Annotated in this window: 45 protein-coding genes (1 of these 45 running past the window's edge); 25 read left to right on the top strand and 20 right to left on the bottom strand. The window is 43.8% G+C overall.

The window, feature by feature from the left end:
• Together ACRBG0_RS24245 and ACRBG0_RS24240 are read right to left on the bottom strand one after the other, a co-directional pair.
• Nucleotides 1-116: the 5' portion of an FG-GAP repeat domain-containing protein gene (locus ACRBG0_RS24245; protein ID WP_431489426.1), read on the bottom strand. The gene continues 757 nt to the left of window position 1, outside the view; only the first 116 of its 873 coding nucleotides appear in the window; its start codon is at nucleotides 114-116; the stop codon falls past the left edge of the window.
• A 28-nt stretch (nucleotides 117-144) separates the two neighbouring features.
• A complete protein-coding gene (locus tag ACRBG0_RS24240; RefSeq protein ID WP_431489425.1) occupies nucleotides 145-825 on the bottom strand; it encodes a hypothetical protein in 681 nt (226 codons plus the stop codon).
• 311 nt (nucleotides 826-1,136) lie between these two features.
• On the opposite strand from ACRBG0_RS24240, the gene ruvA reads away from it, so the two are divergent.
• From ruvA to ACRBG0_RS24215, 5 genes are all read left to right on the top strand, one after another.
• On the top strand, nucleotides 1,137-1,727 hold the full coding sequence (ruvA, locus tag ACRBG0_RS24235) for a Holliday junction branch migration protein RuvA (protein ID WP_431489424.1): 591 nt from the start codon (nucleotides 1,137-1,139) through the stop codon (nucleotides 1,725-1,727).
• Nucleotides 1,728-1,851: 124 nt separating this feature from the next.
• Nucleotides 1,852-9,288: a cell surface protein SprA gene (gene sprA / locus ACRBG0_RS24230; RefSeq protein ID WP_431489423.1), complete on the top strand. Its 7,437-nt coding sequence runs from the start codon at nucleotides 1,852-1,854 to the stop codon at nucleotides 9,286-9,288.
• 214 nt (nucleotides 9,289-9,502) lie between these two features.
• On the top strand, nucleotides 9,503-11,065 hold the full coding sequence (locus tag ACRBG0_RS24225; protein WP_431489422.1) for a sensor histidine kinase: 1,563 nt from the start codon (nucleotides 9,503-9,505) through the stop codon (nucleotides 11,063-11,065).
• 47 nt (nucleotides 11,066-11,112) lie between these two features.
• Nucleotides 11,113-11,835 carry a response regulator transcription factor gene (locus tag ACRBG0_RS24220; RefSeq protein WP_431489421.1) on the top strand — a complete coding sequence of 241 codons (723 nt, stop codon included), beginning with the start codon at nucleotides 11,113-11,115 and terminating at the stop codon, nucleotides 11,833-11,835.
• A gap of 276 nt (nucleotides 11,836-12,111) precedes the next feature.
• On the top strand, nucleotides 12,112-13,149 hold the full coding sequence (locus ACRBG0_RS24215; RefSeq protein WP_431489420.1) for a quinone-dependent dihydroorotate dehydrogenase: 1,038 nt from the start codon (nucleotides 12,112-12,114) through the stop codon (nucleotides 13,147-13,149).
• Between the two features lie 3 nt (nucleotides 13,150-13,152).
• Here ACRBG0_RS24215 and ACRBG0_RS24210 read toward each other — a convergent pair whose 3' ends face one another.
• Complete coding sequence (locus ACRBG0_RS24210; protein WP_431489419.1) at nucleotides 13,153-14,175, bottom strand: aspartate-semialdehyde dehydrogenase; 1,023 nt, start codon at nucleotides 14,173-14,175, stop codon at nucleotides 13,153-13,155.
• Nucleotides 14,176-14,279: 104 nt separating this feature from the next.
• Here ACRBG0_RS24210 and ACRBG0_RS24205 point away from each other — a divergent pair, with 104 nt between their 5' ends.
• On the top strand, nucleotides 14,280-16,889 hold the full coding sequence (locus ACRBG0_RS24205; protein WP_431489418.1) for a lamin tail domain-containing protein: 2,610 nt from the start codon (nucleotides 14,280-14,282) through the stop codon (nucleotides 16,887-16,889).
• A gap of 16 nt (nucleotides 16,890-16,905) precedes the next feature.
• The gene (locus ACRBG0_RS24200) at nucleotides 16,906-17,454 is read left to right on the top strand and encodes a hypothetical protein (protein WP_431489417.1); all 549 of its coding nucleotides are present in this window, start codon (nucleotides 16,906-16,908) and stop codon (nucleotides 17,452-17,454) included.
• A gap of 3 nt (nucleotides 17,455-17,457) precedes the next feature.
• Here ACRBG0_RS24200 and ACRBG0_RS24195 read toward each other — a convergent pair whose 3' ends face one another.
• The 3 genes from ACRBG0_RS24195 to ACRBG0_RS24185 all read right to left on the bottom strand — a co-directional run bounded on the left by ACRBG0_RS24195 (nucleotide 17,458) and on the right by ACRBG0_RS24185 (nucleotide 19,923).
• A complete protein-coding gene (locus ACRBG0_RS24195) occupies nucleotides 17,458-17,991 on the bottom strand; it encodes a hypothetical protein (protein ID WP_431489416.1) in 534 nt (177 codons plus the stop codon).
• A gap of 68 nt (nucleotides 17,992-18,059) precedes the next feature.
• Nucleotides 18,060-18,554, bottom strand: coding sequence for a DUF1648 domain-containing protein (locus ACRBG0_RS24190; protein ID WP_431489415.1), 495 nt, complete (start codon nucleotides 18,552-18,554; stop codon nucleotides 18,060-18,062).
• A 40-nt stretch (nucleotides 18,555-18,594) separates the two neighbouring features.
• A complete protein-coding gene (locus ACRBG0_RS24185) occupies nucleotides 18,595-19,923 on the bottom strand; it encodes a D-alanyl-D-alanine carboxypeptidase/D-alanyl-D-alanine-endopeptidase (protein ID WP_431489414.1) in 1,329 nt (442 codons plus the stop codon).
• Nucleotides 19,924-20,106: 183 nt separating this feature from the next.
• Here ACRBG0_RS24185 and ACRBG0_RS24180 point away from each other — a divergent pair, with 183 nt between their 5' ends.
• The gene (locus ACRBG0_RS24180; protein ID WP_431489413.1) at nucleotides 20,107-22,032 is read left to right on the top strand and encodes a serine hydrolase domain-containing protein; all 1,926 of its coding nucleotides are present in this window, start codon (nucleotides 20,107-20,109) and stop codon (nucleotides 22,030-22,032) included.
• Between the two features lie 64 nt (nucleotides 22,033-22,096).
• Nucleotides 22,097-23,050, top strand: a complete 954-nt coding sequence (locus tag ACRBG0_RS24175; RefSeq protein WP_431489412.1) for a TraB/GumN family protein — start codon at nucleotides 22,097-22,099, stop codon at nucleotides 23,048-23,050.
• Nucleotides 23,051-23,220: 170 nt separating this feature from the next.
• On the opposite strand, the gene ACRBG0_RS24170 is transcribed toward ACRBG0_RS24175, so the two are convergent.
• A complete protein-coding gene (locus ACRBG0_RS24170; RefSeq protein WP_431489411.1) occupies nucleotides 23,221-24,144 on the bottom strand; it encodes a 1-aminocyclopropane-1-carboxylate deaminase/D-cysteine desulfhydrase in 924 nt (307 codons plus the stop codon).
• 278 nt (nucleotides 24,145-24,422) lie between these two features.
• Here ACRBG0_RS24170 and ACRBG0_RS24165 point away from each other — a divergent pair, with 278 nt between their 5' ends.
• Entirely contained in the window at nucleotides 24,423-25,115 is a 693-nt protein-coding gene (locus ACRBG0_RS24165; RefSeq protein WP_431489410.1) for a porin family protein, read from the top strand.
• Nucleotides 25,116-25,583: 468 nt separating this feature from the next.
• On the opposite strand, the gene ACRBG0_RS24160 is transcribed toward ACRBG0_RS24165, so the two are convergent.
• Nucleotides 25,584-26,225, bottom strand: coding sequence for an SCO family protein (locus ACRBG0_RS24160; RefSeq protein ID WP_431489409.1), 642 nt, complete (start codon nucleotides 26,223-26,225; stop codon nucleotides 25,584-25,586).
• A gap of 108 nt (nucleotides 26,226-26,333) precedes the next feature.
• A complete protein-coding gene (locus ACRBG0_RS24155; RefSeq protein ID WP_431489408.1) occupies nucleotides 26,334-26,792 on the bottom strand; it encodes a hypothetical protein in 459 nt (152 codons plus the stop codon).
• Between the two features lie 124 nt (nucleotides 26,793-26,916).
• Here ACRBG0_RS24155 and ACRBG0_RS24150 point away from each other — a divergent pair, with 124 nt between their 5' ends.
• The 3 genes from ACRBG0_RS24150 to ACRBG0_RS24140 all read left to right on the top strand — a co-directional run bounded on the left by ACRBG0_RS24150 (nucleotide 26,917) and on the right by ACRBG0_RS24140 (nucleotide 30,176).
• Nucleotides 26,917-27,462, top strand: a complete 546-nt coding sequence (locus ACRBG0_RS24150; protein WP_431489407.1) for an RNA 2'-phosphotransferase — start codon at nucleotides 26,917-26,919, stop codon at nucleotides 27,460-27,462.
• An 820-nt stretch (nucleotides 27,463-28,282) separates the two neighbouring features.
• Nucleotides 28,283-29,464 carry a TlpA family protein disulfide reductase gene (locus ACRBG0_RS24145; protein ID WP_431489406.1) on the top strand — a complete coding sequence of 394 codons (1,182 nt, stop codon included), beginning with the start codon at nucleotides 28,283-28,285 and terminating at the stop codon, nucleotides 29,462-29,464.
• Between the two features lie 130 nt (nucleotides 29,465-29,594).
• On the top strand, nucleotides 29,595-30,176 hold the full coding sequence (locus tag ACRBG0_RS24140; protein WP_431489405.1) for a Crp/Fnr family transcriptional regulator: 582 nt from the start codon (nucleotides 29,595-29,597) through the stop codon (nucleotides 30,174-30,176).
• 16 nt (nucleotides 30,177-30,192) lie between these two features.
• On the opposite strand, the gene ACRBG0_RS24135 is transcribed toward ACRBG0_RS24140, so the two are convergent.
• Together ACRBG0_RS24135 and ACRBG0_RS24130 are read right to left on the bottom strand one after the other, a co-directional pair.
• Nucleotides 30,193-31,125 (bottom strand): NAD(P)-dependent alcohol dehydrogenase, encoded by a 933-nt coding sequence (locus ACRBG0_RS24135; RefSeq protein ID WP_431489404.1) that lies wholly within the window; start codon nucleotides 31,123-31,125, stop codon nucleotides 30,193-30,195.
• Between the two features lie 397 nt (nucleotides 31,126-31,522).
• On the bottom strand, nucleotides 31,523-32,422 hold the full coding sequence (locus ACRBG0_RS24130) for a DMT family transporter (protein WP_431489403.1): 900 nt from the start codon (nucleotides 32,420-32,422) through the stop codon (nucleotides 31,523-31,525).
• Nucleotides 32,423-32,647: 225 nt separating this feature from the next.
• On the opposite strand from ACRBG0_RS24130, the gene ACRBG0_RS24125 reads away from it, so the two are divergent.
• Genes ACRBG0_RS24125 through ACRBG0_RS24115 form a run of 3 tightly spaced genes read left to right on the top strand, consistent with a single transcriptional unit; the run spans nucleotide 32,648 to nucleotide 37,290 of the window.
• Entirely contained in the window at nucleotides 32,648-34,810 is a 2,163-nt protein-coding gene (locus ACRBG0_RS24125; RefSeq protein WP_431489402.1) for a two-component regulator propeller domain-containing protein, read from the top strand.
• A 12-nt stretch (nucleotides 34,811-34,822) separates the two neighbouring features.
• Nucleotides 34,823-35,917, top strand: coding sequence for a potassium channel family protein (locus ACRBG0_RS24120; RefSeq protein ID WP_431489401.1), 1,095 nt, complete (start codon nucleotides 34,823-34,825; stop codon nucleotides 35,915-35,917).
• Nucleotides 35,914-37,290: an HTTM domain-containing protein gene (locus ACRBG0_RS24115; protein ID WP_431489400.1), complete on the top strand. Its 1,377-nt coding sequence runs from the start codon at nucleotides 35,914-35,916 to the stop codon at nucleotides 37,288-37,290. The genes ACRBG0_RS24120 and ACRBG0_RS24115 overlap by 4 nt, the downstream gene beginning before the upstream one ends.
• 7 nt (nucleotides 37,291-37,297) lie before the next feature.
• Here ACRBG0_RS24115 and ACRBG0_RS24110 read toward each other — a convergent pair whose 3' ends face one another.
• The 9 genes from ACRBG0_RS24110 to trkA form a co-directional block, all read right to left on the bottom strand.
• Nucleotides 37,298-38,170, bottom strand: a complete 873-nt coding sequence (locus ACRBG0_RS24110) for an SDR family NAD(P)-dependent oxidoreductase (protein ID WP_431489399.1) — start codon at nucleotides 38,168-38,170, stop codon at nucleotides 37,298-37,300.
• Between the two features lie 174 nt (nucleotides 38,171-38,344).
• Nucleotides 38,345-38,995, bottom strand: coding sequence for a carboxypeptidase-like regulatory domain-containing protein (locus ACRBG0_RS24105; RefSeq protein WP_431489398.1), 651 nt, complete (start codon nucleotides 38,993-38,995; stop codon nucleotides 38,345-38,347).
• A gap of 138 nt (nucleotides 38,996-39,133) precedes the next feature.
• On the bottom strand, nucleotides 39,134-39,382 hold the full coding sequence (locus tag ACRBG0_RS24100) for a CBU_0592 family membrane protein (RefSeq protein ID WP_431489397.1): 249 nt from the start codon (nucleotides 39,380-39,382) through the stop codon (nucleotides 39,134-39,136).
• A 9-nt stretch (nucleotides 39,383-39,391) separates the two neighbouring features.
• A complete protein-coding gene (gene lon / locus ACRBG0_RS24095; RefSeq protein WP_431489428.1) occupies nucleotides 39,392-41,794 on the bottom strand; it encodes an endopeptidase La in 2,403 nt (800 codons plus the stop codon).
• Between the two features lie 193 nt (nucleotides 41,795-41,987).
• On the bottom strand, nucleotides 41,988-42,464 hold the full coding sequence (locus tag ACRBG0_RS24090) for a hypothetical protein (RefSeq protein ID WP_431489396.1): 477 nt from the start codon (nucleotides 42,462-42,464) through the stop codon (nucleotides 41,988-41,990).
• A gap of 46 nt (nucleotides 42,465-42,510) precedes the next feature.
• Nucleotides 42,511-43,533 (bottom strand): OmpA family protein, encoded by a 1,023-nt coding sequence (locus tag ACRBG0_RS24085; RefSeq protein ID WP_431489395.1) that lies wholly within the window; start codon nucleotides 43,531-43,533, stop codon nucleotides 42,511-42,513.
• Nucleotides 43,534-43,725: 192 nt separating this feature from the next.
• Nucleotides 43,726-44,379, bottom strand: a complete 654-nt coding sequence (locus ACRBG0_RS24080) for a hypothetical protein (RefSeq protein ID WP_431489394.1) — start codon at nucleotides 44,377-44,379, stop codon at nucleotides 43,726-43,728.
• 207 nt (nucleotides 44,380-44,586) lie between these two features.
• Entirely contained in the window at nucleotides 44,587-45,762 is a 1,176-nt protein-coding gene (locus tag ACRBG0_RS24075) for an amidohydrolase family protein (protein ID WP_431489393.1), read from the bottom strand.
• 103 nt (nucleotides 45,763-45,865) lie between these two features.
• Nucleotides 45,866-47,206 (bottom strand): Trk system potassium transporter TrkA, encoded by a 1,341-nt coding sequence (gene trkA / locus ACRBG0_RS24070; protein WP_431489392.1) that lies wholly within the window; start codon nucleotides 47,204-47,206, stop codon nucleotides 45,866-45,868.
• Nucleotides 47,207-47,354: 148 nt separating this feature from the next.
• Between trkA and ACRBG0_RS24065 the strand changes: the two genes are divergently transcribed.
• The 9 genes from ACRBG0_RS24065 (at nucleotide 47,355) to ACRBG0_RS24025 (ending at nucleotide 57,587) form a co-directional block, all read left to right on the top strand.
• On the top strand, nucleotides 47,355-47,819 hold the full coding sequence (locus tag ACRBG0_RS24065; protein WP_431489391.1) for a low molecular weight protein-tyrosine-phosphatase: 465 nt from the start codon (nucleotides 47,355-47,357) through the stop codon (nucleotides 47,817-47,819).
• 91 nt (nucleotides 47,820-47,910) lie between these two features.
• A complete protein-coding gene (locus tag ACRBG0_RS24060) occupies nucleotides 47,911-49,068 on the top strand; it encodes a WG repeat-containing protein (protein ID WP_431489390.1) in 1,158 nt (385 codons plus the stop codon).
• Between the two features lie 98 nt (nucleotides 49,069-49,166).
• Complete coding sequence (locus ACRBG0_RS24055) at nucleotides 49,167-50,891, top strand: GMC oxidoreductase (RefSeq protein ID WP_431489389.1); 1,725 nt, start codon at nucleotides 49,167-49,169, stop codon at nucleotides 50,889-50,891.
• A gap of 20 nt (nucleotides 50,892-50,911) precedes the next feature.
• Nucleotides 50,912-51,517 carry a gluconate 2-dehydrogenase subunit 3 family protein gene (locus tag ACRBG0_RS24050; protein WP_431489388.1) on the top strand — a complete coding sequence of 202 codons (606 nt, stop codon included), beginning with the start codon at nucleotides 50,912-50,914 and terminating at the stop codon, nucleotides 51,515-51,517.
• A gap of 459 nt (nucleotides 51,518-51,976) precedes the next feature.
• Nucleotides 51,977-53,380, top strand: a complete 1,404-nt coding sequence (locus tag ACRBG0_RS24045; RefSeq protein ID WP_431489387.1) for a M28 family peptidase — start codon at nucleotides 51,977-51,979, stop codon at nucleotides 53,378-53,380.
• A gap of 168 nt (nucleotides 53,381-53,548) precedes the next feature.
• The gene (gene hpt / locus ACRBG0_RS24040; RefSeq protein WP_431489386.1) at nucleotides 53,549-54,100 is read left to right on the top strand and encodes a hypoxanthine phosphoribosyltransferase; all 552 of its coding nucleotides are present in this window, start codon (nucleotides 53,549-53,551) and stop codon (nucleotides 54,098-54,100) included.
• 104 nt (nucleotides 54,101-54,204) lie between these two features.
• On the top strand, nucleotides 54,205-55,326 hold the full coding sequence (locus tag ACRBG0_RS24035; RefSeq protein ID WP_431489385.1) for a hypothetical protein: 1,122 nt from the start codon (nucleotides 54,205-54,207) through the stop codon (nucleotides 55,324-55,326).
• Between the two features lie 68 nt (nucleotides 55,327-55,394).
• A complete protein-coding gene (locus ACRBG0_RS24030; RefSeq protein WP_431489384.1) occupies nucleotides 55,395-56,243 on the top strand; it encodes a tetratricopeptide repeat protein in 849 nt (282 codons plus the stop codon).
• 294 nt (nucleotides 56,244-56,537) lie between these two features.
• A complete protein-coding gene (locus ACRBG0_RS24025) occupies nucleotides 56,538-57,587 on the top strand; it encodes a DUF2971 domain-containing protein (protein WP_431489383.1) in 1,050 nt (349 codons plus the stop codon).
• Nucleotides 57,588-57,671 lie beyond the last annotated feature (84 nt).

Here is a 57,671-nt window from a genome sequence, read left to right as displayed (position 1 = left end):
GTGAGCGGTGAATTACCTATCAAAGAGCAAGATAAGAAGAGAATCAAAAGGAGCGAGTTGGAAACTTGCTTCTGATACGGCAAGAGGCCGTTTAAAGGGTGGTGTGGTTTTTTCATAGTAAGATAGTTGGCTGATTATTTAAAGCTACTCTTTTAATTCAAATTCCTTTTCATTGGAATAGAATTCAATAGAGGCCTCATAGCTAAGGCCAGGGATTTCGCCTTTTAGTTGTTTGCTTTTTACCAAATAGATCCGGTAAGAACCTGGGGTGAATAGAGCTACTGCATCCGCAGGGATAAATAAATCACTACGTTCGAAGGGGCCCGGACGTACGATAGTGCGGACTTCTTCATTAGGGTCCGTAAATAATAACAAAAGGCTTTCGTCAGCCGCTAATTTGTCATTAATCGTTAGCCTGAGTCCCTCTGAAACACTTGCGGAATTGATAGTGAATTGGTTAATTCCCGTCATGGGAAGCTTTACTTCACTAGGGGTGTCATGGCCAGGCATTGTGAAAGTAAAGCGGCTAGAAGCCTGGAACGGGACGCGCATTTTTCCTTCGTAACGCAGGAGGTTCTCCGGCAGCTGTTTCTGTTGAGTACCACTACCCATAAAGGATACTCCGCCAGGAAAAGAAAGTGTCGTAGAGTCTTCTTTGAAAAAAGAAGCCTGTCCACGTAATTCTTGATTTTCAGCGACGTATCGCACGTAAAAATTTGCTTCTAATTGAGGCTGGTTCTCCACCGCTTGTTCTGCACCGCAGCCAGAGAGAGAGGAGCCAAGAACAACAAAAAAAAGTAATCGTAAGCTAATCTTGAGATACATACCTTCTATTTTGTGCCCAAAATAAGCTAATACCTGCGATTCTTCTTACCTTTGCCCTCCAGTTTTTGGTGTAGTCTCGCCCTGATGGGCGAATTGTGTTGATCGCGCTCATGAGACAAACTACTTCTTAGTGGATCAACCCGTAAGTTTCTTTTTACTAAGTCGCCGCTTATTTGTGTTTGGGCGAGGAGCTGAAACCGGAGTGTAGCCATAGCTATATGAGAATTTCAGGAGTGAAGCACAGGTGCAAATAAGCAAGGCTTGGATGTAATAAAACTTGCGGGTTGATCCAATAGATTAAGCCCCTTTCCATGATTACATACGTAAAAGGTACCATCGCCTTCAAGAATCCCACCTTTATTGTGGTGGAAGCAGGAGGTATTGGTTATCACATCAATATTAGTCTTCATACTTACGCTCAAATTGAAAAAGCGGAACAAGTCCGCATTTTGACACACTTGCAGGTGAAGGAAGATAGCCATACCCTTTATGGCTTTGCAGAGGATTCAGAGCGTAATTTTTTTCGCATGCTAATATCGGTCAGTGGGGTAGGCCCCGCAACGGCCCAAATAGCGCTGTCTAGCCTTACACCTGACGAGTTGCGGGCTGCAATTATAGGGGAAGATGTCAATACTTTTAAAGGGGTGAAAGGCATTGGTCCAAAGACGGCAAAACGCATTATTCTAGACCTTAAGGATAAAGTTTTAAAAGATAGTGGCGAATCTGTAATTCTTAGCACCCCTAAAGACAATACCCTTCGGCAAGAGGCGTTATCTGCTTTGGTGGCATTAGGTTTTTCCCGCCCGCAGGTGCAACGTATCCTGAACCGCATCCTTCGGGAGTCGCCAGTGGACAGTGCGGAGCAACTCATCAAGCAGGCATTACGGGATTTGTCATCTTAGCTAGCGTATGCTATTTTACCCTAAACCTTCTGCGGTGTTAAATTTTGAGTCTTCTACCCCAAGGAACGGTAGAGCTCGTTTAAGGAATGAACAATCGGGATAGAGAATCGAACAGTGAGAAACAATGATTAGACAAATTCTACTCTCAAGTATTTTTATTACCCTTGCTATTTTTGGAAGCCTTCGTGCTTGGGGTAGTAATCCAGGATTAGACGATCCATACCAGATCAATTACGTCAAAGCTAGCGTTCAGGATACCCTGCCGCCATTGCAGGACCGTTACGAAGATTTTATAACGAATCCTACCAATAACCCCTTCGACCTGAATGATCCCGCAGCGGTGGAGCAAACAATTGAATACGATCCAATTACCGGGCAGTATATCGTTACCGAACGAATAGGGGAAACCCTCTTTCGGCCTCCTACTTATATCTCCTTCGACGAGTATATGGAAATTACCCGCCAGCGTGATCAGAAACGCTATTTTGACCAATTGGGCGGCTTTAATAGAGGGAGTAGTCTCAGTATTGATGACCCTCTCGCTGGGGTAGATGTACAGTCCAGCTTAATTGATCGACTCTTTGGAGGAAACGAAATCAACATCCAACCTCAGGGAAGCATCGACCTTACCTTTGGTTTTGATTACCAATACGTAGAGAACCCTATCCTCACCCAGCGACAAAAACGCAATGGCGGGTTTGATTTTGATATGGCCATCCAGATGAATGTCACAGGACAGATTGGAGAGAAATTGAAATTGTCAACAAATTACAATACTCAAGCGACCTTCAACTTTGACAACCAAATCAAAATCGATTACAATAGTGATCTCTATGGGGAAGATGATATCCTGAAAAAAATCGAAGCGGGTAATGTCAGTTTACCATTGCGCGGGCAATTAATTCAGGGAGCACAAAGCCTTTTTGGTCTTAAGACCGAACTACAGTTTGGCCACTTGCGCTTGACAGCCATCGCCTCGCAGCAGCAATCCGAGAATGAAAATATTACCATTCAGGGAGGGAGCCAAGTAACAGAGTATGAGGTGAAGTCGGATGAATACGATGAAAATCGCCACTTTTTTATTTCGCACTATAACCGTGCGGCTTTTGAGCCAGCACTCACGAATCTGCCGCAGATCAATACACTTTTCCATTTAGAAAACCTGGAAGTATGGGTGACTAACGACAGAAATGATGTAGAAGATACAAGAGATATTGTAGCTTTCGCCGATTTGGGCGAGCCAGAACGCTTGACTAACCCTGCTGAAATAGAAGCACAAGCTGATCCACGCTATCGGGAAATTTGTGATGGCCGGCCACTACCAGATAACAGCGCTAATGACCTTTACGATAGGATTACGGCCAACGAAGAATTACAAAATATCGACCGTGCGGTAGCCATTCTTCAGTCTTCTCAGTTCAATCTTCGACAGTCCATTGATTTTGAAAAAGTACGGGCACGTAAATTGAGCCCCCGTGATTATACCGTTCACCCTGAACTTGGGTTTATCTCTTTGAATATTCAGTTGCAACCAGACCAAGTGCTGGCGGTTTCCTATACCTATAAATACAACGGAGAACCTTTTGCAGTAGGTACCAGTTCGATCAACCGAGCTGATGTTACCACTGATACGACACAAACTTCTACCGTACTTTTTACGAAGATGCTAAAAAGTACGACCCAGCAGGTGGATGTGCCAGCTTGGGACTTAATGATGAAAAACGTTTATTCCATCGGGGCCTATCAGGTGAACCAGGAGGACTTTCGTTTAGACATTTTTTATGATGATCCGGGGCGTGGTGTTAAACGGTTCTTGCCAAAGTCTAACTTGGCAGGTGTTCCTTTGGTTCGCGTATTCAACCTGGATCGCCTTAATGTACAAGGAGATCCTCAGCCTGATGGAATTTTCGACTTTGTTCCAGGAGTAACCATCAACCCGTCGAATGGACGAATAATCTTCCCGGTACTTGAACCTTTTGGTAGCTATCTGGCAGGAGAAATAGAAGGAGCCATTCGGGATTCTTTCGTTTATCAGGAGCTCTATGACGAAATTGTCTTTGATGCGCGTGAGTTTCCTGAAAAGAACCGCTATGTCATCAAAGGAACCTACAAATCATCAGTTGCTTCAGAGCTTTCCCTAGGAGCGTTTAATATTCCTCCTGGCTCAGAGCGTGTTACTGCTGGTGGACAGTTATTGGTCGCTGGACAGGATTATGATATTGATTATTCAACAGGGCGAATTCGTATTCTCAACGATGCTATTCTTAGTTCAGGAGTACCCATCAACGTTTCCTTTGAGGATAATACCGTCTTCGGTTTGCAGAATAAAACGATGATAGGCCTGAGGGCAGACTACGAAGTCAATGAAAATGTAAATATCGGAGCGACCTTCCTGAACTTGTTTGAACGCCCCTTTACTCCTAAGGTGAACTTTGGCGATGATCCGATAAATAACCGTATTTATGGCCTTGATTTCAACATGAGTAAGGATGCACCATTCTTAACTCGCCTAGTTGATAAATTGCCATTTTATAGTACAACCGAGCCTTCCAGTATTTCAATTATGGCGGAAGCTGCTGCGCTTGATCCCGGTCACTCGCGGGCGATCAACCAAAGTAGAGATGATAAGTCGGGTATCGTTTATGTAGATGATTTTGAAGGGTCTGCAAGTACCATCGACTTGCGCCAGCCAACCAACCAGTGGTATTTGGCGAGTGTACCCCAAGGGCAGCCCACCAAGTTTCCGGAAGCCAACCGTGGAGGCTTGGTCTCGGGAGCAAACCGCGCCCGACTAAACTGGTATCGTATTGATCCGCTGGCAAGAACAAGCCAGGACAACAGTGATCCCTATACGAGCCTAGTGCCTCAGAATGAGATTTTCCCCAATTTGTTTATTCAGCCTAACCAACGCTCGGATGTGCAAGTTTTTGATTTGTCTTATTTCCCTAACCAACGAGGTGCTTATAACTTCGATATTCCTGGCGGCCGCGAAGGTTTGACGGCAGGAGTTCAAGCTTCAGCTACCGATTCGTTGTCACCAGTACAGCTCAACGACCCGGAAACCCGCTGGGGAGGGATCATGCGCGCGATTACGACCAATGACTTCCAAACCTCAAATATTGAGTTTGTAGAATTCTGGATGTTATCTCCGTTCTTGGACCCTAGCAATCCAACACAGGCCGATCCTAATTATGAAAATAAGCAAGGTAATCTTTACTTCAATTTAGGGAATGTTTCAGAAGATATTCTACAGGATTCTCGCCGCTTTTTTGAAAACGGTTTACCTGGCCCAGCTAACCAGGAGCGCCCGGTAGACAATACCGTCTGGGGTAAGGTGCCTGTAGGACAGCAGATTACCCGTGCTTTTGACAATGATCCGGAAACCAGAGCACTACAGGATGTAGGACTTGATGGTTTAACGGATGCAGAGGAGGAAGATTTTTATAGTGGCTATTTGAATGCCATTGGTACACTCAACCCACAAGCAGCAAATTTATTGAGGAGAGACGTAGCCAATGATAACTTCCGTTTTTACAATGATGGATTCGGTAGCAATGACCGATTGCGAGAGCGCTATCGCCAGTTCAATAACCCAGAAGGTAACTCTGGTGCTAATCAAGGAACACAACTTCGTCAGTCAGGTACGAATATTCCAGATGCGGAAGATTTAGATGCAGATAATACCCTGAACGAGACGGAATCTTACTACGAATATACCATCCCTATCTACGCGGATCCGACGAATCCCCGGGAAATCGACCGCGAGAGGGCTTTGTATATTACCGACCGCATCGAAGATCAGACCAGTGATCGTATTTGGTACCGTTTTAGGGTCCCCCTTCGGCAGGAAGAGAAGCCGGGCGTATTTGATGCTATTAATGGTATTCAAAACTTCCGTTCTATTCGTTTTATGCGGATGTACATGAAAGGATTTAGTGCTCCTACCATTCTGCGTTTTGCAACCTTGGAACTAGTCCGTAACCAGTGGCGTCGATACACCAGAGATGATATTGGTTATGATGGTGTCCTTGAGCCTTGTGAAACAGATGGGGTGAATTTCCAGATCGATGCTGTAAATATTGAAGAGAATGGCAATAAACAGCCTTTCAATTATACGCTGCCATTAGGTATCCAGCGTGAGCAGTCACTTGGCGTGTTTAATGCACTGCAAAATGAACAGTCACTGGCTTTACGAATAGATAAACTATGTGATGGTGCTGTTCAGTCGGTCTTTAAATATACCGAAGTAGATATGCGTCTCTACGAACGATTACAGATGTTTGTACACGCAGAAGAAAGAAACGGGGTTACCGTGCCAGATGATGCACTTAGTATGTTTATCCGCCTAGGTAGTGACTTTAGTAGTAACTATTATGAGTACGAGATACCGCTAAAAATGTCTCGCCCTGGAGCCGTAAGTTCCGATGCAAATCCTAATTCACCAGCCTATAAGGCAGAGGTGTGGCGTGGACAAAACCAATTTGACTTCCCACTAGAAGTACTTAAGAACCTAAAAGTGGAACGGAATGATGTCGAATTTAATGAAGCAGAAGAGTACACGCAGGTGTATGTTTCCGAAGGGGAAGATGGCCTTCAGGGAATTCACAATATCAAAGTTAGAGGTAATCCGAACTTAGGGTTTGTTAAGGTAATGATGATTGGTATTCGTAACCCATTAGTAGATGGAGATGCTTATGCAGGTGCTGAATATCCTGTCGAAGTTTGGGCCAACGAGCTTCGTCTCACCGGCTTGAATGAAAAAGGCGGCCTGGCTGCCATTGGACGGATGGACATGCAACTGGCCGATTTGGGGTCAGTTACCGTTGCTGGTAACTACAATAGTATCGGTTTCGGAGCACTTGACAACGGTGTGATGGAGCGTAGCCGCGAACAAATTACTGGCTATGATATTGCTGCCGATGTAAACATCGATAAGTTTTTCCCTGATGAGTGGGGCCTACGGATTCCTTTCTATGCGCAGCGTTCTAATACAACAAGTACGCCGGAATTCGACCCTTATGATTTGGATATTCGCCTGAAGGATAAACTCGATGCCACGGAAAGTGCTACTGCGCGTGACTCTATTCGCGAGCAGGCGCAAGATATTACCAACCGAGTTGTTTACAACTTTAGTAATGTTGGTATTGAACGCAGCGGCGACAATGGAGGAGCAAAGCCTAAGCCTTGGGATATTGAAAACTTCAGCGCTAGCTATAACTATACCCGTACGGAACAAAGTGATCCTCTTATTCTGAATGATACCCGTGAGGAATATGCTGGAGGTATTGATTATGCTTATAGCCGACCTACTAATTATCTACAGCCGTTTAAAGGAATTAAGAGTAAACCGCTCAGAATAATAAAGGAGTTCAATTTGAATCCTTTGCCAAATTCTTTCTCTTTCAGTACAGTGTTGGATCGGAGCTTTTCACGGACACAGTACCGGTTCTCTGGTGTAGAAGAACGGTTCAATACTTTCTTTAACAAGAGCTTCCTGTGGAATCGTAACTACGATTTGAATTGGGATTTAACGCGGTCCTTGAAATTCAATTTCAATGCCAATACCAATGCCGCTATTGATGAACCAGATGAGATTGCAGCATTAGAGGACCCAACGATTACGGATATAGACCAATTCAGAAAAGACAGTATTTGGACCAATATCCGAAACCTTGGCCGCCCTAAGTTATATGAACACAATGTGAGTTTATCTTACACGTTACCTATTCGCTATCTTCCATATATGGACTGGGTACAGGTACGTGCTCAATATCAGGGGGGCTATGCCTGGAATGCAGCATCACTGAACGTGGATAGCTTGGGTAATGTAATTCAGAATTCACAAAACCGACAGTTAAATGCGGACCTGAATTTTGATAAACTATATGATCAGGTACCATTCCTGAAGAAAATCAATCGCCCGGCACGTCCTTCTCGTAATTCAGGAAGAACGCCTTCTGGGCGAAATAACACAGGAAAAGACGAGGAAGTAGCAGATGGAAATGGCGGCAGAAAGAAAAGGGACGGAGAAATAAGCCCAATTACCCGGGCCTTGGTACGTCCTTTACTCCTAATCCGTAAGGGCCGACTTACCTATTCTGAAAACATGCGTACGGTAGTGCCAGGATTCACACCTCAGACCGAACTCTTAGGGTTGTCGTCTGGATTTGATGCACCAGGATGGGGTTTTGTAGCTGGGTTACAACCTAAAATTCGGACCTTGACAAATGCGGAACGAGAAGCCGCTAATGCGGGTAATCCTGTTTCAGATGACTGGCTATACCAAAATCGGGAGTGGATCACGCAAAACGTCTTTTTAAATCAGGATGTTATTCAGGAATACACCCAGAACTACGAAGGGCGGATTACGATTGAGCCTTTCCAGGATTTTCGACTGGAAATCGAAGGGAGTCGCAGCTTTACAGAGAATTATACAGAGAGCTTCAAGATTTTTGATAAGGAAAATCCTGATGTTGATTTTGAACACCGGATTCCGAATTTTGGTGGCCGCTTGACCGTGTCTTACAACGCTTTGTCGACGATGTTCCAAAGTGACACGGCTTCGGTAAAAAGACTGTTCAAAACATTTCAAGGCTATCGACGAATCATCTCTCAGCGTTTAGGTAGTGGTATTCACGAAGATCCAGACCTGGCTGCCGAAGGCTATACTGCAGGCTTTGGACGTAACCAGCAGGATGTTTTGATCCCCGCTTTTATTGCTGCTTACTCAGGTGAAGATCCTAATACCATTGATCTTGATCCGTTTAATACAAGTTGGAAACCTAACTGGCGATTGACTTACAACGGTTTGGCGAAATTGAAAGCGTTCCGAGATATATTCTCAAGCTTCAATATCTCACACGGATACAAGTCGACCTTTACTATTAGTAATTACGAGACGAGCCTGTACTATCTTCGGTCGCTTCGGGAAAACCCTACGGCTGGAGGTTTAGATCAAGAAACCTATGACTTCTTTCCGAGAATTGAAATTCCGGATGTTGTCATTCAGGAAAACTTTGCACCGTTGTTTGCCATAGACATGACCTTTCAGAATGGTATGTCTATGAATTTCGACTACAAACAAGCCAGAACTTTGGCCCTCAATATTACGGGTAAGCAGTTGCTCCAAACCCGTTCTTCTGAGATTGCTACAGGTTTTGGTTACCGGATGAGTGGCGTGAACATCGGCTTCCTTACGGGTAATAAGAAGAAGAAAGGCCGTGGCAATACCGATGAGCCCGATCCCGATACAACAGCTCCGGGAGGGCGCCCTCGTCAAAATCGTGCTGGCGGCCGATTGAATACCAATGACCTGGATTTCCAGTTCAACTTTAGCTATCGTGATGATTTGACGGTGACGCAAAAACTGGATTCGGATATCTTCGAACGCACGAGAGGGTCCCTTTCAATAAATCTATCGCCTTCTGCCGAATATCAATTGAATAAGAACTTGTCTTTACGCTTATTCGTTGATTACCGTCGGACAATACCAAGAACATCTGCTGGCTTCCCGCGTACAGATGCCTCAGGTGGGGTCGTTGTAAGGTTCCAGTTGAATTAATAAATATCAGTAAGACTGTTTAATAGCCACAGAGACAGAGAGACGCGGAGGTTTTATCTTCGAATAACTCTGGCGCTGTGGCTATTTTTTTTTGGTATAAAGCCTTCTTTTTAGGAGCCTGATTATCAGCCACTCTTAAATATCCGTTAAAGTGCAACGAGCCAGGGGGTAATCTTTTAACTTTGTTGTCGTTCTCTGCGTTATCAAAGTCGATATGAATAAGCAAATAATCTGGTTAATTATAGGAGTGATGAGTTTGGCCGTGATTGGAGTGGTAGCACTTCAGACGGACTTGACCCTTACGTCGATTCGTGCCAACGAAGATGCGTTCGACAAAAATGTCCAAAACGCACTAAGTGTTGTCGCTACCCGGATCGAAGCAGCATCGCGTACAGATGATCTTTTAGTGATAGCGAATGGCTACTCTGCGGAATACCTTAATGTTGAAGGAGTGGTTGGGGCAGGAGAGAATGGCGGTATGTCTATTCCGGTAGGAAGTACTAAAGTCTCAGCCAGTGATGCCTATAGCGAAAAATTGCTGGCCCAACTACTAACCAACACGGGAACGGGGTTGTGCGATGAATGCCGTCGTCGGCACAAGCTGGGCGTTGGTTTCGAGGAAGGCGAGGTACAGAATATTACGTACGATTACCAGAGTGTTCACAACCCTATCGAGGAGCGGATTGATGCCCAGCGGCTTGGACAAATTTTGGAGCAAGAACTGGAAAATAATGCTATTAAGACCCCCTACGAATTTGGCGTTTTTAGTGTAGAGAGAGGAACTTTCGTTATCAGAAATGGGCAGTATCTGTCTGGAGATTTATTAGTATCCACCAATGTAAATACTTCTTTCCCTAGCTTGGCAGAGTCTTCCTACAGTGTGACACTTTTTGAAAATGAAGAAGGAGATGCTGCTGGTAATTTGAAAATTTATTTTCCAGAGAAGTCCAGTGTATTGTGGAGTACGTTATTGCCGAGCTTTATCGGTACTTTTCTTTTTGCGGCGTTGATTTTAGCATGTTTCGGTTATACGGTGTGGGTTATTTTTCATCAAAAACGGCTGTCGGAGATGAAAACAGATTTCATCAACAATATGACGCACGAATTTAAAACACCAATTGCAACTATCTCTTTAGCAGCGGATAGCATTTCCAACCCAAAGATCTCCGGTGAAATATCTAAAGTTCTACGCTTTGCTAACATAATAAAACAGGAAAATAAACGTATGAATAGTCAGGTAGAGAAAGTTCTGCAAATGGCCCAGATTGATCGGGGGGAATCACAGCTCCGATTGACCAATGTAAATTTGCATGACGTGATCTCCCGAGCAGTAGAAAATATAGGCTTACAAGTAGAGCCTCGGCAAGGTACCGCAATGGCAGTGCTCAATGCTGAAAACCCGATTGTTGATGGAGATTTGACGCATATTTCAAACGTAATTAATAATTTGTTAGACAATGCTAATAAATACTCTCCGGACGCACCTGATATTGTAATTACCACCACCGATCGTCAAGATGGTGTTGAAATAGGTGTTCTTGATCATGGCATGGGGATGAGCAAAGAAGCTCGTAAGCATATTTTCGATAAATTTTATCGGGTACACACCGGAGACCTCCACGATGTGAAGGGATTTGGTTTAGGGCTCAGTTATGTAAAAGCCATTATGGACGCTCATAAAGGCAGCGTAGAAGTGAAAAGTGATTTGGGAAAAGGTAGTGAGTTTATCCTCTTTTTCCCACGTCGCCAAGGAGTTGAACAAACGATGCTTAGTTAAGTCCGCCCACACTATTTTCTCAAATTTTGCAAACATCCATTACTCATATGGCACATAGAATTCTCTTGGTAGAAGATGACCAGAATTTTGGCGATGTACTTCGCTCTTATCTCGAAATGAACGATTATGATGTAACGCTCGCTACAGATGGCGAGAAGGGGTTAGAATGTTATGAACGAGGAGAGTACGACCTTTGTATTTTTGATGTAATGATGCCAAAAAAAGATGGCTTCACTCTAGCTTCTGAAATACGAGAGAAGGATACCACTATGCCTATCATTTTTCTGACAGCACGCGGAATCAAAGAAGATATTCTGAAAGGTTTCAAAATCGGAGCCGATGATTATATTACAAAACCTTTCAATTCAGAAGAGCTGTTGTTGCGTATTCAGGCTATCCTGAAAAGAAGCCAGCAACAACCTGATCCACGAGAAGACGTCAAAGAATTTATTATTGGTCGGTATCATTTCAATTTTCCATTACGTATCCTCACATTCGATGGAGGAGGTAGTGAAGAAATGAAAGAGAAATTGTCGCCAAAGGAGGCACAATTACTGAGAATGTTTGCCATGTATCTCAATGATATTTTACCTCGTAGTGAGGCTTTGAATAAAATTTGGGGAGAGGACACCTATTTTACCGCTCGAAGTATGGATGTATTTGTAACGAAACTCCGCAAATATCTCAAGTATGATGAGAACATTGAAATTGTAAATATTCACGGAAATGGATTCCAATTATTAGTAAGAGCAGAGGAAGAAGCTTCCTAAATCAGGATTTTATCTACTAATATTGCCATTTAATCACCCAAGAAGGGTGTATTACGATTTTTTTTGGTACATAATAGCTTGAGAAATTAAATTATTGCTAAATTTGAGCATATAAAGAAGTAAAGTCATTTATGGCTGTTTCCTTTTATATGTTAATGCATCGCATTATTCCGGCATTTATGCCGTTAAGAATAGTTTTTGGGATTATGATTATGGCTAGACAGAGGTAACACCTGTCTAGCTTTTTTTTATCCAGTAAACCAGGATTCATCGTTTATGCTGTATACTCAATTTCTCAAGCCGCTACTTTTTCGTTTAGCACCTGAACAGGCCCATCACTTAACGGTGAAATTACTGGAAACGAGTTTAATGATTCCTGGTGTATCCGCAATCATGCGGAATCAATACCACTTGGCGGATGATCGCTTGCGGCGGCAATGTTTTGGAATTGATTTTCCTAATCCCGTGGGTTTGGCTGCCGGATTTGATAAAGATGGCCGTTACTTTCATGCAATGAGTAACCTAGGGTTTGGCTTTATTGAAATAGGAACGGTCACTCCTCGCCCTCAAGGGGGCAATCCACAACCTCGTCTTTTCCGTCTGCCAAAAGATAAGGCTTTGATTAACCGGATGGGCTTTAATAACGAAGGGGTAGATGCCTTGGTGGAACGCTTGAAAAAGGGTCGCCCGGAAGGGGTCGTGATTGGTGGAAATATTGGAAAAAACAAGGATACCCCTAACGAGAAAGCCACAGATGATTACTTGATTTGTTTCGAAAAACTTTTTCCTTACGTTGATTACTTTGTGGTTAATGTTAGCAGCCCCAATACGCCCAATTTGCGTGATTTGCAGGAAAAAGAGCCTTTGACCAAATTGCTAAGTACGCTACAACAGCGGAACAAGGAGGAGGATTCTCCCAAGCCAATTTTATTGAAAATAGCCCCTGATTTGACGGATGGCCAATTGGATGATATACTGGAGATTGCTAAAGCAACAGAACTTGCTGGGATTATAGCAACAAATACCACAATTAGCCGCGAAGGTTTGGAAACCAATACAACAGAAGTAAGCGGCATAGGAAATGGTGGCTTGAGTGGTGCCCCCTTGCGTGAGCGTGCCACAGAGGTTATTCGCTACTTAGCAGAGCACTCAAAAGGTGAGTTGCCAATTGTTGGTGTTGGTGGAATTACCAACGGCCAAGATGCCGTAGACAAATTGGCCGCTGGTGCTTGCTTAATCCAGGTGTATTCCGGATTGATATACGCAGGCCCTACGTTGGTGAAAGATATTTGTAAGGCAGTTTTGGCAGAATAACTATTAGCTGGTTACTGTGGTACCTTTAGCAAAAGTACCTTTCTCTACCAGATACTCCGCAATCTGTACTGCATTGGTCGCGGCACCTTTACGGAGGTTGTCCGCTACAACCCAAAGGTTGAGGCCGTTTTCAATGGATTCGTCGCGCCGAATGCGGCCCACAAAGACTTCGTCTTTGTTTTTAGCAAAAAGTGGCATTGGATAGTTATTGTTGGCCAGGTCATCTTGGATGATGAGGCCGGGAGTAGCTGCCAAAATAGCTTTGACATCATCCAATTCGAAAGGCTTACGCAATTCTACGTTGATAGACTCTGAATGGCCTCCGTCTACGGGTACCCGCACAGCAGTAGCTGTAATGCCGATACTATCGTCACCAAGGATTTTACGGGTTTCGTGTACAAGTTTCATTTCCTCCTTGGTGTAATCATTCTCTAAAAAAACATCACAGTGAGGGAGGCAATTTTCGAAGATAGGGTGGTGGTATGCCATTTCTTCTTTTGACATCTCTTCCCCGTTTCGCTCGGTTTCATACTGGTTAACAGCCTTGACACCAGTGCCGGTAAAAGATTGATAGGTAGAAATCACTAATCGGCGAATGCCATAGCGTTGCTGAATTGCAGTAAGTGCAACTACCATCTGAATGGTAGAACAGTTAGGGTTAGCAATGATTTTATCCTGGGCGGTGAGGGTAGCAGCATTTACTTCAGGTACGATGAGCTTCTTCTCAGGGTCCATTCTCCAGGCGGATGAGTTGTCAATTACTGTAGTGCCTGCGGCCGCAAATTTTGGTGCCCATTCCAGAGAGGTACTCCCTCCCGCAGAAAACAATGCAATATCTGGTTGAGCAGCTACTGCTGTTTCCATTCCGATAACCGTATGCTCCTGTCCACGAAAAACAACCGTTTTGCCTACAGAACGTGCAGAGGCTACAGGTAGAAATTCACTAATAGGAAAATTTCGTTCTTCCAGTACACGACACATTACATTACCCACTAAACCGGTAACTCCAACAACGGCAACTTTCATGCTAAAATCATTTTATGTAGTGATAAAACAGTAGTAAAAATGCTTAATCTTAATTTAAGAGGGTAAAGATAAAGGCAATCATGCTTTTTCGCTACTTTTGGAAAATGAAAGCTGCTATTTTTTTCTGCATTTTACAAGTCCTGAGCTGGTCACTCTTTGCTCAGTTTACCGATGATTTTTCAACGGGAACCCTCGCCACTTACTGGCAGGGAGACACAGATGTCTTTACTATAACGGATGGTGAATTACAATTGAGTGATGCTGCTCCGGAGTCTAATAATACTTCGGAGCTCTTTACCTTGGCCCCGACAAGTACTGCCACTGTTACAACATGGTCTTTTAACCTGCGCTGTGAGTTTGCTCCATCTACGAGCAATTTTGCGACCGTCTTTTTGACGGCTGATCAGCCTCCTGTAAGTAGTAATGCCTGGCGTGGCTATTTTCTAAAAGTCGGAGGCATTTCGGGCTCAGACGATGCCTTGGAGCTTTATCGCAAAGATGAGAATGGAACAGAACTTTTGATCGCTGGAACGAGCGGAGCAGTTGGAGCTGACCCCGTGAACCTGAGCGTAATTGTAGAACGAACAGTAACTGGTGAATGGACGCTCGAAGCGGATTACTCAGGTGGCCAAGATTATGATCCTCAGGGTACAGTGACGGATAACACCTATTCAAGTGGTTTGTACTTTGGCTTTGGTTGTCAGTATACAAGTAGCCGTAACATGGCTTTCTTTTTTGATAATGTGGAAATTGACCCAATTGTTGTTGACATGGAAGCTCCTCTTGCCCAAAGTGTCAGCGTACAAGCAGCGAATGCCATCATTGTTCAGTACAATGAACCTTTGGCACAAACAAGTGGAGAAACACCGGCCAATTACAGTTTAAATAATGGCATAGGTACTGCCCAAAGTGTTAGCTTCCCGGATGGTGACCGTACGCGTCTTTTGTTGACGTTTGCCAATAATCTGACCAATCTCAATACTTACACCTTGAACTTAACGGATGTTGAGGATTTAGCTGGCAACGTCAACCCGAATCAAGACCTGAGTTTTGAGTTTCTATTGCCTGAAGTTCCGGTTTTAGGAGACTTAATCATTACTGAAATCTTTCCAGATCCAACTCCACCCATAGGGCTTCCTGATTTTGAATATATAGAGTTGTACAATGCAAGTGATAAGGTTTTATCATTAGCAAATTTAGGTTTGAGCACAGGTAGTACACCTCGTGAAATAGACCCTTATGTGATGCTTCCTCAGTCTTATGTCATTTTGTGTGATCAGGATGCAGCCTCAGCACTAGGAGCTTTTGGGGAGGTGGCGACCTTAGCGTCTTTTCCTGCACTCACAAATGGTGGTGACGACCTGATTTTGACAGATAGTGATGGAAACATTCTAGTGAGCCTTGTTTACGATGACTCTTGGTATCAAGATCCCTTACGGGCGGAAGGAGGTTATGCGATGGAATTGATTGATTCCACTTTGCCCAATGATTGCCCGGGTAATTGGAAAGCCAGTGTTGCTGCAGCAGGAGGTACTCCTGGCCAAGAAAATTCAGTTAATGGTAACGCATTGGAGAATGTTGCTCCAGTACTACTAACCGCTTTTGCACCAAATTCTACAGAAATAGTCGTTCGCTTTGATGATGTTTTGGATAGTGGTATCGATTTAACCGACTTTTTTTCCATCAATCCGAATATTGAAATAGGTACGGCATTACTGGAGCCTGATCGGCAATCTGTTCGCTTATTTTTAGGAAGTGCTTTAGCAGAAAATACGGTGTACGAAGTAAGTGCGCTTGCCGGACTCAAAGATTGTATTGGTAATGAAGCAACAACAACGTCTTCAGTACAAGTAGGCTTGACGGTGAGTCCAGAACCTGGCGATTTAGTTATTAATGAGATTTTATTTAATCCCAATACGGGAGGTGTTGACTTTTTGGAACTCTATAATCCAGGAAATAAGATTCTTAATCTTCAGGGTTTACGTTTAAGTAATGAAGCGATTACTACTGGAACGACGAGTACAATAGTAGAAACCAACACCGTTTTATTGCCTAGAGAATTCGTCGTGTTTACACCAAACCCTTCTAATATTCTATTGGAGTATACGGTACCTAACCCCGCAGCTTTGGTAGAGAATAACTTGCCAACTATGGCAGATGATGAAGGTAATATTAGTGTATACAACAGTTTTATCCTGTTGGATGCATTGGATTATACAGAAGACTGGCACTCTCGCCTCTTAAGTGATCGTGGTGGCGTGAGCTTGGAAAGGCTAAGAGCAGCGTCCGTTACTCAAAGTGAAGGGAATTGGGCTTCGGCGGCTTCTACCGTCGGTTATGCAACCCCCACAGGGAAGAATAGTCAAGATCGGACATCTGTAATCCCTCCAACGGAAGACTTTTTCGTGCTGCCGGAGAAAACGTTTTCACCCGATGGCGATGGTTTTCAGGATGTGCTAGAGATTCAATACAGCTCTGACCAAGCGGGGTACTTGGCACGCATTGCTATTTTTGACGCCCAAGGACGGTTGGTTCGCCAATTGGAAGATTTGGAGTTGTTGGCAGGTACGGGGAGTTTCCTATGGGATGGTACGACGGATGAAGAACAGAAGGCACGGATTGGAATTTATATTCTGGTAGCAGAAATTTTTACGACCGAAGGAGATACACTTACCGAGAAGCATACTTGCGTTTTGGCAGGTAGATTAGATTAAGAGAATAGAACCCGTTATGAGAAACTTCCTTTTGTTAATTTGTCTATTAATCGGTAGTGCTTCATTATTCAGCCAACAAGATAGCCTTGGGTTTCCTGGCAATTGGGTAGGTGAATGGACAGGCGATTTGGTGATCAGTACCAGTGCTGGGGAGATGCAGCAATTGCCTATGATTCTCAGAATATTACCACAAGAGGAGGGGAGGTATACTTTTACAATTGTTTATGGCGAGGATACCCCAGAAAATACGCGGCCCTATTTTTTGGAAACCATTGATGCTGAAAAAGGCCATTATGTAACTGACGAAGAGAATAGCATTTTATTAGATGATTTTCTGATCAACGGGAAACTATATAGTCGATTTGAAGTAATGGGAAATCTCCTACTATCTACACTGGAAGAGAGAGAAGGACAATTAATTTATGAAATTATCTCCGGGCCATTAGCGCCTATCAGAACCACAGGGGATACCATCATTGAAGGAGAAGAAATACCTCCGGTGAATAGCTACCATGTAAAAGTACAGCAGCGTGCCGTTTTGGTAAGAAAAGAAAACGGAAAGTAGCGTTTAGTACTGTAATTTCATCTTAGCAATTTGCTTAAGGATTTTCCTACCCCTGCTGAGGTAGCCGGGACTGCCGTGTTCCATACCTTCTTCAATAAGTGTTTTTAATTCAATCGCTAAATCTGGGTACACAGGTAAAAGGTTAGCAATGCACTGCATCGCATAAACGTGTATAGCGACAGGTGTTTTAGGGTCGGCCAATAGTTCAAAGGAGAGTTGAACAACCCTGCCTTCTTGATCTTCGGTCAAAGGAATGTTGGTTTCAGCGATGACTTTAAGCCCGTTGCGCGCTATCGCTGGATGAGGTGGAGCCTCAATAGCACTGATAAGATCGTCGAGATGGGGTATTAATAATTCAGGATATTTCATGCCTACTTCGCTGACGACCCATGCACCTCTTTGCACTGCGACCCAATCTTCTCCATTGAAAATCTGCATCAAAATAGCATAGCGCTCGGGGTCACTACCAATATATTCAGTGATTCGACGAGTATTTTCCTTGGAGTGTCGCTTTAAGAGTTGCTGGTGAATGTCCATTCGTATTGTTTTTAGCCTCTCCGAGGAGTGTTTCGCTTGATTCAGGGCGTACTTTTTACACTTTTGCATCATTCTAGCACCTTCGCACGGTAGAGGAAATAGCCAATAATTCCAAAAATAAGAATAAGGAAAACTAGTAAAAACCAGAGCCCAAGACCATCTTGCTGACCAAGTGCCGTCTGAATAATTCCGTACTGGATATAGGCAAAGCACAGGCAGAGCACAGCAGTAAGGGCACGGTTCATTTGCTGCATGTTTTTATATTGACGTGGGGCGTTTTCTGCGGTAATAGGAACAGAATAGTTTGCTAAGTGTGGACTACGACCAACAAGGGTCAATATTCCAAAAAGCATAACACTAAGGCCAAATACTACCCAGAGTGTTATTTTCCCTCCATAGCCATCAGGCTTTCCAGCGGCATCGAAATGAACAGGGATACGTTCGGGGACCAGGTCATAATAGTAGAGGTTGAGACCGAACATCAGTAAAAGGCATAACAATGAGATTCCTGTTAGGAAATAATCGAAGGAATCGGGAGCGATATTGACCTTAGGTGTTGTCATGATTGAATAGAATGGTACACTTAAAGATAGGAATAATCATCTACTCGAGATTGGCGCGTAGCCACAGTAGTATTTTTTCCATCTCTGTTTTTAGTGTTTTTGTTTTGTCGGGGTAGTTGTTGTGCATAAAGCTAAAAATATAGGTCTTGCCGCTGTCGGATATGAGGTATCCACTTAAGCAATGGATATGCCTAAGGGTACCTGTTTTGGCATAAATAAAAGGTTGATTTTTTGGCCCTTCGTACCAGCCTTCAATGGTTCCAGAAACTCCCCCTGCCGGAAAAAAACGAAAAAGTTGGTCTTGATTCACTTGGGTCATCAACTGATCTAATACACTAACAATACTGAAGGGAGTAAACTGATTGTAGCGAGATAAACCAGAACCATCTACCCAATCGAAAGGTTGGGGGGCTTTTGCCAAAAGGGTATCTCTGACGTAAGCCAAAATCCGTGGACTGTTGATGTAACCATAGCGCTGGGCACTTACGACCTGAAGGAATTGTTCTGCGAGGAAATTATCACTGTCCTGTAGGAATTGTTGGAAGACGGTATCAGGGATGGGAGCTGTAAGTGTCTTCCGCCGGAAAGCACGTGGTAGCGTATCCTGGTTGTAAAGCACTGTGCGCTTAAAAGTATCTTGCAGAAGCTTAGCCACAAGAGGTAAATCATAATGAAAACCAATACTTCGATCCAGTTTTTCTACACGTAAAGCACGATCACTAAAGGTGAAAATATTGCGATCTTCGTATCGGCTGAGCGTACTGGGGTTTTCGTAGACCAGGTTATCCTGAAAGTGTTCAGGTATTACCTTTATAGGTGCGAGGTGCCCCGTTTTTGAGAAATGAGCTGCATTGCCATACACAGGAAGTGCCGCCTTTTCCATCTGATAACCGTAGGGGTAATCATCCCAGGACCAACCTTCGCCGTAGCGTTCATCATAAAAGTGCCCGTTGGAGATGATCCAGGTCTTTTCCTCCCGTTGTTGTAGCCATTGGGAGAGCGTATCGTAACCAACGAAATCGGGATGGAGTAGTAGAGGGTACCCCGTGCCCCAAATTCTAAGGGTGTCTCCTTGTTCTTGATAATGAATCACTGGCCATTCTCCACGTAGCAAGGTTTGTGCTGCATAAAAAGTGAGTATCTTGGTGTTGGAGGCAGGAGTGAAATACTTGTCGGCCTGGTATTGATATAAAAGCTGCCTTTCTTCTGGATCAAAAAGCGCAAAGCCAGTAAATCCTTTTTGGAAAACTTCTGAATTCTCTACGCTTTCTGTTAAGTGAGAGACGAGCTTGCGGGAAACAGTTTTCTGAGCTTGAAGCGTGATAACGCAAAGGCTAAAGGTAAAAAGAGGGAGAAAAAATCGTAGCATGGTTACAGTTGGGATTAAGAGCGTGTTTGGGGGCTGCCAAGGTAAAGAATAGTCAATAATATTTTTTCTTTTGTTTAAATTCGATTAGCGTATTTTTTGCGCAATACTTATCGAAAAATAATTTGTCAGATGGGACATCATGTTTTAAATAATTTGCTGTGCAAAAAAAACGCAGTTACCGTATTGCGAAAAGGGTACGCCCAGGCTGCTTGGAATTATGGAGGGGTACTACTATTCTTTTTTCTTTTACTAACCTCTTTTGTACAGCCACTGTTTGCACAGTTGCCTAACAATGACCTTGAGGCCTATAGTCGAGCGCGTACTGGACTTATTGTTTTGAAAAATGAGTCCAAATTATTGCCTTTGAATGGCTTGGAGACCTTGAGACCAGCTTTGTTGAGTATTGGTTTGGATGATGACACGGAACTGTACAATTCCCTGAATACTTACGTTCCGACAGCTAGAGTTGATTGGCAGAAGCAAGAAGATTGGAGCGTAAATTGGCCAGCACCTTTGTCACAAACAACAGTCGGCAACGTTTTGATAATGGCTATGGATGTTGATGGCGTAGCGGAGTCTGGGTTTGATTTTTCGAGACTCTTTTTTAGCCCTGATATGCCAATTGTATTTCTACTTTTTGGAAAGGGTGAGCTTGTAGAAGCCTTCCTTGATCAGAATATACGAGCAGGCATTGTCAGCGAAGAACGTGGCCCTTGGGCGCAATCGCTAGCTGCACAACTCATTTTTGGTGGAATTGGTGTTTACAACAAAGCTACAGAAGCACTAAGTGAAAACTTCCCCAAGGGGAGTGGTGAGCTCTTGATGGCCAATGGGCGTATGACTTTTTCACCACCAGCACTATTGGAAATGGATGCTGAGTTGTTGGCAGATAGTATTTCTGCGATTGTCAAGGATGGTTTGGCACACCATGCTTTTCCTGGCGCTCAGGTATTGGTCGCTCGAGAAGGGACTGTTATTTATCATGAAGTATTTGGATACCATACCGAAGCAAAAGAACTTCCTGTACAGCGCACGGACCTTTACGATTTGGCCTCGGTCTCGAAAATCACTTCAGCACTGCCAGCATTAATGAAATGGTACGGGGAGGGCGATTTTGACCTTGATGCCCCATTGCAAAAGTACTATCCTGCTGCGCATAAGAGTAATAAGGCTGATCTGGACTTTAGAACAATGCTTTCCCACCACGCACGTTTGCGCCCCTGGATACCTTACTGGCAGGGCACGTTACGAGGAAATGGAAAATACCCTTGGTCGCGAGCACGTGACCTTGAACGAATCAACGATTATCGCTTTCGAAGAAAAAGCCTATCGCGCGATTCTTCCAATCAGTTTTCTATATACCTGACTGACCAACTCTGGCAGCATCGAAATTATCGCGATCAAATGATGAAAGCGATCTTAAAGTCTCCCCTGGAGGACGAAGCGGAATACCGTTACTCTGGTTTGTTGTTTTACCTCTTGCCTGATATTGTGACCATGAAGGCGGGCGTTCCTTACGAAGATTATTTGCAAAATACCTTTTACCGTCCGTTAGGTGCTTATTCTTTGGGCTTTAACCCTTCTCGCTTTTTTCCCAAAGACCAAATCATCCCTACGGAAAGAGATAGTTTTTTCAGAATGGAGTTATTACATGGCTATGTACACGATGAAGGCGCGGCAATGATGGGAGGTGTGTCTGCGAATGCAGGCCTTTTTTCGAATGCGTATGATTTGGCAAAAATCATGCAGATGTACCTCAATGGTGGCGACTACGCTGGCCATCAATTTATTGAACAAATAGCACTAGATACCTTTACCAGCCGGCATTTTGCAGGAGCGGGCAATCACAGAGGATTGGGTTTCGATAAACCCTTGTTGGAATACAATGCGCAAAAAAGCTCGGTAGCAGAGGCTGCATCGGCAGAGAGCTTTGGCCATGCGGGGTATACGGGGACTTTTGTATGGGCTGATCCGGAAAAGAAACTGCTGTTCATTTTTCTGAGTAACCGCGTTTATCCAAGCCGGAATAACCGGGGACTTTACACCAGAAATATCCGGCCACGCATCCACACGGCTATCTATCAATCTTTGCAAGATGGGAAAATGTAGCAACTATTGTAATAAAACCAACGTTTGGAATACAAATAAGGTAGATCAATAAAAGCTGATAAAGATGAAAGTATTTTTGCGCTGGTTATTACTTGAAGTTTTAGTTTTTCTAGGAGTTGTATTGTTTGCACAGCCCGTTGAACAGTCGTTTACGCCGACTAAAGCAGAGAATAAGCTCTTGTGGGAAATCTCTGGTAAAGGACTCGCTGCCCCCAGTTACCTCTACGGTACTATCCATATGATTCCTGCGGAAAACTACTTCCTTACGGAAGCCACCGAAGTAGCGTTTGATAAAAGTACCCGAGTTGCTTTTGAGATAGATACGGAAGAAATGACCAATCCTGCTGCAATGATGGGATTGCTGAGCAAGATGTACATGAATAATGATACTACGCTGGCCGATTTGCTGTCCGAGGCCGACTACGCGGTCGTTTCTACCCACTTTGAAGAAATGGGGATGCCAATGATGTTTATGGGGAAAATAAAACCGATGTTTCTCACCATTCTTGCAGGAGAAGACATGAAGGACATGAAACCCGGCGAAAACCCCATGAGTATGATGGGAGGCGATGGTATGAAAAGCTATGAACTAGAGCTGACAGAACGTGCCAAAGCTGCGGAAAAGCAGATTGTAGGCTTGGAAACCGCTGAGTTTCAAATGAGCCTATTTGATAGTATTCCTTATACTGCTCAAGCTAAAATGTTATTGGAAACCATTCGCAGCGGCGAGGGTGAGGAGGATGAGGAAGAAACCAGTGCCATGGATCAAATGATCGAATTGTATACCACGCAGGATATCATAGGCATGCAATCATTGATCAGCGACGACCCGGCGGGTATTGGCGGCTACGAAGAATTACTCCTCCTGAAGCGTAACCGTAATTGGATTCCGGTTATGGAAGAATTGATGACGAAGGAAACAGTCTTCTTTGCTGTAGGTGCCGGCCACCTTGCTGGCGATGAAGGCGTAATTGCACTACTCCGCAAAGCAGGTTATACGATGACGCCAGTGGATTAGTGAGTGAAGGAAGTTAAACTACAAGCAGACGGGGAGTTGCTCAAAATAGACCTTGCCTTTTTTGGAGGAGCTTACACCTTTTGGGAGAAAATCCGAAGAAGAGGTGTAGGCTCCTCCAAAGTTATATACGAAAAAGGGGTGCCTGTTTTGTAATGAAAAACTGTACTCGCTTAAATACTACATCCAAACGACTGCATTCCCCCAGTATGTACCCCTACTACTCGGCTTCCTGACGGAAAATAGCCTTGGTCTAGTAAAGCATAAAGTGCATAAAACAGCTTGCCAGTGTATACGGGTTCCAATAAAATACCATGTTGTTGATAGAAGGATTGAATGAAAACCATAAGCTCCGGGCTTTGCCGCGCGTAACCTCCGTGGTGAAAATTAGGATGGATTTCCCAGTTCGTCCGGTTTAGCCCCAATGTCGTCAATTGTTGTTCAACTTCACTAGTCATGAAGTTTCCTTTTAGCGCGCTGACACCCATAACTTGTGGTGGGTTCTCTTCAGAGAGTCCACTAAGTAAACCTGTCAGCGTACCTCCAGTGCCACAGGCGACGGCCAGGTGTGTCGGTTGCTCAGGGCATTGAGTGATGATTTCTTTTGCCAAGGCAGCACAGCCATCGTAAGCCGCAGAATTGGTTCCTCCCTCGGGTAGGATATACACCCTGCCAAAACGGTCTTCTAATTGGCGTAAATAGGCCGGTTCCTTTTTTGTGCGGTAGGTTGTTCTGTCCACAAAGTGGAGCTCCATACCGTTTTGGCGTGTCAGCGCCAGCGTAGGGTTTTCTACTTCTTCCCCTCTTACTATACCTATGGTGGCAAATCCCATATGATTTCCTGCACTTGCTACTGCTGCCAAGTGGTTGCTATAAGCACCGCCAAAGGTGAGCAGTTTTTCATAGCCTTCCTTTTTAGCATGCAACAGGTTGTATTGTAGTTTTCGCCACTTATTACCACAAAAGGGATCATTGGGATGCGGAGCTAGTAAATCATCTCGCTTTATATATAATCTGACTCCTCTATTGTCCCATTGCTGGTCATTTAGCAAGACGAGAGGACTGGGCGGAGGAGATTTGAGATCAGCAAAATTCATTGTTGTAAAAGTATAAAGTTATTTAGTGGTGGCTCATGTTTTTCGCGAACTTCCTTAACAGCAATTCTTTCTTTTTAACGCCTTTTGACTATCCGTCAAGCAGTGTTCTTTTTTTTACGATTATCCTAACGTATCGCTAACAACATTTAACGACTAAGCCCTACATCTTGCCGTTATACAAGCATTAATACAAAAACAGCGTGGTTGGCCGGATGGGGCTTGCTAGCAAAGTTCCTCCGGCTGCACGCTTTTACTTCAGAGAAACAAAAAACATCATCATGCTGTCTAACACAAAATTATTTTTCGCGGCCTTTTTGTTGCTAACCACCATTGCTGTACAAGCCCAGGTAAGTGTAGGTGCCCGAGTAGGCTACCAACTCAATAATGTTTACACGACAGAAGGCTTAGATGCTCTTGCACCTGATTTCCATAATATTGACGAGGTTAATGTCGGCCTGGTGGTTGAAATCCCAGTGGCGGGCGGGTTCTCCTTTCAGCCAGAGCTGGCTTATACCACCAAAGGTTTTGGACTAAAGGAAGGCTTTGATGCCGAATTGTTGGGGGTAAATCTCCCTGTGAGTGGCCGTGCCGAAACTCGGATCCGGTATGTAGAAGCCCCACTATTGGCAAAGTACAAGTTTGGTCAGGAAGCACTAAAGGCATACGTTGCTGCTGGTCCTACTTTAAGCTATGCGAGTAGCGGACAAATTGATACCTACGCAAATGTTTTGCTAGAGGTGGATTTGGGAAGCGTTCCATTAAACCTAGATAACATCAATTACGAGCGCTTCGATGTTGGAGCAACCGTAGCTTTAGGTGCGCAGTATGATTTTGGTCCGGTGACGACCTTCGTAGATGCGCGTTACTACCGAGGTTTTTCTGAATTGTACGACATACCTTTTGTCAATGAAAAAGTGAGAAACACCGGTTATGGCTTCAATTTTGGTGTAATGGTACCATTGGGCAATTAAAATTTTAGCTTTATCGGAACGTGGGTGATTCTGTAATTAGTTCCGTTAAACATATCCATTTAGGAATTAGCCGTTCTCCGTAAGGGGAGCGGCTTTTGTAATTTATTTGATTATATAATTATTTATTTAAACAAATAATCTTCTATTTGGTTATGATTTGTCTTTTTTGTGTATCTTTACATTGTCAGAAGGGAGCAACACTAAAGCTTGTATCTGATACAAATAAAAAAGCCCACCGAAGGGTGAGCTTGAAAAGTTTTTATGGCTGATTTTCGCGCTGCTTTCGCTTCCGTCTATTTGTTAGGCGGAAGCGGAACGGCTTTTGAAAAAGGTCTTGAAGATAAATAAACACCCAAAAAAACGTCCCCAGCGCGCTCCATCTGAAACGCTCTCAGTAGTTTTATTAAAGAATTTGACACTGGTTTTCGTTGTGGCCGGTGCTTTCTGTCAGGAAGTATCGGCCGTTTTTTATTGGGCAACCTCCGGTTTGTCGTATTCTTCCAGTAGCTGGTCAATCTGCTTCAGAAAAACATCTACTTTCTCCTCTTTGGTACCATCAGCATAGGCCCGTAGATGGCGATCCTTGTCAATTAGCAGTATCCATCCCGAGTGATCAAAGCCTCCAGGTACTTCGGGGGCTTCCAGCACGGTACTGATATAGTCGTAGCTAATAGCATAGATAGAATCACGATCGCCAGTGACAAACCGCCACTGGGGAGAATCGGCCCCTAATCCTGTAGCATACTTCTTGAGCTTGCCCACCGTATCTCTTTTTACATCAATGGTATGCGACAGTAAAGCAACCCGGTCATCATTCTGGTATTTTTCGTAGATGCGTAACATCTGTGCCTTCACCTTTGGGCAAATGGTAGGGCAGGAAGTGAAAAAGAAATCTGCGATATAGATTTTATCATCAAAATAAGCATTGGTGACTTCCTGACTATCCTGATCTACAAAAGAAAAGTCACGAATCTGATGATAAATGGTATCCCCGGTATTGGGATCTGTATCGTGAAAGCCATAGTACTTTAATTCGCCCTTGCCAGAAGAATTGCAAGCGACCAACACAAGGCTGGTAACAATGATGCTAAATAACGTAGTAATTTTCATAGCAGCTGAGGAGGTTGTTTGATGTAGTCTGTATAAATAAATGGTCCTCCACACCTCCGTAGCACCATGTTTGAATCCTTGCGCTACGGAGGTGTGGAAGAGGGGGGGCTAATTACCTGTCCGTTCCTGGATCAGGGCTTTCGCAGCAGAGATGCTGGCTCGCATATCTTCCGCCACCTGGTCAATGTCCGTTTTTTCTTTGTCAATAAAAGCCATTATGGCGGCATGGTCTTCGTATCGAGCTCTTACCGAATCCTTCGGGTTTTCTTTGATACCTCCCATCCATTCCATCATCCCGTCTTCTGCTTTTTCAATGTTAGCAAGGGCTTCCTGTGCCCGTGGATGAAAATCACTGGCTTCAACCATAGCATCTGCGGCGAGTTCTTTGAGTTGGGTAGACACTTGGTACAAATCGTTCATCAGGGGCATAACCACGTCGTGGCCTTCCATCATTTGAGCCCAAGCCTGCTCTTGCTCGGCAAGGTCTTCCTTGTTGAATTTAGGTTCTGGGCCACAGCTAACGACAAAAGTGACAACGAAAAAAAGCAAAAAGCAACGATTAAACATAGTTTTATTCTTAGGTTTGTAATTACGTAAAAGCAAAGTTAGGCTTGTTAGGGAAGCTTTTCCAGTAACGAGCTAGTTTTTACAAATTCTCTGACATAATATTGACGATAAAACAGACCAACTCATGAGTCCGGAATATTTGAAAAGCCTGAGCAAGTTTTTATCCCTGATCTTGCGCCACAAACCAGAAGTGATAGGGATTAAACTGGATGAAAATGGCTGGGCAGATGTCGATGCACTGATCGAAGGAGCTATGGACAAAAATAAGGAAATGGACCTCCCTATTTTGGAAGCTATTGTAGCCAGCGACGAGAAGCAGCGGTATACTTTCAACGAAGATAAAAGTAAAATTCGAGCGAACCAGGGGCATTCCGTCAAGGTTGATCTGGAATTGGAGCCCGTCAAGCCACCAAAAATCCTCTATCACGGGACCACTGAGCGTTTTGTGCAAAGTATCATGCTGAAGGGTATTGAGCCGCGCTCTCGTAACCATGTACACCTGTCAGAGGATGTAGAGACGGCCACTGAAGTAGGGGATCGCCGTGGTGATACCATGATCTTCAAAGTCTTTTCTGGCGCGATGTTTCGCGATGGCTATCACTTCTACCAATCAGCGAACGGTGTTTGGCTGACAGACTTGGTTCCTAATAAGTACCTGGATATGTTGTAGAATGGGCCCTGCCTGCCCTGCGGTTGGCACCAGGCTATCCAGCCCCATTTTTTTCGGTGCACCGGAAAAAATGGGGCTTTCTATCCTTGGTCCTCACTTTCGATGGAAGATCGGAATGCGTCGTGCTGGTCGCCATTAGGCCAGCACCTGGTTGCGACCTAGCTTACTCAGTTTATAGGTAGTAGTAATCATAGCAAAACGCCCTAATGCATTTGCTCGGCTTTCTTCAAAATAGTTAAAAGCATTTCTTCGCTTCAGTCTTGTATTCTGATTCAGCAAATCAAAGACGCTAATCTTGAGCGTCAGTCGTTTTCCTGCGAGGATACTTTTGCGAATAGATGCTTGCTAAAGGGTGAAATTGTTTTGCGGCCCGAAAGCTTCCTGCGAAAACTGTTGGTATTCCATTTCAGGTTGATGAGAATATCAATATCCTCAGGCTCAAAGGTGTGGGCTACCGGTTCGTGGTGAGAAAATGAGTGTTTTAATAGTTGTAAGCGTTGGAAAAGTGTAAGTGTATAATCTGCCTCTTTTATTTGTTCGTCACTCTACGTTGAATTCGTGATTTCTTTTTGGGCGGCTGCCATCGTGCCTCGGCACCGGGCTGTTCAGTCCCCGCGGGGCATTACCATTCCTGCCGCCGTTCGTCTTTGCGCCGTGCTGGCCTGTTTGCGGCCAGCACCTGTGGTTGAAAGGACCCCAAATTGCTGATCGAAGCAGGTGCAAATAAATAAGCAAAATTTGGTGACGCCAATCACTGATTCTATTCCATGTTTTTCAGTACTTGCAATTGTTTGTGCTCATTCTTTATAAAGCTGTATTTATGAAATCACTGGTCTTTTATCTTCTGTTCTCCATTTTTTTACTGAGCATTTCTGCTTGTTCTGGACAGCCCAATCTATCAGGCACTATCAAATTGGAGGAAGATGGTGAATGGGGAGCTATGGTCTATCTGATTGACCCTGGAAGCTGGAAAGGAGTGGGGAGTAGTTATGTCGGGATCATCGTCGATTCGGCAAAGATCGGGCCCAATGGAGGTTTTGCTTTCGAAGAACTGCCAAGCGCTCAGGAGCCAATATTACTGCAACTAGCGATACAACGAGCTGGCGAACGTTTTCCTAATCGCCTTGACAATGAACATCCAGATGCTTCCAATTACTTCCCTTTGATTTGGCAAGATGGAGAAGACATCGTGATTACGGCCAGGGCGGATCGTTTTCAGGCGACTTTTGCTATTAATAATCCAAGCCCATTGAATACAGCCATGCTGGAGCTTTGTGGCATACGACAAGCAGCTTTTGCCAAATACGTGGAAGCAGATTCGGAAGAAAGCCATGATGAACTGCTTGCGGAAGAGGACGCATTGCAGGATTTTCAAAACGTTTTGATGCAGTTTGCGGAGGATAGCCCGCACCTGCTGCCTGCATTGACAGCTATTCGTTGGGTGAGTATCGCGGGCAATTACGAGCGGATTCCGGAGTTTCTGGTCAGGCAGGCAGAGCGTTGGACAGCTGAGAAGCCCGAGCACCCTTGGGTACAACAACTGGCAGCGGTTGGTGATCGTCGAAAACTACCTGTGCTTGTAGGCGACTTGCTGCCTGATTATCCAATGCCGATGTTGGCGGGTGATACCGTCTCGTTGCATAGCTTATTGGGAGCGCGCTTAACCCTAGTAGATTTATGGGCTTCCTGGTGTGGGCCTTGTCGCGTGCAAAATCGAAATTTTCTAGTCCCCCTCTGGGATCAATACCATGAGGATGGCTTTCAGATTGTAGGCTATGGCTTGGAGGCCAGCTCGAAGGCTTGGGCGAGGGCGATTGAAGCCGATGGTGCTCACCGCTGGCCTCATGCCTCTGACTTGCAGGGCGATGATTCTCCACTTTTTGAGTTACTCCGGTTAACGACCATTCCTGCCAATTTTTTACTTGATGATGAGGGGAGGGTGGTCGCTAAGAATTTGCACGGAGAAGAATTGATGGAATATGTGCGGAGTGCGATGGAATAAAAACTACTGATAATAATAAGATAAACAGAAGTATTGCGCAAAAAAAACGTTGGTGACACCCTGTACGTAAAACGATGGTTTAGGTAACCGATAAAAATGTTATCATTATAGTAGAAAACCTAAATTCATTGTGGAAAACAAATTTGTAAGTTATTTTTCAAGCATATCACCTCTCTCCAAAGAAGAGTCAGAAGCTATAGCTGAAAGTATGCAAACAAAAACCTTCATAAAAGGAGATTATTTACTACAAGAAGGACAAATTTCAGCAAATACCTATTTTATTCTGGAGGGCTGCGTCAGGGAGTATATATTGATAGATGGTGATGAAAAAACGACCAATTTTTTCACGGAAGAGCAATGGGCAATTTCATTAAATAGCTTTGCCCCGGAAAATACGGCAAAGCATAATTGGGTTTGTGTTGAAGAAACAACTGTAGTTGTGGGAGACGAGGAACAAGCCCAGGCACTATTCAAACGATTTCCCAGATTTGAGACCATATCACGAGCTATCATGGAAGCAGCATTTTTAGAGCAAAAAGAAGCTTTGTCTTCCTATTACACAGATTCACCTGAACAGCGCTATCTGAAACTAATAAAATCAAGGCCGGGCCTAGTACAGCGAGTACCCCAATATCAACTAGCAAGTTATATAGGGGTAAAACCAGAATCTTTGAGTCGTATTAGAAAACGAATCGCTTCAAATACGGATTAATCCTTTTTTCATTCCCCTAAACAGTAATAATAACGTTTCCTCTTTTGCGCCCCTTTTCTACATATTTATGGGCTTCAATCATCCTTTCCAAAGGATAGGTACGATCAATTACAGGTTTAATTTTCCCTTGTTCTGCCAAGGATTTTAAATTTAAAAAAGCTTCTTTGGGGGTTAAGGGAGTCCCATGATCTATGGATATATATTTGCCGTTGGGAGTAATTGCTTTTTTACTTTTTTCTTTTAGTGCCGATGATTTTGAATTGCCTACAGCGTCAATTACATATTTATAAGTTTGCAATTGTTTTTCAGCATTTTCTGCTGTGTAGTCAATCATCTGGTCACAACCTAGGGATTTGACTAGGTCAAAGTTCCGAAGACTGCATACGCCAGTGACATGGGCGCCTGCATTTTTGGCCAATTGTATCGCCATAGTACCTATACTTCCTGAAGCCCCATAAATAAGAATTTTGTCTCCTTTTTTTATAGATGTCTTCTTTAACAAATGAGAAGCAAGTAAGCCTCCATATGGAATAGCTGCGGCTTCTTCAAAACTAAGATTCGCAGGTTTTAGTGCAAGATTCCAATCTTCTGGTAAACATATATATTCTGCATAAGAACCAAAACGGCGGTTGGTAGGTGAGATAGAACCATAAGCAAAAATCTCATCGCCTACGTCAAACAATGTCACATCTTTACCTTTATGTTCTACAATCCCTGATGTTACCATTCCCAAAATAGGATTTCTTGGACTTCCAAAGCCAAATATAAGTTGGAGTATAAATCTGGGAATCAGAGGTTCGTTCAATCCACGAATAAGAACGTCACTTGTGGTTACTGAAGTAGCACGTATCTTAATAAGTACTTCATTATCGTTTGGTGTTGGTTTTTCAACATTACTTAGAACCAGGTTTTCCGCATCACCATACTTTAGACATTCTATTGCTTTCATAATTTTTACGTTATTGGTTAAATAATTATAGCAGCAAAGTTAATCTGGTTGAATCCCGATTTCATTGACTTGGGTTAAGAAGTGAAGCTGAATTGGTTAATTGTAAAAAAAACAGAAAAAGAACAATTAATGAAAGGTAGCCGATAACAACGGCTAAAATGTCAAGTGTCGCTAAACGCATCACCTATGTTTAGAGAAGGTGTTTAGAGAGATCGTTGGGTCTTATATCAAAAGGCGTAAGGCGAGGCCTGAAGCACGGCGGATTCCGATTTTCTATAGGGAGAGCAGGAGCGATAGGGACAACTCTGAGGAATGCAATGACGATCACCGAAGGTAGATAGCCCGGTGCCGTAGTGATGTGTGCGCAGCAACGCCACTACCGGCATGGCCCATGATTTTAGTGCTTACTCAAATAGACGCCAGACAAAATGAGCATCATGCCCACAAAGTGAATGATGGAAATGACTTCGCCGTCGAGCGCGCCCCAGGACATGGCTACCATGGGTACGAGATAGCTAACGGTGCTGCCAAAGACGGGGCTGGTCCACTGGATGAGTTGGAAGAAAACAATGCCTGCTAGTACGGTGCTGAAGAGTGCGAGGACAGTGATGTAGCCGACGCCCTTCCAAGCTTCCGGTGTTTGTTGGAGCGTGCTGATAAAATCAGTACCCAGTAAAAGATAGAGCAAAACGGGGATGCCGACGAGTGAGAAAGAAACGGCGCTAATGGTGAGTGCCTTCATGCCTTTGAGGCGAAAACCTACGAGATTGGTGCTGGTTGCATAGCAAAGGCAGGCCAAAACAATGAGTAAGCCGTAGGCCCATTTGCCTCCAAGGCCTGCTTGTTCGCCAAAAGCAAAAAGGCAGATGGCGCCTGCCAGACCGATAACGATACCGAGGGTTTTGGACCAGGTAAACCGGGAGTTGAAAAACATTAACCCCAATAATAAGGTAAAGAGCGGGGTGAGTGAGTTGAGGATACCCGCCAATGAGCTGTTGACTTCTTGCTGGGCTGCAGGGAATAAGAAAGCTGGCAAGCCGGTTCCCATCAAGCCTACAAATAAGAGCATTGGGAGTTGGCGATAGTCTATTTTTCTTAATTCTCGCAAGAGGATAGGAGAGAACGCAAGGGCGGATACCCCAAGGCGGATGCTTGCTACCTGCACCGGTGGAAAGTATAGGAGCCCCCACTTGATGAGCACGTAAGACGTTCCCCAGATGAGGCTCAAAGCTACCAAAATACCCCAAGCTTGCCAGTCAGATATGGGGCTATCGGCAGCAGCAATTGATTTGTCCATCTTGTTATTTAGACCTTGTTGGAAAATACTGCGCAAAGTACGGGTTTTATTAGATAGCGCAGGGCTTTCTTATTGGACTGAATTGAACCATATAAGCTATTATAAGATCATATAAAGGGAATTGTTTGGGTGTCTGAGGACCTTACCCAACGTCTGGTAGAAAAACGGTGGTCTTACCTTCCTGGATAGTTAGACCATCTCTTTTGCATCCTTAATATCAATCTTATGTTACTGCGCTCGATCGTTTTCTTAATGCTCATTAATTTCTCTTTAGCTGCTCAGCCGGTGGGTTGGCAATCCTATTTGTTTGCAAATTACCTTGTAGGGGGCGCAGAAACCCAAGATTACAGATGGATTGCCACGGTAAACTCTGTAGCCAGGTTTGATAAAATTACCGGCAAAGCAGAATTATTCCATTTTCAAAATAGCCTGCTGCCCAAGCAAATTTTGGACATAGAAAGAAGTAGTGAAAACAAATTCACGGTTTTAGGAAGCAATAATGAATTGGCTACGTGGGAAGAAGGAATATGGACAAAGAATCAGCTAGAGCTACCTCCAAATGAGGATAATCTTCGAAAGATCGTTGGTAATACTGGCAACGGTTCTCTATTGTTGGTCAACAATCAAAAGCTTTATTCCTTGTCCTCGGAAGGGGATATAGAGCAGGTCCCTTTTACGGAGCAGGCCTCCCAAAACAATTCTATCCAACAGGTTTTGCTAGATAGCGAAGACCGCATCTGGATTAAGGGTCATGCTTTTGTTACACAACTAGCTGTAGATGGCACGACCTTATTTAGCTCAGTTTTTGAGGAAGAGTACCTCTATGATATGAAAATGGATCATAGTGATAATATTTGGTTGACGACCAACCGATATATTTACCTATGGCTTAACGAGGCTCAGCAATTGGTACAACTACCTCTCGATGACCTGGGCATTAACTCATCAGGAGGGGTCATAAGTGCCGTTTTAGAACAGGAGGCAATTTTTATGATCAATGGGCGTGTTTTTCAAATAAGCTACAGTAATGACAGTTTTCAAAATACGGAATTGACGGATGCTTTTGCTTTTGCAGAGCTGCCAGGGAGTTATGGTTTCCAAGATAGTAATGGCCTGCTTTGGTATCAAAATTACCACCGAGAGCTCTTGTCTTGGCAAATAGGAACCCTAAACGCTCCGGAGGAAGCTATTGTCAACCCTTGGTTAGAGGTCAGTGGAATAAATACTTTAGGCTTGGACCCACAAGGAAAGGTATGGGTAGGAGGCAGTGATAAAGTCGCCTACCTGATGGGAGGGCGTTGGCATAATGTTTTGCTAGATAGTACGGGCTTTTTATCAATAGGCATTAATGACATCGTTTTTAAGGACGACGGGACGCCTATAATTGGCTCTGGGGATCAATTTATTTTCGGTTTTCCTGATAGTCAAGTAAGAGAATGGAACGGCGTTTCCTGGGATACCCTTACTAATGCCATCACGGTAGCATCTTTTCTCCCTATTACCCATTTGGAATGGGATCATAATGGGAATCTGTGGGTGCTACGTGCTTCTGACAACCTCTTTTCAGTGCGTTACAGGGGGCAGTGGTACCGGTATCGACTAAATGATGTGCCCGCTATTATTGGCTCTTTTCTATGCTTTGCCCAGGGTATCGATGGTTCTATGTGGATAGGTACAGATAATGGATTACTCAATTATGATGGATTTTCTTTTACACATACTGAACCAAGTGCATATCACGCGGGCGCGCATTCGATAGAGTCTGTCGCTGTTGATGAAAGAGGAGATAAGTGGCTTTCTTTGCGCTACGATGGCCTAAGGCATGAAGTAAATGGCGAATGGACGGTTGTCGAAGAGGTGGCAGATTTGGCTGCTCAACACGGCGTAAAGAAAGTTATCTGTGGGACTTACCCCGAGGTATGGGCAACCTTGTATTCGCAAGGGGGGGTATTGCATTTTGATGGTACAGACTGGGAATACTTGTCGCCTGAAAATTCAGGACTGATAGATGGTTATATCACAGATATTTTGTGTGACCATTTCGGTCGCATCTGGTTTTCCAGCCAATCGAGTGTCACCGTTTATTCTCCTAGTACTCCCGTTATTAAGGCCTTTGAGCGACCTTCTTTTACAAATCTAGCAGTATATCCAAACCCTGGCTGTTGTCAATACGAGATAAGTTGGGAGGCACTCAAACCAGGGGGATACCAACTGGATATTATTGCAGAGAATGGGCAGGTTTTCCGAACCTGGGAGCTAAATGCTACCGTTGCGGGTGACCAAATTTTTTCTTTTGACCAAGGAGATTTGCCCGCCGGCGTTTATTTCTTGTCCCTTAAAGCAGGAAGTCAGCGAATAGGATCGACGCGTTTGATTGTTTTACGGTAAAACATCCTATTTTTGGCGGATGCCACAGCTGGCAGTGATTTGATCCATTACTTTATGGCCAACCTGCGTTTTTTAAACTTTTCCCGTCTTCCTGCGAACTTCCTCAGTTTGCGGGCGGCATTGTTTTTGTTGCTTTTAGAGATCGTTTTAGGCGTAGTTGGTTATGTTGTCTTGGAGGATTACAACTTCCCGGATGCCTTTTATATGGTGGTCATTACAATTTCTACGGTAGGTTTTTCCGAAATTGAGCCGCTGAGTGAAGCCGGGCGGATATTTACTTCCGGCCTTATTTTTGTCAACATCGGGGTATTTGCCTATTTATTGGCAACTTTTAGTTATTACATCATCGAGGGGGAAATCTTTAAACGTATGCACCTCAACCAGATAGAAGAGCGGATTAGTAAAATGGAAGGCCACGTTGTTCTTTGTGGCTTTGGGAAGTATGGGAAAGAAATTTCCTCTAGCCTAGCGCTCCATGGAACACCCTATGTGATTATCGAGAATGATCCGGAGAAAATTGAAATTATCCAGCAGACGGATAGTGATATTCTTTATTTAGAGGGAGACTCCACGCTAGATGAAATTTTACAGAAAGCAGGTATAGAGAAGGCTCGTGGACTGATCGCCGCCCTTGGCGAAGACAGTGATAATCTTTTTTTGGTGCTGTCTGCCCGGGCATTGAATCCTAATTTGACGATTGTTAGCCGGGCAATCCTTGAGCGTTCGCAGGCCAAGCTGATCAAAGCTGGAGCCAACCATGTGGTCATGCCCGAAAATATTGGCGGATTTTACATGGCCATGCTCATGAACAAGCCCGGTGCTGTAGAATTTTTCTCCTTTATTACCAGTGAGTACCATTCGGATATGGGCTTTGAAGAACTGAATTACAGAGACCTGCCGGAGATGTACCAAGGCCGCCCAATCAGCGATTTAGCACTTCGTTCTCAGACAGGGGCAAATATTATTGGTTATCGCAATGAAATGAGAGATTATGAGGTAAACCCAGCTCCCTCGGTAGTCCTGAAGCCAGGAGAGGCTTTTATTGTATTGGGCAATGAAGAGCAGCTCAAAAAATTACGTATACTCTGTAAAACACATACTTCATGAAGAGGTGGCTTTGGCAACCCGTAGACATTGCGAGTCTGGTGTTTTTCCGGGTCGTTTTTGGTATACTGGGTTTTGCTGATTTGATGGGCGGTTTCGCTTATTATCACCTATGGGTGGATGCCTTTAATCCTGAAAATTTTCAATTCCGCTATTATGGTTTTGAGTGGGTGACCGTATTCCCGGAACCACTGATGAGCCTGTTTTTTCTAATAGGCATGGGCTTAGCTATTGCTGTAGCCTTGGGCTGGCGCTACCGGATTACTGCGCCATTATTTGCCTGCTTTTTCACCTATTATTTTCTTTTAGAGAAAGCACATTATCTTAATCACGGCTACCTTTTTTGCTGGCTTAGCTGGGTAATGGCCGTCTTACCTGCGTGGCGGGCCTGGTCGGTAGATGTATGGCGGAAGCCTGCTGAATATATGGCATCTGTTCCTCGCTGGACTTGGGCCATACTTCCCTTTTTAATGGGAGTCGTTTACTTTTTTGGAGGTATAGCCAAACTTAATGCCGATTGGTTACTGGCAGCGATGCCCTTAAAACTTTGGCTAAAAAGCAAAGCTGATCTGTTCTTAATTGGCCCTTTGTTGGCAAAAGAATCTACGGCCTGGATAATGGCCTGGACTGGTGCTGTCTTTGATCTCAGTATTGCTTTTTTGATGTTGAATAAACGAACCTGGAAATTTGGCTTTGCCTTCGCTGTTGCTTTTCATCTAACGAATCACTTGGTCTTCAATATTGGCATCTTCCCTTATCTTTCGGTGGCGCTTACGGCCTTGTTTTTTCCACCGGATTGGCCACGAAAGTTTGTTGATTTTGTGCGTTTGCGATGGACGAAAGCGGAAAAGTGGTACCTCAGCTGGCAGTTACAGCTTAAAGATATACACTCTGCTCCACGAGCTTATTGGCAAGCAAAACCCCAATGGCAAAATGGGTTGATGATAATTTTCGGGTTATTGATTTGCCTACATTGTGCTCTTCCATTGAGGCACTGGTTATATGCCAGCGAAGTTGCCTGGTCGGAAGAAGGGCATCGTTATGCTTGGCGCATGATGCTACGTGCCAAGCGAGGCAGCGGGCATTTTGTTGTCAAAAATTTAGCGAGCGGAGAGGAAGAACGTGTGAACCCGAGAAAAGAGCTTTCTGCAAAACAAGCCCGGAAATTATGGACGCATCCCGATATGATTCTGCAATATGCTCACCACCTACGTGACCAAGCACTCGCCGAAGGGGATAACGTTGCTATTTTTGCAAAAGTGAAAGTCAAATTAAATGATGGCCAGTACCATCCATATATTGATCCGGAGGTAGATTTGGCCAAGATAGAATGGTCGTTTTGGGCGGCTTCCCCCTGGATACTCCCTGAAAATTAGGGAGCGACTATTTGACCAAAGTAGTATCTTTCTTTTCAGCAGCACGCTTAGCCAATGCTTTTTTGATCAAGTGGCCGGGGCGGAAGTTGCGGGGAAGAAAGCGGTGGTAACTATTCGGAAGTAGACGTGTTAAACGATCCAGCATTTTGGTGCGTGGGCTTAACAAAACGCGGTGCTTTCCTTTTTTAATCCCCTTAATGATAATCTCGGCGGCTTCTTCAGGAGTTGTTGTTGCCGAGTCATCAAAAAATTGAGACAGCCTGTTTAAAAGATCCTGGTCGTGGTATTTAATATTCCGAGTGAGGTTGGTTTTCACCGGACCGGGATGAACTGCGGTAACCAGAGCGCCTGTTCCTACGAGTTCCTGGCGGAGTGTTTCCGTAAATCCTCTTACGGCAAACTTAGACGTTACATAAGCCCCTTGGCCAGCGTAGCCCATTAGCCCAAGAAGGCTACTAACGTTAACCAGTAAAGATTCTTTTTGCTTGAGCAAGTAAGGAATGACTACTTGTGAACCATGGATAACTCCCCAAAGATTAATTTCTATTAGCCGAGAGAAGTCTATAGGATCTGTTTCCGGAATGGTTTCGGGAAACGTTGTAATGCCCGCATTGTTGAATATACCATCAATATGGCCAAAATGGTCATTGACCTTTTTAGCAAAGAGCTCCCAAGTCGGACGATCACTGACGTCAAAAACTTGGCTGTAAACACGAACCTTCTCCTGACCTAAAAGATCAACAGTAGCTTGTAGTGTTTCTTTGTTCCAATCGTTAAGGGCTAGTAATGCACCTTCCTGAGCTAGGTGTAAAGCCAATGCTCTACCAATACCTGAACCCGCTCCGGTGATGATTAACACCTTGTTTTTTAGATTCTTCATCTGAGTTGTTCGATACACTGATATACAGACAATTGGTGTAGTGTAAGCACAGTAATTACTCGAAGTAGTTCTCTCAGGAAAATCGTTTGTTCATTTTTCAAGCAAAGCACTTACTCCACTCGTTAGAGACGGAATAAGTCATATAAGTCACAAGATAAGGCTTTTTTAGTAAAATCAACGATCGTCACGCTCACGTTTGTAATCGCCTCTTTTCCAGGCATCAAAGAATTGCTTCCAGGCTACCGGGCTAAAGATATTCATTGGCGGGCGTTGGCCGATGTAGTAGAATTCTCTGGACTGTTGTCGTAGATAGTAGCTAGAGTTTTCGACTCCGTCTGATGCTACCTCTGAGCGCATGCGCTCTAATGTTTCGTTGGCGATGTTGCGATTAGCTCGCTCCTGCAACTCAGGCGTTACGTCCATGGCCAAAAACTCCAGTTTAAAATGATCCCGGCTAGGCCACGGAAAAACGACTGTTTCAGGTAGGTTTACGGCATCTTGCGTCATAAGTTGCACTAAAGAGTATCTATTATCCGTCAGAGAGTCTGGAATTGTGTATTGAACGGTTTGGTAACCGACTGCTGAGAAGACAATAATATCTCCTTTTTCAACAACAATAGAGAAAAAGCCACTGAAATCTGAATAGGTTCCTCGCCCTTTTTCTTTAACCAGAATATTCACATACGGCACTGGTACCAATTCTTGGGTAGTGCCATCAAGCACCATCCCCGAAAATTGTACGAGGTTAGAATCCACCTGTGCCGACAGGGGGGAACAATAGAAAAGGGTAAAAACCCCTAATAAGATCGTGAGCTTACGTATCATAGCAAAAATTGAGTCTCCGGAACCTGGCTTTAGTACCTTGTCCTTATTTAAGACGACTGACAAACCCTTTTGGTTTGTTTTCCTTCTCAAAGCTACGGTTTTTTTAGACCAACGGCCTTGAAACATTCAAATCAACCATCATGTTTTGGTGGCGTCTTTAAGTTTTTTCACCAAAGCAACGAGAGAAACCATAGCCCAAGTACCTTCAAGTAGGACAAAGGGATAATATTTCATTAACACAGAAGCCAGGCAAGCCAGAATTGCTCCCACCAAATTCATGAGGATATATCTCAAGTCATTTGCTGCAAGTCGCTGATTAAGGTTAAGAAAGTAGGCGATTAGGATGAGCGCTACACCTGCAAATCCCAATAGGTCGGTGGTATTCACTATCCTTTGTTAGGGGATGGCAATCTCTAGCACCTCTTCCATTCTTTCCACAAAGTGAAAAGTTAATCCTTTCAGATATTGCTCACTGATTTCGTCAATGTGCTTTTTATTTTCCTGGCAAAGGATGATCTCTTTTATTCCTGCACGCTTGGCTGCCAGAATTTTTTCTTTGATTCCACCAACCGGCAACACTTTACCACGTAGTGTAATCTCCCCGGTCATTGCCAGGTAAGATTTTACCTTTTTGTTAGAGAACAAACTCATCAAGGTCGTCAGCATGGTTACACCAGCAGAGGGGCCGTCTTTGGGGATAGCTCCTTCAGGAACGTGTAAGTGAATATCGTTTTTTTCAAATTGTTCGGGGTCAACCCCAAGCGCTTGGCTATTGGCTTTGAGGAAACTTAGTGCAGTTACGGCAGATTCCTTCATAACATCACCGAGGTTACCGGTTAGTGTGAGCTTGCCTTTACCTGGGCTAAGGCTGCCTTCTACAAATAGAATTTCACCGCCTACACTTGTCCAAGCAAGCCCAATAGTAACACCGGGTACCTTAACCACTTGGTAAGCATCACGGGAGTATTTTGTTGGGCCCAGGATATCGGTCAACTGATCTTCCTTGATGCTAACATCATAGGCTTCCTCCAAGGCTACCGATTTAGCGACATAGCGCATAACGCCGGCAATCTGACGATCCATAGAACGAACACCAGATTCTCGGGTGTAACCACTGATAATCTTTTTGATGACAGCGTTACGTAATTTAACCTGGTTGGCTTTTACGCCGTGGGCTTTACGCTGCTTGGGGATCAGGTGACGCTTGGAGATTTCGATTTTCTCTTCGGTTGAATAGCCTGTCACATTGATAATCTCCATTCGGTCGAGTAATGCTGGCTGAATGGTATTAAGTGCGTTGGCCGTCGCGATAAACAACACTTTTGAAAGGTCGTAATCAACGTCCAGGTAGTTGTCGTGGAAGTTGCTATTCTGTTCAGGGTCAAGAACCTCCAGAAGGGCTGAGCTGGGGTCGCCACGGAAGCTATTTCCTACCTTGTCAATTTCATCTAAAATGAAGACAGGGTTAGCAGCACCAGCTTTCTTCAACGACTGGATAATCCGGCCCGGCATAGCGCCAATATAAGTGCGACGGTGTCCTCGTACCTCGCTTTCATCATGCAATCCTCCCAGGGAAATGCGTACGAATTCACGATTAAGGGCTTCGGCAATCGACTTTCCTAAGGAGGTTTTACCAACCCCCGGAGGGCCTACCAAGCAAATAATTGGCGCCTTCATGTCCCCCTTCAGTTTGAGGACAGCTAGGTGCTCAATGATTCGTTCTTTTACTTTTTCCAGCCCGTAGTGATCTTTATCGAGCACCTTACGAACATTTTTCAGATCAAAGTTATCGGAAGAAGTTTCGTTCCAGGGAAGGTCCAGCAAGAGTTCCAAGTAATTAAGCTGTATGCTATAATCGGGCACTTGAGGGTTCATGCGTTGAAGACGCTCCATTTCTTTTTTGAAGAGCTTTCCTACCTCTTCTGGCCAATCTTTGGCTTCAGCTCTGGCCTTAAGCTTGGAAATGTCTTCGTGCTGGGGGTTATTGCCCAACTCTTCCTGAATGGTTTTAAGCTGCTGGTTGAGATAATAATCACGCTGCTGTTTCTCAATATCTACCCTCACCTTGCTTTCAATCTGGTCTTTTAACTCCAGAATCTGCAACTCACTATTGAGTTGTTTAAGAATGGCTTCTGCTTTTTGGTGCAGATTAGCCATCTCTAGGATTTTTTGCTTCCACTCTTGGTTCGCTCCCATGTTTGAGGCGATAAAATTGAGGAGAAAGCTCGGTCCTTTAATGTTGCGTAACACCACAACAGCTTCTGAAGGAATATTTGGAGAAAGGTCAATGATATTCTGTGCCAAATCTTTTACGCTGGCTATCAGGGCCTGGAATTTTGCACTGTCGCCTGGGTCAGTATGTTCCAAAACACTAACTCGGCCATGTAAATAGGGATCTTCGGATATCATTTCTTCCAGTTGAATACGCTTTTTTCCCTGCAAAATAGCAGTAAGCGTACCGTCTGGCATTTTCAACAACTTGAGGATATGAGCCACGGTGCCCACCTCGTAGAGATCAGCAGCTGTGGGGTCTTCAATGTCAATATCTTTTTGTGAAAAAACGGCCACTTTACGGCCACCACTTTCATAGGCCTGATTAATGGCCTTGATCGATTTGTCGCGACCAACGGTGATAGGAATAACATTGTTCGGAAAAAGAACCGTATTCTTAAGTGCTAGTACAGAGATTTCTTCGGGTATAGCATCCAGTTGTTCGGACTCTTCTTCCTCTACAGATATAAAAGGTAGAAAGTCAGCTTCTTCTTCAATTCTTCTTTGTAAGCGCAATTCTTCAAACATACGTATCTGGATATTATCAGGATTCCGCCAGGTGTCAATCTGGCAGTATCTATTGTTCAATGGATTATGGGTATACTTGGCAATATTTATGCCACACCATAAATGTAGCCGTTTTAACAGCTATTTCGCGCGACAAATTGCCTGCCAACGGACAGCTTGAGACAAAACGACAGTAAAGCAGCCTTAATGGCGATTAACTAAGATTGGGTAACAAGAGGCAATCAATGATGGATTTCAGGCTTACAAAGATGGGTTCCCGGCCTTCTTTAGTGACAGGAGATTCTTCGTCATCGAGAATCGCATCTTCTACAAAGGCTAATAATTCTTCTTCCGCTGGATGCTCATCAAAGAAAACCGTCATCCGCTCTCGGAATTGGCGGGAGGTAGCTTCCTGTAGCAAGCCCCAGTTATGATCTTCGGCGGTTGAGAGGTGGGTCTCTGTAATGGTTGCTTGTGAACCATAGGTGCGAAAGACCGATTTCCAGATGACACAAGAAAGGAAGAGTAAAAATTCTCGCTCCCGTTCGGTGAAAACTTCAAAATTTTCAGAGAAAAGGTAGGCCAATAAAATGGGCTGCTCTTGATTCATTAAATCAAGGGTGTGTTCGAGTGCTTTCTCTGAGGCGCTCAACTCTTCGGTTACTTCATCAATTACGAAAGCTTCGACCATACCGCTATAAAGGACTCTTTTGGAGTGAGTTCTAACCCAAAGATATTTACCGATCCGGCAATTCCAAAATTATCAACTCTATTCGTTCGTTTTTTTGTTGAGCAAGATGCGCACTACTTGGAACGAGAGGCGATAAATTTCCGTATCCACGGAAGCCTAATTGTTGGATACCAACACCTTGGGTTAACCAATAATCCAGAATGTTTTGTGCACGTTCACGTGTAATCTGTTGGGCGGTAATTGCATCAGCAACACCAAAAGTGTGTGATCTTACCTCTATAGTAAGGGTTGGGTAAGTTTTGAGCAAGACACCCCATTGGTTCAAAATCTGTTGAGCAGCGGGCTGTATTTCACTGCCATTGGGCAAAAAGCGAACCTCTTCCAAGGTGATTACTTGCCCTGCTTGTAGGGGGGCTCCACTGGTGGGGTTGGCCAATGGCATTTTCTCACCACCTACCTTGGCCTGCCAGTCATCGGTACTGTTTCCTTTAGCTTGAAAAGACGATTGAATGGTAGTTTCAAGTTGAGCTGGTGAAAGATCCGGTTGTTTAGCGATAATGGGCATGTTGTATTCCTGCGGAATTTCTGCATCTCTAGAATCATAGGCAGGCAGTACCGGGGAAGCTGGAACAGCAGCGTTAGGGTTACGCCCTTCCTGGAGGTTTCTGCTGATTTCCATCCTCAGGTCTTCCGGGTTTTCTGAAGCGGGCGTTTCCTGCGTTCTTTTTGTGGAAATAACCTGGCCTCCGGCCTCGGATTCAGACCAGAGGTAATCCTCGTCTTCCTGTGCGGTCTGCTCTTCCTCGTTTTGGGTTGCTGCTTCTTGGTGAAAGCGCCGGAATCGTTTTTTCATGTCTTCTACTTCGGCGCGGTTGTCTGCACGGCGTTGAAGCTCGTCTTCCGTAAGTGGCGAACGGGTTGTCCAATCCTGGGCTAGGGTATCTGTCACCATAAGAGAATCAGCCTGGACTATGCGGCTGGTATCCGCAGGTGTAGGTTGTGTTTGTGCGGGCAGGACAGCACTAAACAGCATTCCAATGATAAAAAGCAAAAAAGAGTAGTTTCTCATGGTCAACAGCTTTGCTGTTAAGACGTGATAACTGGTTATTAGTCACTTAGGGTGAGGCTGGAGGAGACCGTTGCAAAGAGCGTGTTATGTTTTTTTTAAAATGCTTATCAACATGGAATCACCTTCTAGTTACTCATGCTTTTGCGCTGTGTGTAGCGAAGCATAGATGTACAGTAAAGTTTCATGCTGCTTTTATTTTATTATTTTTTCTATTCGCATGATTTGATATTTGACCAAGTCTTCGAAAAGTGATTTCTTATCTTGAAAGTTAATTTTGGGATTTTTGGTCGAGCGTAATTCATTTATTACCCAATTATCATGCGCAATTTGTAAAATTTCAGCTTGGAATACTTCTATTCCTGTCCAACTTCTAAAAAAACGGATAACATTATTTTCTACAAATGAAAACCATTTATCCTCCATTTGAAGTGGAGTTTTTCCAAGTTCTAAGCATTCTTTATCCATATTTGATAAGCGTATTTCAAGTTGATAAAGAATGCAATCAGAAGGATTTATTTCTTCTGTAATGGACCAACTCTTTTTAGACGGTTTTTCAAAATACCTTTTCTGTATTATAGCATCTGAAATTTTCACTTCTTTCTTCCCGCCTTCAAATAATTCTAATTTAGTTCCTGGTTTTATTTCACCTAACGAAACACCTTCATAATGACCTTGAGTTAGAAATTTAATTGTGTTTAAACCAACTTTTGATATTGGACTGCCTCCAATAAATCTACGGCTAAGACGGTTGTCTTCAAAGAGGAATGATACATGGCTTCTTATCGCTAAAATAGAATCAATATCTTTTAAAGAATCTACTATTTCAATCTCGGTATATTCCCTCATTCTTTTCTTTTAACAAGATATACCCGATACTAAATGTCCCAAACCACTTAGTGTCGGGTATAAACGTATAACAATTATCCCTGTTGATTCTTCAATCATCAAGTTTATCAGCTTGTAAAATGGGATACTATCAGATGAACACCTCGTCAGTTTTCTTCAAGATGATGATCTCCCTTTAGGGGGCAGAAACTTTATTTTTTGTTAGCATTATTGTTTGTCATTTGGATAAATCCGTTGTCCTTTTTGCCAAACGCCTTCCAGTTCCCGTAAGGCCTCCATTGATTTTAAAGGATCACCTTTTACCATGAAAAAATCTGCGGCTACGCCGACCTGAATAGGTTGCGGCCCGGCCAAACCAAAGTAACGAGCACTTTCTACCGTAGCACCGGCAAGACACGCTTGGTTAGGGATACCTGCGGCAGAAAGTAAGATCAGTTCTTCGTAGAGATCACTGCCATGGTTGATGCCGAAGTTTGGCGGATCTGTTCCTGCCAGTATTTGCACCCCGGCTTCGTGTAGTCGCCGAATTTCATCAAGTAAGCCTATACTGTCAAGGGATACTTCCGGTTTTTCTGCTTGTTGCTCAAAAAAGGCAAATACTTTAATATTGGTAAGCGTCGTAGGAACGATAAACAGATCTTCGTGCTGCTCAAAGACCTTGAGTTCTTCCTCCGTCATCGCCCGATCAAACCAGATGTGGACGAGGCCGTCAATGCCCAAACGCACAAGTTCTACGGCATCGGCACAACGGGAAACGTGGGCAACAACCCTTACGTTTTTCTCATGAGCAGTTTTAATAATGGTATCAATCTGCTCAAAACTAAGGGTAGGCCGCATCGGTTCCCTGAGGATTTTGATGTAGTCAGCCCCTTCGGCAATACGGTCAAGTGTAAATTGGCGGGCAGAGGTGGTACTGTCAATAGTGGGCACAATCATGCCAAACTGGGTGCCATGCCCACCGGGAACAGTCGCTCCTGAACCCGCAGCGTAATAACGTGCATAGCCTACTGAATCCTGAAACTGACCAAGAAACTTTGTGGCGAAAGCAGAGCCATGCATATCACATGTCGCCAATACGCCAGCCTGTGCCGCTTGCTGTAAGTGTAACGGAAACCAGGCGTGAACATGGGTGTTGACGAGGCCAGGAAGGACCGTGTAGCCTTTTCCATTGATGGTGTTGAGTGCCCGGTGTTGGCGATCAAGTTCTGGCCCCAGGTGGGTGATGATTCCGTCTTTTACGCCCAGATCCGTCGACTTTAATGTTTTTTCACCCGTAAACACTTGCACGTCTGTGATGAGCAAATCCCACTGGTTGTCAGTTTGGCCTGTTAATACGGGAGTGGCGATTAAAAAAAGAAAGAAGGATAGGTATCGAGTCATCATAGGCTTGGGGAGATTGGTTGTTGCTTGCATAAAGTTAGCTAAGTAAGTATGAATTACGCCACTTTATCGGCTAATCTCTGTTTCTGGTAAGCCCCAGTACTGTCTATCTAAATAATTTCTCCACTTTACTGATCGCCTCAGGGAGTGTGAAGACAATCACTTTATCGTTGACCTCAAGCTGAAAATCGCCATCGGGGAAAAGACTTTCCTCTCCTCGAATTACGCCTCCAATCAAAGCCGCTTCCGGGAAGTGTAAATCACGCAATGGCTTTTTTGTTAGCTGGTTGGGCTTGTGAACGATGAATTCGATGACTTCTGCATCTACGCCGTGGAGACTGGTAACTGCTTCTACTTTTCCCTTGCGTACGAAGCGGAAGATGTTGTTGGCTGCAATTAGCTTCTTGTTGATCAGGGTGTCTACTCCAATGTTTTGCGAGATATGGACGTATTCTTTGTTTTCTACTTGGGCAATGGTTTTGTATACGCCATGGTTTTTTGCGGTAAGGCTGGCAATGATATTGGTTTCAGAGTTACCTGTCAGAGCGATAAAGGCGTCCATGTTGTCTAAACCTTCCTCCACCAAGAGGTTTACGTTACTGAAATCGCCATTGATGATCAGCGTTTCTGTAAGCGTTTCTGAAAAAGTTTTACAGCATTCTTTATTGTTGGCAATCAAGGTAACGTTGTAATCCTTTTCCAATAATTGGGCGGTGGCACGACTGAGTTCCGAGCCTCCCATGATCATGATTTTACGCACATTTACTTTTCTACAGTCGATGAATTTGCGTAAATCATCAATTCTCGATTTTGCGGTAATAAAATAGACGTGGTCGTTTTGTCGCAGTATGGTTTCACCCCTGGGAATGATAGTCCGATGCCCTCTCAAAACTGCAATTGGGCGTAGGTCAATCTCCTTGGCATGATCGGGTAAGTCTTTAAGACAAATATTTATAAGGGGAGAGGATTCATCCAGGGTTACTCCTACCAAGCTGATACGCCCTTCTTCAAACTCAAAAATATCAGTAAAATAAGCCTGCTTCACTAAACGACGGATTTCCTCAGCAGCCAAATAAACCGGAGAGATGATGTTGTCAACGCCTAGTTCTGCAAAGGTCTGACGCTGAGACTCTGCGAGGTATTCCTGGTTGTTTACCCTAGCAATGGTCTGTCGGGCTCCCATTTTTTTTGCCAGAATACAAACGACAAGATTGGTTTTTTCAGAGGTGGTAACAGCCAAGACGATGTTGGCACTGCCTGCTTCGGCCTGTTCTAAAATATCAATTGAACCACAGTCCCCTTTTATGGTTAATACATCGAGATGGCTCGCTGCATAATCCAATACCTCCTGATCTAAATCGATGAGTGTGATGTCCTGATTTTCATAGGCGAGCAACTCCGCAAGATGAAAGCCCACATCTCCTGCTCCAGCAATTATTATTTTCATGTCGCAAATTTAAAGCATAAATCCCAACAAATCGGGAGATTTTTGGTGATAACAGTCACATTTCGTTATCTAAATACGTTACTTTAACAGCAACGAATTTTTCTCTGGTCACGAACCTATTAACAACTACACAATAAATGTTTATCCCATGAAAATTTTAATGGTTTGCTTAGGAAATATCTGCCGTAGTCCGCTGGCGGAAGGCATTTTGAAAAACAAAGTCAAACAGTACAAACTAGATTGGCAAGTAGACTCTGCAGGCACAGGCGCATATCATGTAGGGCAACAACCTGATCCCCGCTCTCAGGCGGTAGCAAAAAAGTATGGTCTTGATATAAGTATCCAGCGAGCCCGTCAGTTTACAGCTTCTGATTTCGACGAATTTGATCTTATTTTCGCAATGGATCGTAGTAATAAGGGCAATATTCTGGCACTGGCTACCACACAAGAACAGCGAGAAAAAGTACATCTCATTCTTGAGTTCACTGGTGCTGCTGATCATAATGTTCCTGACCCTTATTGGGACGATGATGGTTTTGAGCAGGTTTACCAAATGCTGGATCAAGCTTGTAGTTTACTTCCTGGTATTGTAGAAGAAAGAGTAAGTCACTAGTTGTGTCAAGCCGTCTGATTTTTCCTTTTTGGGCAAATTTTAGTGCTTACGGTTACCTTTGTGGCGTATTAGCAATGAATATCAAAAAAATATGCGTCACTACTTTACCCTCTCGTTCTTGTCTATTGCCCTCTGTAGCAGTGTTTTGATTGCTCAAGAGGCTCCTGTAGTTTATCCTTTTGCGTACCAAAACGAATGGGGTGTCGTTCAGGAAAATCGCACTTTGGTCTTGGCTCCTCAGTTGGATACTATTGGCTTTTTTAATTACACTGGCTCAGCAATGAAATATGCTATTGCTGTTGATGATCATAAATATGGTTTGCTCAATGCTGATGGTAGTTGGTTGGCAAAACCTAAGCTCGACAGCATTGGCCGAATGGAGTACTATGCAAAGAATACCCATTGGGCTGTAAGGAAGGGTAAATTTGGTTTACTTTCTACAAAAGCAAAGAAAACAAAGTGGCTGGCCAAGCCAAAGTTCACAGCTGTAACCGAGTTTGATGGTCGAAAAGTAGCGCTGGCAGCAGTAGCTATTAATGATCGCTGGGGAGTCATCAATGGTGAAGGAAAACTTATCGCCCCTTGCATTTACGACAAGGTCAAGCTGCTGGATGATTATTCAGACTATCCCGACTATAAGCTTACACTGGATGGTGAAGACCGCTATATTGATGCTTTTGGCGAAGCACTGCCATTGGCGGAAATGCGCGAGAAAGAGGAAGAACTGGAAATGTGGGGAGACGACATGGTTTTTGAAGATCAAAGTATCGATGAAGATGCTCTCATTCCACGTTTAAAGATTAATCAACAAAAAAATCCCGCAGGCGGAACGGATGTTATTCTCACTAAAAATGGTACGGAAGCAGAACGGGTGAATGTAGCAGAGGGCTATTTTATAGAGGAGGCGAAATTAGATATGAGCTATAATCGCACCCGAATAGCTTACATTTTGGTGCAAAAGGAAGGCAAGTTTGGTTTTTGGGGCCTCAATGGAGCAATAGCAACCCCGGCCAAATACGATCGGATAAAATGGCAACGGTCTAACCGTTACGAACAATTAGCTTACCTCTATAAGGGTGACACAATGGGACTGGCCAACCACAGAGGTTATCAAATCTTCCCAGCTGCCTTCACAAGCATCACCGAATTCAGTTATTATTTCCGACTCGTTCACCCTGATGGCTATGTTGGTTACGGTAATCAAGATGGTCGGGTTTTCCTTCCTGAAACAGTCCTTGTTGTTGATTAGGAAACCAAATCATTTATGTTGCTTCGTGTAAAAATCACACATTAATTTATACCTTAGTGCTTGGGCAAAATTTTTGATGGATTTAATACGATTTATCTATGTTTTTTAATTCGCAAGGAAAAGCCGAAGTTACCTACGATGCGATCGTAGTAGGTTCGGGAATTAGTGGAGGTTGGGCTGCTAAAGAACTCAGCCAAAAAGGCTTAAAAACATTAGTACTGGAGCGCGGCCGGAATGTCCGACACGGTGAATATCCAACCGCAGGTAATGATCCTTGGGACTATGAAGGAGGTGAACGCGTTCCGCCAGAAGAAGTAGCGGAGCATTACCCTAAGCAGGATCGCACGGGATATACCGTCCAAAAGTCACGCAAGCATTTTTTCGTTAAGGATAGCGAGCATCCATACAGTGAAGTAAAACGCTTCGACTGGATACGAGGCTACCACACTGGTGGTCGTTCCCTCATGTGGGGCCGCCAAAGTTATCGCCTTAGTGACCTCGATTTTGCAGCCAATGAACGTGATGGTATCGCTGTAGATTGGCCTATCCGTTATGCAGATATGGCTCCCTGGTATAATTATGTAGAAACCTTTGCCGGCATCAGTGGCCAGGCTGAAGGGTTGGCTCATTTGCCTGATGGCAACTTTCTGCCCCCAATGGAGCTCAACTGTGTAGAAAAAGAGTTGAAAAAAAGCATGGCCACCCATTTTGATGGCCGCTTGCTGACCATTGGTCGGACAGCTCATCTAACCGAGCCTAATCCAGCTATTCACGGAACACGAGGAAAGTGTCAATCCCGAAATCGTTGTATGCGTGGCTGTCCTTTTGGTGCTTATTTTAGCAGTAATGCTGCTACGTTACCTGCTGCTGAAGCAACGGGAAATATGACTTTGCGTCCTCATTCGGTTGTTCATTCCATTATTATGGACAAGGATACCGGTAAAGCCAAAGGTGTAAGAGTGATTGATGGTGAGACAGGTGAGCAGCATGAGTTTTTTGCCAAAATCGTTTTCCTTTGCGCTTCCGCATTGGGCAGTACCTTCATCCTGATGAATTCTCAAACTGCGGATATGCCCGAAGGTTTGGGTAGTAGCAGTGGCCAACTGGGCCGCAACCTCATGGATCACCACTTTAAAGTAGGGGCTCGTGGGCGCTACGAAGGGTTTGAAGATATGTATTACAAAGGCCGTCGACCAAATGGCTTCTACATTCCTCGTTTCCGAAACATAGATGATGCGAGTAAGCGCAAAGATTATATTCGAGGATTCGGTTACCAAGGAGGCGCTAGCCGAACCAACTGGATGCGTGGTGTGAAGGAACTAGAAATGACCGTAGGCGCTGACTTTAAGGATGCCCTGGTACAGCCTGGCCCTTGGCAACTGGGGATGAATGGCTTTGGCGAATGCCTTCCTTATGAAGATAACCGAGTTTACCTTAATCACGAGGTCAAAGACATCCACGGGTTACCTACGCTGACCATGGATGCAGAGTTTAAGGACAATGAAATGGCAATGCGTAAGGATATGGCGGCCAGTGCAGCAGAAATGCTAGAAGCGGCTGGTTTCAAAGATATTGAAACCTACGATGATGGCTCTTACCCTGGCCTCGGTATCCACGAAATGGGAACGGCTCGTATGGGGCGTGATCCCAAAACCAGCGTGCTCAATAAATGGAACCAGGTTTGGGAAGCTCCTAATGTATTCGTTACTGATGGTGCGGCCATGACCTCGGCAGCTTGCCAGAACCCTTCGCTTACCTACATGGCTCTTACTGCCCGAGCAGCGGATTATGCCGTAAGTGAGTTGAAGAAAATGAACCTTTAAATCAAAAAAAATCTAAACTTATGGATCGCAGAGCTATCCTAAAATATACGGCCTACGTTACGGGGTACGCCATTACAGCCCCTTTGACTAGCGCCTTTTTGAGTGGTTGTAAAGCAGAGCCTGCTGCACCTGACTATATACCTTCTTTCCTCTCTGAGGATACCTATCTCAATTTGAAAGCAGTTGTAAATACAATGCTTCCAAAAACAGATACACCTGGTGCGTTGGAAGTGGGTGTGCCAGAATTCATAGACCTGGTACTCGACAAGTATACCGAAGAGGAAGACCGCCAGAAACTGGTCAGCGGCTTTCAGTCTTGGTTGTCTAGTGTTCAGGATGCAAAAAGTATGCCTTACCACAGCTTATCAGCTGAAGACCAGTTACAATTACTCAATGTCTTGGATAAAGAATCTATTGCGACTGCTGAAAGTCTGGAGGATCAGGATTTAGATAAAGATGAACTAGAAGAGAAGCAGCCCTGGTGGTTGGATTTAAAATCTTTGGCCATTAATAGTTACTTTGCTTCAGAAAAGGTGGGAACCGAGGTATTGGCTTATGACCCCGTCCCAGGGCCTTATCAAGGTTGTATTCCACTCAGCGATGTAGGTAAAACGTGGAGTTTATAGTGAAAAAAACAGCGCTTTGTTTTCCGTTAAGGAAACAAAGCGCTGTCATCAAAAAGAGGCAGCGCCACCACAGCACTACCTCAGCCCTAACCAAATAAAACCAAATTATATCGTAGAAAAGACATACGTCCTTTCTGATGATAGACAAATATAGGAAGTTATTGTACAAAATACAATTACCCTGGATTCATCACCTCTGCGCTTTTTACGATCTATAAGGTCGTAGCGGAATTGGAGTGATTATCTTTCTTGTGAAAGCTTGGTCAGTTTGAGTGCTAGTGTTGATTCCTGGTATGGTGGATTTTTGTAAGAATTCAGTACTTTGATCAAATTATATTTCGCTGATTAAGGAATAGCGGAATAATTCTCTAAATTAGCCGGATGTTCTCTAGTGTCTAATTATCAGTAAGTTAGGAGGAGGAGGTGTCGTTTAACTCATTTTTCTACTATTCCAAAAAGATGAAAACAAAGTCAATTTTTTTCGGATTATTACTATTTGTTGTAACAACACCGTTACTCAATGCTCAGGAAAGGCAGCAAGAAGAAGATGCCAGAACGATTCGTGAAATCTATGATAAAGCACTTACGGAAGGTTCTTGTTACCAATGGCTTTACCATCTTACCAAAGAGGTGGGGGGCAGGTTGGCCGGCTCGCCCCAGTCTGCAGCTGCGGTTGCTTATGGCCAACATATATTAGATACATTGGGAATGGATGCGGTGTATTTGCAGGAATGTACCGTGCCGACCTGGGTGAGAGGTGAAGCAGAGCAGGTGCGGATTGTAAACTCTCAACAAATTGGTACCCAAGAGCTTCATGCACTTGCTCTTGGGAACAGTGTTGGCACAGGCCCTGATGGTTTGGTCGCTGGTGTTGTAGAAGTACAAAGCCTAGATGAACTAGAAAAGTTAGGGAGGGGGCAACTTGAGGGTAAAATCGTCTTTTATAACCGGCCGATGGATCCTACCCAGATGAATACTTTTTCGGCTTATGGAGGTGCTGTGGATCAGCGTGGCATCGGAGCTTCTAAAGCATCGGAGTACGGTGCGGTAGCCACGCTTGTACGCTCTATGACCACCCGACTTGATAATGTTCCTCACACAGGAGCCATGGGGTACAAGGAAGGTGTTACTCCTATTCCTGCTTTTGCGATCAGTACCAATGATGCTGAACTACTGAGTCGTTTACTAAAAAAAGAAGAGGTCAATGTTTTTGTGCGTTCCACTTGCGAGCCTACGGCACCGGCCATCTCCTACAATGTTATAGGTGAAATCAGAGGAAGTACCTACCCTGATGAAATCATTCTCATTGGAGGCCACCTGGATTCTTGGGATGTTGGTGAAGGAGCCCACGATGACGGAGCGGGTTGCGTGCATGCGATGCAGGTTATCGAATTGCTCAAAAAGATGGATTACCAACCCCAGCGTACCATTCGCTGTGTGCTTTTCATGAATGAAGAAAGTGGCCTAGGCGGTGCTCGCGCCTACTGGAAGGCCTCCAATGATGCCGAAGAATACCACATGGCCGCTATTGAATCAGACCGAGGCGGTTTTACTCCTCGCGGCTTCACCTTTGATGCCGACGACAATGTATTTACTTCAAAGTTTCAACAGGTCTACGAATGGCTGCCGCTTTTAGAACCTTACGGTCTTGGATTGAAAAAAGGAGGAAGCGGTGCCGATATTTCCGGACTCAAAATTCAGCAAGGTTTATTGATTGGGTTTGAGCCAGACTCGCAGCGCTATTTTGATTATCACCATACAGCAATTGATACTTTTGAAGCCGTCAATAAGCGGGAATTGGAATTAGGGGCAGCTTCTATTACGGCTTTGGTTTATTTACTGGACAAGTACGGGTTGGAGTAATTACGGTTCTAGTGTGGGGCTTAGTTATAGGGCTTGAGGTGCTTAAACCAAAAGACTGGTTAACTGGTCTTTATAAAAGCAAGAAGGTGGAATTAAACCAAAAGACTGGTTGAACAGTTGGAGTAGAAAGCAAGTTTTACTAAACTTGCAGTACTAAAAGCTGCCGTAATGACCGAACTCATACAACTCCACGACCTTCATTTTAAACCTTATCTAACGGAGGAGGCGATTCAGCAAAGGGTCGCTGAAATCGGAACCTTGCTCAGCAAAGAATACGCTGGCCGCAAGCCGGTATTCATGGTTATGCTGAAAGGTGCCTTCGTTTTTGCAACAGACTTGGTTCGGTATTTTGATGGCCCGGCAGAGGTAAGTTTCGTCCGAACCCAGTCTTACATTGGTACCGAAACAACCCAGGATGTAAAAATCATTCTGGGCCCTACACCTGAGGAAGTTCAAGGGCGTGATATTATCATCGTCGAAGACATTGTCGATAGTGGCCATACGATGAACCGTTTTCTTCCTATCCTTGAGGCCCAGCAGCCGCGTTCTATTAGTTTGGTAACCCTGTTGGTGAAACCAGAGATGCTACAAAAGGATGTTAAGATTGACCACATGGGCTTTTCTATTCCGCCCAAATTTGTTGTTGGATACGGGTTGGATTATAATGGACTAGGGAGAAACATTCGGTCGATCTATCAACTGGCAGAAGAGATGAAATAAAGACAGGTTGCTAGCTTATTCTGCTAACAGATTGTTAAGTAGAACTTCTCTTTCTTTTTGCGGGCAAAAAGTGATTACTTTTCGTGAGTAATCACCCTATTCCAATGAAATATCTGCTCTTTTTGTCAGGCTTTGCTTGTTTTTTCTTTGGCTGCCAAACCGCGCCTTCTCCTCTAGGAATCGCTGCCGATTATCTTCCCTCTACAGAATTACTCCGTAAGGGGGTTGTCAGTAAATATTATTTTCATTTTACTAGTGCTGACGGCTATGAGAAGTCTACCGATATCCGCTACTACCTTTATCAGCTTCTCGCAAATGACCGGTTAGAAATCACTTCTTATAATGCGGGCTTTGAGCCTCTTGAGACCAGCCAAGTTTATTTTAAAGATAATCAAGAGTTCCTGGAGCAAGGGAAACAATTCTGGCAAAAAGATACGTTCGTTACAAATATTTTAGAGCCTGTTTTGCTCAATTGGCAAGGGGATACTGCTCGGTTAGCCACGCAAACAACATTTAACAGGGGGACGGAAGAACACTTGTTGTTGCGCCAAACACATGTAGTAGATACCATGATTGAAAACCAGCCAGCTAAAGTCTTCTATAAAGAATTAGAGAGGCATTACGACTATGCTGAGCGAGAGAACAAAACTTATCAGACCCAAATCCGGAGTACCTATCTGGCAGGAATGGGGCTCTACAAGCAGGAGCTTTACCTGGAAACAGGTACCGGGAATATGGAACTGGTAGAACAAATGCCTCGCAAGACATTCCTGAAAAGGAGGGCCTCTGCCCCCGAGCGCGTAGCATATATTAACCCTGCAAGTACGTTAGACAATAGTACCTCTTTTAAAATTTGTGACCCTCACGAATGGATTTACGACTATTACAATGGCAACCCTAAGGCAGGCTACCGTACAGGGAAGCGCGGGCTAGAGGAAGTTTTTCGCGAAAAGCTTGATCCTTCCCTTTTCAAAGAAGTCTCTGGTTATCTCACTTACCGTTTTGTGATCAATTGTGAAGGGGAAGCTGGGCGATTTGTAACAGAAGAAGCAAGTTTAGATTTTAAACGGATGGAATTCCCTGCACCTTTGGTTCAGCACTGCTTTGAAATCATCTATAATCTTGACGATTGGGAGGCTGCTGTAGTTCGAGAAGAAGCGATTGACACTTACGCTTATCTCACCTTGAAATTCCGTGATGGAGCGCTAGTTGAATTATTGCCTTAAGCACTTATTGAGAATTTTCATTTGGTGGGAAACCAATATCCTAAATCACGGACTAATTACGGAAGATTATGAATACCTTACTTTTACGCTACTTTGGTTTTATAGTTTTATTGGTGTTGTTAGTCGCATCCTGTGGGCAACAGCGTCATGATTGGTACAGGAAATCTTTTACGCAAGAAGAACAGATAATCCTCGCAAAAAGTCTTACGGAAAGCATTGGCAGTTACTATCAGGGTTCTCCAGGATGCCAGCTATTGTTAGAAGAAGCAAAGGGCTTTGATCCCAATAATGCAACCGTTTACCGCGAAATTGGAGTACCTTACCTCAAGCGAGGTATTGCCTCGGCTTTTCCCCATTATTATGGCAAAGCTGCTGATCTGGATCCTCTTGGCTGGGTAGGCTGGCGAGGCTATCTATACCTTTACTTCTACAGAGATTATGAACGTGCCCTCGCTGATTTTAACCGCCTGGATACTATTACTCCTGGCGTTGTCGACTATCCACAATCGGTTAGTGTAGACTTTATGCGGGGCATTTGTTACCTACAGTTAGAGCAGTACAAGGAAGCCATTGACTACTTCGATCAGCATATCGAATACGAGACGAGTGTCACCGGTTTTAAATACATAGCGCCAGAAACTTTCCTTTTTCGCGGCATCGCCTACCTAGGGCTAAAACAACCCGACGAGGCCATCCAATCCTTCGAAACCGGCCTCGGCCTGGAAGACTATAATGCCGACTTGATGTATTGGCTGGCTAAAACTCATGCACAGGAAGGCCGTAAGGCGCAAGCACGTAGCTACCTGGATCAAGCCAAACTTGCTTTTGCCGAAAGAGACTATAATCGGCGGCCTTATGTCGAAGAATTTTATCAGTTGTATGAAGTAGACTTGATCGCATTGGAAGAGGAGATGTAGTCAACCTATTCTTTATTGATGAAATTGTCCATTCAATTGGGGCTAACTGAAGTTAGGAGCAAACAGTGATTCTCGTTTTTTGTTTGAATATTTCTTATTGTTAATAGTTTAGGTGTTTTTTAATTAAACTTTTATTACATTTACTTAGTTTGATAACAAAACTAAGTAAGTGCTGTAAATACTTTCTTACGGGGTAATGGCTTTACTTGGTTGATTTATTATATAGTAGCAATGATTAGAGCTTTGTTTTATTCAATTTGACACATTTAGTGTGTTTTATAAAAAAAACTATTAATGAAATTGGTAATTGATCGTGGAGATATAAGCGTATTTAAATACTATAAAATCGATAAATATCTATATGATCTTATAATTAACCATGAGGTATGGTTCTCTGATCCTACGCATTTTAATGATCCCTTTGACACCAATTTGAGGGTGAAAGAATTCAATTCAATAGAAGACTTTTGTGAGAAAAACCCGAGATTGATTGAAGATGAAGAGGTAAGTAAGAAATTAAGTGAATTATCTGTTAGCCCAAGTAAAATCAGCCGTTTTCTTAAAAATATGACAAAAATTGAATCCGAGACAGCGTCAAGTTTTGGAGTGTCTTGTTTTAGTTATAACAATGATGAAGTATTGATGTGGTCACATTATTCAAATAATCATCAAGGTGTATGTATTAGGTTTGAATCCAAATATGATGAAGAATTTTTTAGATTGATTTTGGATGTAAATTATACTCATAAATACCCTGAAATAAACAATGAGGATGATTTAATGACAAAGCTGTCAAAAGTATTAAGCTACAAACACACTAATTGGAGCTATGAAGAAGAAATTAGGGTAATAAAGATGGATGGGCCTGGATTAAAGAAGGTGAAATTAGGAGCAATAGTCGAAATAATTTTTGGGTGTAAGTGTAATAAAGAGGATAAAAAAAGTATAATAAAGTTAATTTCTAGACTTGGCTACACTCATGTTAAATTTTCTCAGACAATAATGAAAGAAAAAGAGTTTGGCCTTGAAGTTGTACCAATGAAGATTAGTTATGAGAATGATATTAAATTAAATATTGATAGCGAAAACATGGAGATGATTGATAAGCGTATGATGGCAATGATCAAAGAAGATACTCACGATATAATGAACATGGTCTTTAAAAAATCTATAGGTCCACTTTATGAGGAATTATACTGGGATGCTGTTAATTTCATCCTTTCATTAAAGGAGCAGCATGAACGAGAAGGTTTTTTAAATAAGCATATGCCGAGAAACAAAAGCGCTATTTTGAATTCTGTTCAATTAATAGAGCAAGATTCTTCTTCGCAAGAAGAAGAATAAGGCTCCCACTAATAATGGCTCAGCGTAAGTTTTCTGCGCGGAACACATTATTTGGGACACCCGGTAGTATTGCATAAAGTGTGT

The sequence above is a fragment of the Lewinella sp. genome (assembly GCF_050633125.1).
Lineage (GTDB): Bacteria > Bacteroidota > Bacteroidia > Chitinophagales > Saprospiraceae > Lewinella.
This window is presented reverse-complemented; position numbering and strand designations above follow the sequence as displayed.

Coding starts and splice junctions, on each gene's coding strand:
- ACRBG0_RS24240 (WP_431489425.1), bottom strand. CDS start 825: ATGTATCTCAAGATTAGCTTACGATTACTTTTTTTTGTTGTTCTTGGC.
- ruvA (WP_431489424.1), top strand. CDS start 1,137: ATGATTACATACGTAAAAGGTACCATCGCCTTCAAGAATCCCACCTTT.
- sprA (WP_431489423.1), top strand. CDS start 1,852: ATGATTAGACAAATTCTACTCTCAAGTATTTTTATTACCCTTGCTATT.
- ACRBG0_RS24225 (WP_431489422.1), top strand. CDS start 9,503: ATGAATAAGCAAATAATCTGGTTAATTATAGGAGTGATGAGTTTGGCC.
- ACRBG0_RS24220 (WP_431489421.1), top strand. CDS start 11,113: ATGGCACATAGAATTCTCTTGGTAGAAGATGACCAGAATTTTGGCGAT.
- ACRBG0_RS24215 (WP_431489420.1), top strand. CDS start 12,112: ATGCTGTATACTCAATTTCTCAAGCCGCTACTTTTTCGTTTAGCACCT.
- ACRBG0_RS24210 (WP_431489419.1), bottom strand. CDS start 14,175: ATGAAAGTTGCCGTTGTTGGAGTTACCGGTTTAGTGGGTAATGTAATG.
- ACRBG0_RS24205 (WP_431489418.1), top strand. CDS start 14,280: ATGAAAGCTGCTATTTTTTTCTGCATTTTACAAGTCCTGAGCTGGTCA.
- ACRBG0_RS24200 (WP_431489417.1), top strand. CDS start 16,906: ATGAGAAACTTCCTTTTGTTAATTTGTCTATTAATCGGTAGTGCTTCA.
- ACRBG0_RS24195 (WP_431489416.1), bottom strand. CDS start 17,991: ATGGACATTCACCAGCAACTCTTAAAGCGACACTCCAAGGAAAATACT.
- ACRBG0_RS24190 (WP_431489415.1), bottom strand. CDS start 18,554: ATGACAACACCTAAGGTCAATATCGCTCCCGATTCCTTCGATTATTTC.
- ACRBG0_RS24185 (WP_431489414.1), bottom strand. CDS start 19,923: ATGCTACGATTTTTTCTCCCTCTTTTTACCTTTAGCCTTTGCGTTATC.
- ACRBG0_RS24175 (WP_431489412.1), top strand. CDS start 22,097: ATGAAAGTATTTTTGCGCTGGTTATTACTTGAAGTTTTAGTTTTTCTA.
- ACRBG0_RS24170 (WP_431489411.1), bottom strand. CDS start 24,144: ATGAATTTTGCTGATCTCAAATCTCCTCCGCCCAGTCCTCTCGTCTTG.
- ACRBG0_RS24165 (WP_431489410.1), top strand. CDS start 24,423: ATGCTGTCTAACACAAAATTATTTTTCGCGGCCTTTTTGTTGCTAACC.
- ACRBG0_RS24160 (WP_431489409.1), bottom strand. CDS start 26,225: ATGAAAATTACTACGTTATTTAGCATCATTGTTACCAGCCTTGTGTTG.
- ACRBG0_RS24155 (WP_431489408.1), bottom strand. CDS start 26,792: ATGTTTAATCGTTGCTTTTTGCTTTTTTTCGTTGTCACTTTTGTCGTT.
- ACRBG0_RS24150 (WP_431489407.1), top strand. CDS start 26,917: ATGAGTCCGGAATATTTGAAAAGCCTGAGCAAGTTTTTATCCCTGATC.
- ACRBG0_RS24145 (WP_431489406.1), top strand. CDS start 28,283: ATGAAATCACTGGTCTTTTATCTTCTGTTCTCCATTTTTTTACTGAGC.
- ACRBG0_RS24135 (WP_431489404.1), bottom strand. CDS start 31,125: ATGAAAGCAATAGAATGTCTAAAGTATGGTGATGCGGAAAACCTGGTT.
- ACRBG0_RS24130 (WP_431489403.1), bottom strand. CDS start 32,422: ATGGACAAATCAATTGCTGCTGCCGATAGCCCCATATCTGACTGGCAA.
- ACRBG0_RS24125 (WP_431489402.1), top strand. CDS start 32,648: ATGTTACTGCGCTCGATCGTTTTCTTAATGCTCATTAATTTCTCTTTA.
- ACRBG0_RS24115 (WP_431489400.1), top strand. CDS start 35,914: ATGAAGAGGTGGCTTTGGCAACCCGTAGACATTGCGAGTCTGGTGTTT.
- ACRBG0_RS24110 (WP_431489399.1), bottom strand. CDS start 38,170: ATGAAGAATCTAAAAAACAAGGTGTTAATCATCACCGGAGCGGGTTCA.
- ACRBG0_RS24105 (WP_431489398.1), bottom strand. CDS start 38,995: ATGATACGTAAGCTCACGATCTTATTAGGGGTTTTTACCCTTTTCTAT.
- lon (WP_431489428.1), bottom strand. CDS start 41,794: ATGTTTGAAGAATTGCGCTTACAAAGAAGAATTGAAGAAGAAGCTGAC.
- ACRBG0_RS24090 (WP_431489396.1), bottom strand. CDS start 42,464: ATGGTCGAAGCTTTCGTAATTGATGAAGTAACCGAAGAGTTGAGCGCC.
- ACRBG0_RS24085 (WP_431489395.1), bottom strand. CDS start 43,533: ATGAGAAACTACTCTTTTTTGCTTTTTATCATTGGAATGCTGTTTAGT.
- ACRBG0_RS24080 (WP_431489394.1), bottom strand. CDS start 44,379: ATGAGGGAATATACCGAGATTGAAATAGTAGATTCTTTAAAAGATATT.
- ACRBG0_RS24075 (WP_431489393.1), bottom strand. CDS start 45,762: ATGATGACTCGATACCTATCCTTCTTTCTTTTTTTAATCGCCACTCCC.
- trkA (WP_431489392.1), bottom strand. CDS start 47,206: ATGAAAATAATAATTGCTGGAGCAGGAGATGTGGGCTTTCATCTTGCG.
- ACRBG0_RS24065 (WP_431489391.1), top strand. CDS start 47,355: ATGAAAATTTTAATGGTTTGCTTAGGAAATATCTGCCGTAGTCCGCTG.
- ACRBG0_RS24060 (WP_431489390.1), top strand. CDS start 47,911: ATGCGTCACTACTTTACCCTCTCGTTCTTGTCTATTGCCCTCTGTAGC.
- ACRBG0_RS24055 (WP_431489389.1), top strand. CDS start 49,167: ATGTTTTTTAATTCGCAAGGAAAAGCCGAAGTTACCTACGATGCGATC.
- ACRBG0_RS24050 (WP_431489388.1), top strand. CDS start 50,912: ATGGATCGCAGAGCTATCCTAAAATATACGGCCTACGTTACGGGGTAC.
- ACRBG0_RS24045 (WP_431489387.1), top strand. CDS start 51,977: ATGAAAACAAAGTCAATTTTTTTCGGATTATTACTATTTGTTGTAACA.
- hpt (WP_431489386.1), top strand. CDS start 53,549: ATGACCGAACTCATACAACTCCACGACCTTCATTTTAAACCTTATCTA.
- ACRBG0_RS24035 (WP_431489385.1), top strand. CDS start 54,205: ATGAAATATCTGCTCTTTTTGTCAGGCTTTGCTTGTTTTTTCTTTGGC.
- ACRBG0_RS24030 (WP_431489384.1), top strand. CDS start 55,395: ATGAATACCTTACTTTTACGCTACTTTGGTTTTATAGTTTTATTGGTG.
- ACRBG0_RS24025 (WP_431489383.1), top strand. CDS start 56,538: ATGAAATTGGTAATTGATCGTGGAGATATAAGCGTATTTAAATACTAT.